The sequence below is a fragment of the Aquabacterium sp. genome (assembly GCF_041909175.1).
GTDB lineage: Bacteria > Pseudomonadota > Gammaproteobacteria > Burkholderiales > Burkholderiaceae_C > Aquabacterium.
On sequence record NZ_JAYRDZ010000002.1, the window covers coordinates 460,015 to 516,764 of the forward strand.

At 63.0% G+C, this 56,750-nt stretch carries 49 protein-coding genes and 1 tRNA gene (2 of these 50 only partly in view); 12 read left to right on the forward strand and 38 right to left on the reverse strand.

The window, feature by feature from the left end; all coding sequences use genetic code 11:
• The 3 genes in view from ACE3PH_RS04665 to ACE3PH_RS04675 are tightly spaced (at most 13 nt apart) and all read right to left on the reverse strand, a layout consistent with a single transcriptional unit that may run on beyond the window.
• Positions 1–212, reverse strand: the 5' portion of a protein-coding gene (locus ACE3PH_RS04665; RefSeq protein WP_003056157.1) for a DUF3240 family protein. 109 nt of this gene lie to the left of the window's left edge; 212 of the gene's 321 nt are visible here — the first part of the coding sequence; its start codon is at positions 210–212; its stop codon lies beyond the left edge, outside the window.
• Positions 209–3,304, reverse strand: a complete 3,096-nt coding sequence (locus ACE3PH_RS04670; RefSeq protein WP_374316826.1) for an efflux RND transporter permease subunit — start codon at positions 3,302–3,304, stop codon at positions 209–211. The genes ACE3PH_RS04665 and ACE3PH_RS04670 overlap by 4 nt, the downstream gene beginning before the upstream one ends.
• A 13-nt stretch (positions 3,305–3,317) precedes the next feature.
• Positions 3,318–4,541 carry an efflux RND transporter periplasmic adaptor subunit gene (locus ACE3PH_RS04675; RefSeq protein WP_374316827.1) on the reverse strand — a complete coding sequence of 408 codons (1,224 nt, stop codon included), beginning with the start codon at positions 4,539–4,541 and terminating at the stop codon, positions 3,318–3,320.
• 321 nt (positions 4,542–4,862) lie between these two features.
• Here ACE3PH_RS04675 and ACE3PH_RS04680 point away from each other — a divergent pair, with 321 nt between their 5' ends.
• On the forward strand, positions 4,863–5,414 hold the full coding sequence (locus ACE3PH_RS04680) for a cytochrome b (RefSeq protein WP_011517532.1): 552 nt from the start codon (positions 4,863–4,865) through the stop codon (positions 5,412–5,414).
• 41 nt (positions 5,415–5,455) lie between these two features.
• Complete coding sequence (locus tag ACE3PH_RS04685; protein ID WP_035884269.1) at positions 5,456–6,163, forward strand: VIT family protein; 708 nt, start codon at positions 5,456–5,458, stop codon at positions 6,161–6,163.
• A 13-nt stretch (positions 6,164–6,176) separates the two neighbouring features.
• Here ACE3PH_RS04685 and ACE3PH_RS04690 read toward each other — a convergent pair whose 3' ends face one another.
• The 9 genes from ACE3PH_RS04690 to ACE3PH_RS04730 all read right to left on the reverse strand — a co-directional run bounded on the left by ACE3PH_RS04690 (position 6,177) and on the right by ACE3PH_RS04730 (position 15,597).
• A complete protein-coding gene (locus ACE3PH_RS04690; RefSeq protein ID WP_227472609.1) occupies positions 6,177–7,532 on the reverse strand; it encodes a HAMP domain-containing sensor histidine kinase in 1,356 nt (451 codons plus the stop codon).
• Positions 7,533–7,592: 60 nt separating this feature from the next.
• Positions 7,593–8,258 (reverse strand): response regulator transcription factor, encoded by a 666-nt coding sequence (locus tag ACE3PH_RS04695; protein WP_011517534.1) that lies wholly within the window; start codon positions 8,256–8,258, stop codon positions 7,593–7,595.
• Between the two features lie 14 nt (positions 8,259–8,272).
• Entirely contained in the window at positions 8,273–9,616 is a 1,344-nt protein-coding gene (locus ACE3PH_RS04700; protein ID WP_011517535.1) for a ferric reductase-like transmembrane domain-containing protein, read from the reverse strand.
• 215 nt (positions 9,617–9,831) lie between these two features.
• Positions 9,832–11,814, reverse strand: a complete 1,983-nt coding sequence (locus tag ACE3PH_RS04705) for a relaxase/mobilization nuclease and DUF3363 domain-containing protein (RefSeq protein ID WP_035884272.1) — start codon at positions 11,812–11,814, stop codon at positions 9,832–9,834.
• A 460-nt stretch (positions 11,815–12,274) separates the two neighbouring features.
• The gene (locus ACE3PH_RS04710) at positions 12,275–12,871 is read right to left on the reverse strand and encodes a S26 family signal peptidase (protein ID WP_374316828.1); all 597 of its coding nucleotides are present in this window, start codon (positions 12,869–12,871) and stop codon (positions 12,275–12,277) included.
• The gene (locus ACE3PH_RS04715) at positions 12,868–13,413 is read right to left on the reverse strand and encodes a DUF2840 domain-containing protein (RefSeq protein WP_374316829.1); all 546 of its coding nucleotides are present in this window, start codon (positions 13,411–13,413) and stop codon (positions 12,868–12,870) included. The genes ACE3PH_RS04710 and ACE3PH_RS04715 overlap by 4 nt, the downstream gene beginning before the upstream one ends.
• Positions 13,410–13,694 (reverse strand): hypothetical protein, encoded by a 285-nt coding sequence (locus tag ACE3PH_RS04720; RefSeq protein ID WP_047127317.1) that lies wholly within the window; start codon positions 13,692–13,694, stop codon positions 13,410–13,412. The genes ACE3PH_RS04715 and ACE3PH_RS04720 overlap by 4 nt, the downstream gene beginning before the upstream one ends.
• Positions 13,691–14,329 (reverse strand): ParA family partition ATPase, encoded by a 639-nt coding sequence (parA, locus tag ACE3PH_RS04725; protein WP_047127743.1) that lies wholly within the window; start codon positions 14,327–14,329, stop codon positions 13,691–13,693. The genes ACE3PH_RS04720 and parA overlap by 4 nt, the downstream gene beginning before the upstream one ends.
• A gap of 114 nt (positions 14,330–14,443) precedes the next feature.
• Positions 14,444–15,597 (reverse strand): IS3 family transposase gene (locus tag ACE3PH_RS04730; RefSeq protein WP_374316830.1). Its coding sequence is split into 2 segments (ribosomal slippage): positions 14,444–15,357 and positions 15,357–15,597, totalling 1,155 coding nucleotides; the frame shifts between segments, so codons are not numbered across the junction.
• Positions 15,598–15,633: 36 nt separating this feature from the next.
• Between ACE3PH_RS04730 and ACE3PH_RS04735 the strand changes: the two genes are divergently transcribed.
• A complete protein-coding gene (locus ACE3PH_RS04735; RefSeq protein ID WP_374316831.1) occupies positions 15,634–17,643 on the forward strand; it encodes an AAA domain-containing protein in 2,010 nt (669 codons plus the stop codon).
• Positions 17,644–17,814: 171 nt separating this feature from the next.
• Here ACE3PH_RS04735 and ACE3PH_RS04740 read toward each other — a convergent pair whose 3' ends face one another.
• The 13 genes from ACE3PH_RS04740 to ACE3PH_RS04800 all read right to left on the reverse strand — a co-directional run bounded on the left by ACE3PH_RS04740 (position 17,815) and on the right by ACE3PH_RS04800 (position 35,926).
• A complete protein-coding gene (locus ACE3PH_RS04740) occupies positions 17,815–18,681 on the reverse strand; it encodes a hypothetical protein (protein ID WP_374316832.1) in 867 nt (288 codons plus the stop codon).
• Positions 18,681–21,434, reverse strand: a complete 2,754-nt coding sequence (locus ACE3PH_RS04745) for a hypothetical protein (RefSeq protein ID WP_374316833.1) — start codon at positions 21,432–21,434, stop codon at positions 18,681–18,683. The genes ACE3PH_RS04740 and ACE3PH_RS04745 overlap by 1 nt, the downstream gene beginning before the upstream one ends.
• Positions 21,434–22,045, reverse strand: coding sequence for a hypothetical protein (locus ACE3PH_RS04750; protein WP_374316834.1), 612 nt, complete (start codon positions 22,043–22,045; stop codon positions 21,434–21,436). Before ACE3PH_RS04750 ends, ACE3PH_RS04745 begins: the two co-directional genes overlap by 1 nt.
• The gene (locus ACE3PH_RS04755; protein ID WP_374316835.1) at positions 22,042–23,301 is read right to left on the reverse strand and encodes a hypothetical protein; all 1,260 of its coding nucleotides are present in this window, start codon (positions 23,299–23,301) and stop codon (positions 22,042–22,044) included. The genes ACE3PH_RS04750 and ACE3PH_RS04755 overlap by 4 nt, the downstream gene beginning before the upstream one ends.
• Positions 23,302–23,790: 489 nt before the next feature.
• Positions 23,791–24,912: a 5-methylcytosine-specific restriction endonuclease system specificity protein McrC gene (mcrC, locus tag ACE3PH_RS04760; protein ID WP_374316836.1), complete on the reverse strand. Its 1,122-nt coding sequence runs from the start codon at positions 24,910–24,912 to the stop codon at positions 23,791–23,793.
• On the reverse strand, positions 24,912–27,116 hold the full coding sequence (locus tag ACE3PH_RS04765) for an McrB family protein (protein WP_374316837.1): 2,205 nt from the start codon (positions 27,114–27,116) through the stop codon (positions 24,912–24,914). Before ACE3PH_RS04765 ends, mcrC begins: the two co-directional genes overlap by 1 nt.
• 222 nt (positions 27,117–27,338) lie before the next feature.
• Positions 27,339–30,101: a DEAD/DEAH box helicase gene (locus ACE3PH_RS04770; RefSeq protein WP_374316838.1), complete on the reverse strand. Its 2,763-nt coding sequence runs from the start codon at positions 30,099–30,101 to the stop codon at positions 27,339–27,341.
• Entirely contained in the window at positions 30,098–31,954 is a 1,857-nt protein-coding gene (locus ACE3PH_RS04775) for a site-specific DNA-methyltransferase (RefSeq protein ID WP_374316839.1), read from the reverse strand. The genes ACE3PH_RS04770 and ACE3PH_RS04775 overlap by 4 nt, the downstream gene beginning before the upstream one ends.
• A 20-nt stretch (positions 31,955–31,974) precedes the next feature.
• The gene (locus ACE3PH_RS04780; RefSeq protein ID WP_374316840.1) at positions 31,975–33,090 is read right to left on the reverse strand and encodes a Fic family protein; all 1,116 of its coding nucleotides are present in this window, start codon (positions 33,088–33,090) and stop codon (positions 31,975–31,977) included.
• A gap of 109 nt (positions 33,091–33,199) precedes the next feature.
• Positions 33,200–34,255, reverse strand: a complete 1,056-nt coding sequence (locus ACE3PH_RS04785) for an integrase (RefSeq protein WP_374316841.1) — start codon at positions 34,253–34,255, stop codon at positions 33,200–33,202.
• The gene (locus tag ACE3PH_RS04790) at positions 34,252–35,151 is read right to left on the reverse strand and encodes a replication protein RepA (protein ID WP_374316842.1); all 900 of its coding nucleotides are present in this window, start codon (positions 35,149–35,151) and stop codon (positions 34,252–34,254) included. Before ACE3PH_RS04790 ends, ACE3PH_RS04785 begins: the two co-directional genes overlap by 4 nt.
• Positions 35,148–35,486: a hypothetical protein gene (locus ACE3PH_RS04795; RefSeq protein WP_374316843.1), complete on the reverse strand. Its 339-nt coding sequence runs from the start codon at positions 35,484–35,486 to the stop codon at positions 35,148–35,150. The genes ACE3PH_RS04790 and ACE3PH_RS04795 overlap by 4 nt, the downstream gene beginning before the upstream one ends.
• A 71-nt stretch (positions 35,487–35,557) precedes the next feature.
• A complete protein-coding gene (locus ACE3PH_RS04800) occupies positions 35,558–35,926 on the reverse strand; it encodes a hypothetical protein (RefSeq protein WP_374316844.1) in 369 nt (122 codons plus the stop codon).
• Positions 35,927–36,373: 447 nt separating this feature from the next.
• Here ACE3PH_RS04800 and ACE3PH_RS04805 point away from each other — a divergent pair, with 447 nt between their 5' ends.
• On the forward strand, positions 36,374–36,766 hold the full coding sequence (locus ACE3PH_RS04805; protein ID WP_374316845.1) for a helix-turn-helix transcriptional regulator: 393 nt from the start codon (positions 36,374–36,376) through the stop codon (positions 36,764–36,766).
• Between the two features lie 5 nt (positions 36,767–36,771).
• Here the strand turns inward: ACE3PH_RS04805 and ACE3PH_RS04810 are convergent, their stop codons facing one another.
• The 3 genes from ACE3PH_RS04810 to ACE3PH_RS04820 form a co-directional block, all read right to left on the reverse strand.
• Positions 36,772–36,969 carry a hypothetical protein gene (locus tag ACE3PH_RS04810; RefSeq protein ID WP_374316846.1) on the reverse strand — a complete coding sequence of 66 codons (198 nt, stop codon included), beginning with the start codon at positions 36,967–36,969 and terminating at the stop codon, positions 36,772–36,774.
• A gap of 39 nt (positions 36,970–37,008) precedes the next feature.
• Positions 37,009–37,434, reverse strand: a complete 426-nt coding sequence (locus tag ACE3PH_RS04815; RefSeq protein ID WP_374316847.1) for a DUF6573 family protein — start codon at positions 37,432–37,434, stop codon at positions 37,009–37,011.
• A gap of 319 nt (positions 37,435–37,753) precedes the next feature.
• Positions 37,754–38,014, reverse strand: a complete 261-nt coding sequence (locus tag ACE3PH_RS04820) for a hypothetical protein (RefSeq protein ID WP_374316848.1) — start codon at positions 38,012–38,014, stop codon at positions 37,754–37,756.
• Positions 38,015–38,796: 782 nt separating this feature from the next.
• On the opposite strand from ACE3PH_RS04820, the gene ACE3PH_RS04825 reads away from it, so the two are divergent.
• Positions 38,797–39,594 (forward strand): hypothetical protein, encoded by a 798-nt coding sequence (locus ACE3PH_RS04825; RefSeq protein WP_374316849.1) that lies wholly within the window; start codon positions 38,797–38,799, stop codon positions 39,592–39,594.
• Between the two features lie 293 nt (positions 39,595–39,887).
• Here ACE3PH_RS04825 and ACE3PH_RS04830 read toward each other — a convergent pair whose 3' ends face one another.
• The 7 genes from ACE3PH_RS04830 to ispB all read right to left on the reverse strand — a co-directional run bounded on the left by ACE3PH_RS04830 (position 39,888) and on the right by ispB (position 47,928).
• A complete protein-coding gene (locus ACE3PH_RS04830; protein ID WP_374316850.1) occupies positions 39,888–40,628 on the reverse strand; it encodes a hypothetical protein in 741 nt (246 codons plus the stop codon).
• Entirely contained in the window at positions 40,603–42,276 is a 1,674-nt protein-coding gene (locus ACE3PH_RS04835) for a TaqI-like C-terminal specificity domain-containing protein (protein ID WP_374316851.1), read from the reverse strand. The genes ACE3PH_RS04830 and ACE3PH_RS04835 overlap by 26 nt, the downstream gene beginning before the upstream one ends.
• A 1,288-nt stretch (positions 42,277–43,564) precedes the next feature.
• Positions 43,565–44,821 carry a phage/plasmid primase, P4 family gene (locus ACE3PH_RS04840; RefSeq protein WP_374316852.1) on the reverse strand — a complete coding sequence of 419 codons (1,257 nt, stop codon included), beginning with the start codon at positions 44,819–44,821 and terminating at the stop codon, positions 43,565–43,567.
• Positions 44,818–45,039: a helix-turn-helix transcriptional regulator gene (locus ACE3PH_RS04845; RefSeq protein ID WP_374316853.1), complete on the reverse strand. Its 222-nt coding sequence runs from the start codon at positions 45,037–45,039 to the stop codon at positions 44,818–44,820. Before ACE3PH_RS04845 ends, ACE3PH_RS04840 begins: the two co-directional genes overlap by 4 nt.
• An 87-nt stretch (positions 45,040–45,126) precedes the next feature.
• Entirely contained in the window at positions 45,127–46,743 is a 1,617-nt protein-coding gene (locus ACE3PH_RS04850) for a site-specific integrase (RefSeq protein ID WP_374316854.1), read from the reverse strand.
• Positions 46,744–46,906: 163 nt separating this feature from the next.
• Positions 46,907–46,983, reverse strand: a tRNA-Pro gene (locus tag ACE3PH_RS04855).
• A 15-nt stretch (positions 46,984–46,998) separates the two neighbouring features.
• The gene (gene ispB / locus ACE3PH_RS04860; protein ID WP_374316898.1) at positions 46,999–47,928 is read right to left on the reverse strand and encodes an octaprenyl diphosphate synthase; all 930 of its coding nucleotides are present in this window, start codon (positions 47,926–47,928) and stop codon (positions 46,999–47,001) included.
• A 137-nt stretch (positions 47,929–48,065) separates the two neighbouring features.
• Here ispB and ACE3PH_RS04865 point away from each other — a divergent pair, with 137 nt between their 5' ends.
• Complete coding sequence (locus tag ACE3PH_RS04865; protein ID WP_374316855.1) at positions 48,066–49,358, forward strand: FAD-dependent monooxygenase; 1,293 nt, start codon at positions 48,066–48,068, stop codon at positions 49,356–49,358.
• Positions 49,359–49,387: 29 nt separating this feature from the next.
• Here the strand turns inward: ACE3PH_RS04865 and ACE3PH_RS04870 are convergent, their stop codons facing one another.
• A complete protein-coding gene (locus ACE3PH_RS04870; protein WP_374316856.1) occupies positions 49,388–49,720 on the reverse strand; it encodes a hypothetical protein in 333 nt (110 codons plus the stop codon).
• Positions 49,721–49,805: 85 nt separating this feature from the next.
• Between ACE3PH_RS04870 and ACE3PH_RS04875 the strand changes: the two genes are divergently transcribed.
• Positions 49,806–51,059: a glutamate-5-semialdehyde dehydrogenase gene (locus ACE3PH_RS04875; protein ID WP_374316899.1), complete on the forward strand. Its 1,254-nt coding sequence runs from the start codon at positions 49,806–49,808 to the stop codon at positions 51,057–51,059.
• A gap of 70 nt (positions 51,060–51,129) precedes the next feature.
• The gene (locus tag ACE3PH_RS04880) at positions 51,130–51,873 is read left to right on the forward strand and encodes a sulfite exporter TauE/SafE family protein (RefSeq protein ID WP_374316900.1); all 744 of its coding nucleotides are present in this window, start codon (positions 51,130–51,132) and stop codon (positions 51,871–51,873) included.
• Here the strand turns inward: ACE3PH_RS04880 and ACE3PH_RS04885 are convergent.
• Positions 51,867–53,075 (reverse strand): SMP-30/gluconolactonase/LRE family protein, encoded by a 1,209-nt coding sequence (locus tag ACE3PH_RS04885; protein ID WP_374316857.1) that lies wholly within the window; start codon positions 53,073–53,075, stop codon positions 51,867–51,869. The genes ACE3PH_RS04880 and ACE3PH_RS04885 overlap by 7 nt on opposite strands.
• Positions 53,076–53,279: 204 nt before the next feature.
• Here ACE3PH_RS04885 and ACE3PH_RS04890 point away from each other — a divergent pair, with 204 nt between their 5' ends.
• Entirely contained in the window at positions 53,280–53,495 is a 216-nt protein-coding gene (locus tag ACE3PH_RS04890) for a DUF2061 domain-containing protein (protein ID WP_374316858.1), read from the forward strand.
• 73 nt (positions 53,496–53,568) lie between these two features.
• Here ACE3PH_RS04890 and ACE3PH_RS04895 read toward each other — a convergent pair whose 3' ends face one another.
• Positions 53,569–54,345: a ferredoxin--NADP reductase gene (locus ACE3PH_RS04895; RefSeq protein ID WP_374316859.1), complete on the reverse strand. Its 777-nt coding sequence runs from the start codon at positions 54,343–54,345 to the stop codon at positions 53,569–53,571.
• 162 nt (positions 54,346–54,507) lie between these two features.
• Here ACE3PH_RS04895 and queC point away from each other — a divergent pair, with 162 nt between their 5' ends.
• The 3 genes in view from queC to ACE3PH_RS04910 are tightly spaced (at most 10 nt apart) and all read left to right on the forward strand, a layout consistent with a single transcriptional unit that may run on beyond the window.
• Positions 54,508–55,275 carry a 7-cyano-7-deazaguanine synthase QueC gene (queC, locus tag ACE3PH_RS04900; RefSeq protein ID WP_374316901.1) on the forward strand — a complete coding sequence of 256 codons (768 nt, stop codon included), beginning with the start codon at positions 54,508–54,510 and terminating at the stop codon, positions 55,273–55,275.
• A complete protein-coding gene (locus ACE3PH_RS04905; protein ID WP_374316860.1) occupies positions 55,272–55,865 on the forward strand; it encodes a LemA family protein in 594 nt (197 codons plus the stop codon). The genes queC and ACE3PH_RS04905 overlap by 4 nt, the downstream gene beginning before the upstream one ends.
• A 10-nt stretch (positions 55,866–55,875) precedes the next feature.
• A protein-coding gene (locus tag ACE3PH_RS04910) for a M48 family metalloprotease (RefSeq protein WP_374316861.1) crosses the window boundary here: on the forward strand, positions 55,876–56,750 show its 5' portion. The gene runs 1,042 nt beyond the window's last position; only the first 875 of its 1,917 coding nucleotides appear in the window; its start codon is at positions 55,876–55,878; its stop codon lies beyond the right edge, outside the window.

Sequence of the window (56,750 nt, forward strand, 5' to 3'; positions counted from 1 at the left end):
ATCAACACCCAAATGACGCGCCGATCCACACGGCCGCGAACCTTCTCGCGAATGGACGCGCGCGCGAAGTCGCCGGTATGCCCTTCGGCGTGCAACAGGGTGAACCCTGGCAGCACCGGGTCGGCCATCAGGGCATCGGTGACGGCGTCTTCGAGCGTGGGTGGAAACACCAGATTCAGGCGCACCAGTTGCGCTTCTTTCAATCCGTTCATGCGTGGACTCCTTGTTGTGAGGAGATGGCCTGGCCGAATCGCCGGTACAGCACCGGCAGCAGGACCAGGGTCAGCGCAGTGGAACTGACCAGTCCGCCAATCACCACGATGGCGAGTGGGCGCTGGATCTCAGAGCCAGGGCCACTGGCCAGCAGCAGGGGCACTAGGCCAAAGGCGGTGATGGAAGCCGTCATCAGCACGGGGCGCAACCGTCGCAGCGAACCTTCGCGCACCACCTGTTCCGTGGGCAGGCCTAGCGCGTGCAGGTGGTTGAAGTGCGTCATCAGCACCAATCCGTTGAGCACGGCGATGCCCAGCAGCGCGATGAAGCCGACCGAAGCAGGCACCGACAGGTACTGCCCCGACAGCCACAGCGCCGCCACGCCGCCGACCATGGCAAACGGCACGTTGCCGAGGATGAGCGCGGCCTGCCGCACCGAGCCGAAGGTCATGAACAGCACGAAGAAAATCAGTCCCAGGGCCACCGGCACCACCATGCCAAGGCGGGCCGCTGCGCGTTGCTGGTTCTCGAACTGCCCACCCCATTCGACGCGGTAGCCGGGCGGCAGCGGCACGTCGCGCACCACGGCGGCGCGCGCTTCATCCACGAAGCCGACCAGATCGCGCCCACTCACGCTGGACTGGATCAGCGCGAAGCGCGAGCCGTTCTCGCGCCGCACCAGCACGGGGCCATCAGTGGTGGCGATGCGCGCCAGCGAGGTCAAGGGGATTTCGCCCTGATCGCCACGGGCGAGCTGCAAGTCCTTGAACCGCTCGGCCGATCCGCGCAGCCGGGCATCCCCGCGCACCACGATGGGCGTGCGCCTGTCCGGCTCGATCACCAGCCCGGCCGGCACGCCTTCGAGCTGCGCGCGCAGCTCGTCCTGAACCTGCGTCACGGCCAGTCCGGCGCGCCCCGCCGCCTGCGCATCCACCTTCACCTGCAGGTATTCCACGCTGTCGCTGGCCTGGGTGAGCACGTCGCGCGCACCGGGCACTTTCTCGATGCGAGCGGCCATGCGCTGCGCCAGATCGCCCAGCGTTTGCAGATCAGGGCCGAATAGCTTGACTGCCACGTCGCCCCGGCTGCCGGTGAGCATTTCCGAGATGCGCATCTCGATGGGCTGGGTAAAGCCGAATTCCAGGCCGGGGAAGGCATCCATCACCTTGCGTATCTCGGCACTCAACGCGTCCTTGTCGGCTGCATGCCAATCCTTGCGCGGTGCGAGCTGCATGAACAGGTCGGTTTCGTTCAGGCCCATCGGGTCGAGCCCCAGCTCGTCGGAGCCCACCCGCCCGATGCTGTGCCGCACCTCGGGCACCGCCGCACCGATGGCCTTCTGCACTGCCAGGTCAATCTCCAGCGAGCGCTGCAACCCGATGGACGGCGGCTTTTGCAGTTGCAGCAGGATATCGCCCTCGTCCATCGTCGGCATGAACGCCTTGCCCGTGCCGAGGTAGGCCACCACACCCAATGCCAGGGCCGCGATGGCGACCGCCGATGCGCGTAGCGGGTGGTGAAGCGCAGCCTCCAGCAGCGGTTGGTACAGGCGCGTGGCCCAGCGCATCACCCACGGCTCGGTGTGAGCGTGTTCCTTGAGCAGCAGCGAGGCCAGCACCGGCACCAGCGTGAGCGACAGCAGCAGCGAGACGCCCAGGGCGAATACGATGGTCAGCGCCACCGGCACAAACAGTTTGCCTTCCAACCCTTGCAGAGTGAGCAGGGGCATGAAGGTCAGACAGATGATGAGGATGCCCGAGGCCACAGGCATGGCGACCTCGCGCGCCGCGGCGAATATGCGGTGCAGGCGCGGCTGGTGCGCACTGGGCGCGTGCGGGTCGAGCCGACTGACGGCGTTTTCCACCACCACTACGGCAGCGTCCACCAGCATGCCGATGGCGATCGCGAGGCCCCCCAAGCTCATCAGGTTGGCGCTCATGCCGACCAGACGCATCAGCAAGAAGGTGCCCAGTGCCGCCAAAGGCACCATCACCGCCACAACCAGCGCGGCGCGAAGCTCGCCGAGGAACAGAAGCAGCAGGATAACGACCAGTACCGTCGCTTCCAGCAAGGCGCTTTCCACCGTGCCCACGGCGCGCTCGATCAGCGTGCTGCGGTCATAGAACGGCACCACCTTGACGCCGGGCGGCAGGCTGGGAGTCACCTCGTCCAGCCGGGCTCGAATGGCTTTGACCAGCGCCGAGGCATCGGCCCCGCGCAGCGCCACCACGATGCCTTCCACCGCTTCGCCCGCGCCGTCCCGGGTGACGGCGCCATATCGCGTCACGCCTTCGATGCGCACCTGGGCCACGTCGCCCAGGCGAACTGGGGCCGTACCATTGGCCCCCGCGCGCAGGATCAGACGGGATAAATCGTCCAAAGTGTGGATCGCGCCTTCGGCGCGCACGATCAGCGTGTCTTCGCCTGCATCCAGGCGGCCCGCACCGTCATTGCGGTTGTTGCGGCCGATCGCCGTGATGACATCAGAGAAGCTGAGGCCCGCAGCGGAAAGCCGTGCGCGATCCGGCACCACAGCAAAGCTCTTGGCTTCTCCACCCAGCACGTTGACATCAGCAACACCGGGCAGCGTGCGCAGGGCCGGGCGCAGCGTCCAGTCCAGTAGGGCGCGGCGCTCGCTCAACGTGAGGCCACCGCCTTCGATGGTGAACATGAACACGTCCGACAGCGGTGTCGAAATCGGCGCCAGCCCGCCGCTGACGCCTTCGGGCAGGCTGCCCGAAACGCCGGCATAGCGTTCAGCCACCTGCTGACGCGCCCAGTAGATGTCGCTGCCTTCGGCAAAGTCCAGCGTGATGTCGGCTATGGCGTACTTGGCCGTGGAGCGCAGCATCACGCCCCGCGGCACACCGAGCAACTCCATCTCCAGCGGCGTGATCACGCGCGACTCCACCTCCTCGGGCGTCATGCCAGGGGCCTTGATAATCAGCTTGACCTGCGTGGGGGAAATATCCGGATAGGCGTCGATCGGCAATTGCAGGAAGGCCGCCAGGCCCGCACCCGCCAAAGCCAGCACGCCAAGCAGTACCAGCGCACGTTGGCGCAGGGAAAATTCAATCAGACGGGACAACATGCGTGGTCGCCCCTCATTGCAATGGAATCATGGATTTAAGCAGTGCCGTACCGCGCACGACGACCTGCATGCCTGCCGCAAGCGGCGCAGTGTCTGGCGAGACGGCACGCACGGCGCTTGACGCCTCTGATTCGTCTTGCCCCAGCAGTCGCACCGGAACAGCGCGGACGCGTAGGTCGCCGTGCATGTCTTGCGATGACGGCTCAGCAACGTAGACCACGTGGGCGCTGCCCGCTGGCAGCAGTGCGGACGATGGCACGCTCAAGGTGCCCTGCGGTGCTGGCAGCAACAGCGCGACACTGATCTGCTGCCCGGCCGCATAGCGGTCTGCCCCTGCCTGATCTGCATCGACGCGGGCACGTACCCGCAGGCTCTGACTACTGAGGTCAGTGTCGCCACCAACAGCCGTCACGCGAGCGATCGTGCCATCGGGAAGACGCACTTCCAAGCCTGGGTGGAGATCCGAGCGCCAGCGCAGCGGAACCGCGACGCTGACATCCAGCGGGCCAGGCTGAGCCACTATGAAGGCGATGTCGAGCGGCGCGACCGCCTGCCCGAGGCTCAGGTGACGACGCATCACCCGCCCGGACAAAGGCGCCAGCAATTCATACTCGCCGGCCTGCCCGCCGCTAACGGGTCGAAGCCGTGCGAGGGCGCCATTGGCCTCTTGCAACGTACTTTGCGCAGCCGCCGCGCGCGCCTGGGTTTGCTCGTTGCGCGTGGCTGGGATGATGCCCTCGGCCAAGAGCGTGGCATCGCGCCGGGCCTGCGCCGTAGCCACCGCCGCTTCGGTGCGGGCACGCGCCAGATCAGCCTGAGACGCCAGAACGTCCTTGCTCTGGATGCGCGCCAGTGCCTGACCTTGGCGCACTGCGGCGCCTTCATCGACCAGAACGCGCGTCACCACACCGCCATATGGCGCCACGACCTGCGCGCTAGCCGAGAGTGGTGCCACCGTCTGCGCGGGTAAGCTATCCAGCGGTATCACTGCAGCATCCTTGACGAGTGCGGTTTCCACACCCTGCGCGCGAAGCTGAGTGGCATTGAGGTGAACGCCGCCAGCGTTCGGTTGGGCGACAGCTTCGCTCGCGTCTTTATCGGCTACGGTTGTCTGCTGGGTTGCCCAAGCCCACCAGCCGTACCCTACGGCAGCCAGAACTGCCACACCGACGGCGGACAGGGCCAAGGTCTTGGTTCGGCTGGAGGAGCCCGCCGCTTTCAAGGTCGGGAAGCTCATGCTTGTGCCGCCCCAAATGACGTAGAGCAGAGTAGAGAGCACACAGCGCGAATTGAAAATTCGTCGCATATGAAGCGGTGCGCGAGGTTAATGAGGCGAAACATGCGGTCGATCTCTTGTAAAGATCAGCTCATGTTCTTCGGTGAAGCTTTGAGAAAGCTTTGGAGAAAGCGAAATTTTCTCTGTACGATCTATTCAGAAAAAAACCGCTTGTCTTGAGCCACAAGCTGCCGGTAAGTTGACTTCTCAGTCACTTGATCCGATAGCCAGGATAGCCAGCGGTTCGCTTTTTTGCCATCTCAAACATCGGGGCCATGCGCCATGGACATCAAGAATTCCGAATACCGTTTCAGTCCCTTGGTCATAGGCTTGCACTGGCTGACCGTGATTCTCATCATTGCGGTCTATGCGAGCATGGAATTGCGCGGACTGGCACCCAAGGGAGCCTTGAGAGACGCCATGAAGTCCTTGCACTACCTGCTGGGCCTCAGCGTTCTGGTGATCGTCGTGATCCGTATCGGGGTGCGCATCCAGGCGGGCGTGAAGCCCGCGATCCAACCACCCATGCCACGCTGGCAGGCCACGCTCGCCGATGGCATGCACTATGCGCTCTACAGCTTCATGCTCGCCATGCCGCTGCTCGGATGGCTCACCTTGAGTGCGGCGGGCAAGCCGATTGTTCTGTTTGGCTTGCCCGTTCCCTCTCTGATCGGCACCGACGTTGCTTTGTCGCGCCAACTCAAGGATGTCCATGAGGCGCTGGCGACATTGGGCTATGTCTTGATCGGATTGCATGCGATGGCGGCGCTGTTGCACCACTACGTCATGCGTGACAACACAGTGGTTCGCATGCTTCCCGGTCGACGCCCCTGACCTACTGGCCTCAGGCTGCTTTACATGAATTCGAATCTCCAATGACCAAATTTCACCACCGCGCCCACCCTGAAAGTCACCGCACTGAACATATCGGATGGCTGCGCGCCGCTGTTCTGGGTGCCAATGACGGCATCATTTCCACGGCCAGCCTAGTTGCAGGCGTGGCTGCTGCCCATGCAAGCCATGCCAGCATCATGACCACGGCCATCGCGGGGTTGGTAGCCGGCGCCATGTCCATGGCTGCAGGCGAGTTCGTGTCGGTCTATTCACAAGCTGATACGGAAAAGGCAGATCTGGCACGGGAACAAGATGAACTGAACCGTAGTCCGCATGCAGAGCATCGGGAACTGGCCGCCATCTACGTCCGGCGTGGCCTGGATCATCGGCTCGCGGATCAAGTCGCCACGCAGTTGATGGCACATGATGCGCTGGGCGCGCACGCGCGCGATGAACTGGGCATTTCTGAAACGCTGAGCGCTCGCCCGCTGCAAGCTGCAATGGCGTCCGCCGGGAGCTTCGCCGTGGGCGCGGCCATGCCGCTGGCTGTGGTTCTGCTGGCGCCAGAGCAGAGCCTGCTCTATTGGATCGTCGCGACGGCGATTGTCTTCCTGGCCCTGCTCGGCGCTGCGGCTGCTGCCGTGGGTGGTACGCCGCTCTTCAAAAGTGCGCTGCGCGTCGCGTTCTGGGGCACATTTGCCATGGCCGTGACAGCGGGCGTGGGAGCCATGTTCGGCACTGCGGTGTAGATCTGCGTCAATCTCAGAGCAGCGGTGGCCAAGGGCCAAGCCGCGCGGACAGCCGACCGTTGTCCAGTGAGAACGCCAGCGGCAGGTCTATGGCATGCGCGAGAGCCAGGGCCAGCGCCAGTCCCAGTCCAGCGTGATGCGCCGTGCCGCCTTCGGAATCCTTGCGCCAGAAGCGAAGGCCGAATTGATCTAGATCGGATGCCTGCAAATTGGGAGCTGTGTTAACGATGGTTAACATCCAGCCGGATGCCTCGAGCTCCAACCTACATTGAATGTCGTCGCCTTCGGGCGCGTATTCAATGGCATTGCGCAAGAGGTTGGAGAGGATGCGTTCGATCACGCCCTGATCACTTTGCACCCATGCTGATTCAGGCAAAGTCACGCGGATGGGTGACTTGGGTGCCATTTTCTGGACGTTGAGTCCCGCCAGTAACTCTTGCAGCAAAGCTGTCAGATCCAGAGGATCCAGCGCCAGTGTGTGTTGGCCGGACTCAAGACGCGCCAACAACAGCAGAGTGTCCACACTGCGCTGCATGCGTGAACTGGCCTGGATCATTGCATTCAGGGCGCGCTGGATTCGGGCCGGGTCGGCATCGATCAAAGCGCTTTCTGCGCTGATGCGGATTTCCGCCAGGGGCGTGCGCAACTCGTGGGCCACATCGCGGGAGAAGCGGCGCTCGCGGACAATGGCCGCATACAGGTGATGCAAGCCCTGATTGAAGGCTTCGGCAAACGGACGCAGTTCACGGGGAAAGTCCGCTCCGATCCGCGCAATCGGCCGATCCGAACGCAGATCGGCCAGTTGCTCGCCGACCCGCTCCAGCATGACCACGATATGCCGAACCATGAGCAGCGCCAGGCCCGTCGCTAGCAGCGTTGCCAGCACAATACCGCCCAAGAGCGCAAAGTGGATGCGCCGCTCGGTTTGATCCCAATCCCGGCGTTCTGTTGCGACGACTAATAGCTGAGACCTCTCTCCAGTTACCGACACGCGCGTCGCCAGCGCGCGGCCCGCGTGGCCATCCGGAAGTGTCACGTCGTAATAGCGCGGGGTGCCTTGCTCCACCGGGCCAAGCGATAGCTCGGCGCCTGCACTGCTGGGAGACCGTAGCAAGGTCCGGTGGGTCTGTGAATCGAAGACCGTGAAGAACTCGGTATGCCCGCCATGCTCATATTCCGGCATGAGGCTTTCGAGCTTTCTCGCATCCAACTCCTGCAGCACGCGCCCCACCGCCGCTGATCGTTGCATCAGGGTGGTATCCATCCGTCGATAGATTTCGTGGTCAATCCAGTAGTCGAGGACGGGAAACAGGATCGCGAAGGTTCCTCCAATGCAGATCACCAAGCTGGCAGCCAGCCGCCGCTGCAAGGACCAGGATCCGCCTTGACTCGCATCAGAAAGGGCTTCGGAATCGGGACGTACCATCGTTCAGGGCAGGATGTAGCCGAAGCCACGGCGTGTCACGATCAGTTCATCCAGGCCGCACTGGGCAAGCTTGGTTCGCAAGGTGCTGACGATCACCTCTACCACTTTGTCCGATGCATCGCTGCGGCTGTCGTACAAATGTTCAAAAATCTGCGAGCGCGACAGCGTGGCGCCGCGCCGACGCAGCAGCAAGTCGAGCAGTCCATACTCCTTCGGCGTGAGCCCAAGATCAATGCACTTGAACCTCGCGATGCGCGAGCGCGGATCGACCTCCAGATCGCCGTGGCGCAGAACTGGAACGTCCCGTTGCGGCGGACGCCGTACTAGCGCCCGCAGGCGAGCCAGCAGTTCGGCTAACTCGAAGGGTTTTGTCAGGTAGTCATCGGCACCCGCATCCAAGGCCCGCACCCGGTCGTCGAGCAGTTCGCGCGCGGAGAGCACCAACACCGGTGCGGCATGGGCCTCCCGGCCCAATGCGCGCAACACGCCAAAGCCGTCCAGCCGGGGCAGCATCAAGTCCAGAATGATGGCGTCGTACCGGTAGCTGGCAAGAAACTTCAGCGCGGACACGCCATCGGCTGCTGTATCGCAGGCATAGCCTTCCGACTGAAGGCTCTGGCTCAGGGCTTCGGCCAGCGTTTGCGAGTCTTCCACGATCAATACGCGCATGTGCTTTCTTCCGTTCAGCGCATCTCGAAAAGCTCTTGGTGGAACGCCTCCGGCTCGAGCCCCTGGGCCAGCAGGTCGGCGCGCAACGCGCGGCCGAAGGCCGTGGGGCCGCAGAACCAGACGCTGGCGTCTTTCCAACCCGGCACCATGGCACGCAGGCGTTCACCCGTCAGGCGACCGTTCTGCTTGTCGATGAGCAGGTGCAGCACAACGCCGGCCGCCTGGCTGTCGGCGCGCAGTTTCTCGATGGCCTGCGGATCAACGTCGCTCGTAGGATGAAACAAATCGACCGGGCGTGCGTCTTGGCCTTTATGCTGCGCCAAATACTTCATGCGCGCAATGAATGGCGTGATACCGATGCCGGCGCCGATCCAGATCTGGCGGGCCTTCTCGTCGTCGAAAGTGAAGCAGCCGTAAGGCCCCTCGACCGTTACCTGGTCGCCTACCCGTAGGCGCTCAGGCAGCCGGCGGGTGTGGTCGCCCAGCGCCTTGGTGATGAAGGTAATGCGCCGGTCTTCCGGCACCCAGGCTGAGGCTAGCGTGTAGGGGTGCGGGCCTTCTTTCGGGTTGGACATGGCGAAGGCAAACTGTCCGGGCCGGTGGCCGGGCCAGCCCGGGTCCATCCGCAGGGTGGTTTCCAGCACGTTCAGCGCAGGGTAGGTCTGCAGCGATTCGATGACACCGTGCGCGGTGCGCTGCGCACCGACTCGGCCCAGCAGCACCCACACCGCCGATACCGTGCCGCTCGCCAGCAGCATAGCCAAAGCCCAGCCCACGGGCTGGGCCCAGTAGGAGAACTGCACCAACACCAAGGTGTGGAAGGCCAGCACCAAGTAGATCGCTGCCATCCAGTGGTGCGTCTTGGCGAACAGCCGGTAGGGAAAGCGCTTAACCAAAGCCAGCACCAGTAGCACGGCGACGGCGTAGAAGGCCCATTCGCCCAAGTCCTCGGCCAGTCCACGCCAGCCACGCAGCGCCGATTCAATGGAGCCCATTGAATCGGCCGTTGCGCGGGGCTTGCGCGCGGGGCGCGTCAGCCAGCCCCAGCCTACGGCCCATTTAGTACCCTGCGCCCACAGCCAGTGTACTGTTGCAGCGGTCAGAGCAGCGATGCCGAGCCACTTGTGCAGGCGGTATATCTTGTCCAGTCCGTTCAAGCTGGGCTCCAGCCACGCAGGGCGCGTGGCCAACATCATCGCCACGGACATCGCGCCGATGGCCAGTACGCCGCTGTATTGAATCCATACCGTTCGCAGGGCGAAGTAGTTGGACTGTGCAGGCCAGAGCGTATCGGTAAAAAGCCATAAAGCGCTCAATGCCAGCGCAAAAAACCAGAACGTCCAAATTATTCTCTTCATCGTGGATTTGCCCCAAATTCTGCGGAAGGCGCATGCGGCACTGGTCGGAAACCATCAATCCATATACGCGATAGCGTGCCTTTGAATGTGGCCGTGTATCCGAAATTACAGATAATTCTAATTTTGGCATCCCAACCTTTGGTAACGCTTTGGATTGATCACCCATCTATGGATAAAATCTAATTTTGCCCACCGGCTTGTGGCTTTACCTTGACTCAAGAAATGGTTGGCCCCCGATGCCGCCCAATCTCCCAGGACGCCCCGCCGCCGCGAACCGTCGCGGAAAGCTGCTGCCCCAATCGCTGTTCGATCACCGGCTTCCACGGCACCAGCGAGAAGCCCATGCCGTCATCAAGCATCGCGTAGCGCCCGCTGGCGAGCATGACGCTGCGCCGGTAGATGCCGGCCACGCGCTGCCCGTCGGCCACGGGCCGATGCTCCAGGCCCGTTTCGCCTGCAATGTCCTTCGCGGCCTGCGCCAGCTCCCGGTTGCGCAGCGTGCCCAGCAGGTTGCGCGCCAGGATCACGCGCTGCCCGCGCCGCTCGGCCAACCCCTGTTCGGCCAGGAAGTCGGTGCGCTGCTGCATGGCCTGTTTGGCCTCGCCGCCAAAGCCCAGGTCGCCCAGGCCCGTGCCGCCGCCGATCAACTGCTGGTCGAGCCAGGTGGCCCCGATAACGCGGGCCTGCCGCTCGATGGGCAGGTGCGATTTCAACTCGACGGCAACGCCGCCTAGGCGCTGCGCGTCGTAGCGGCGGCCCTGTTCGGCCAGGTCGTCCGGCACCTTCCAAAATCCCTCGGCCACGCGCTCCACGATGCCGGCGCGGCGCAGGGCTTCGAGCCGGCGGACGTGGGCCGCGACGACTTCCTGCGGATCGCGGCCCGGTCCGGCCTGACCCTGCGCGATGGCTAGGTGGAGGTCGGTGCGGTACAGCCCATCGCTCGCCAGCGCGGCGATGTTCTTGTCGGCCGCGCGCACGGCGGCCGATCCCTTCACCTCCACCACGGCGCCGGCGGGATAGTTCGCCAGCTCGTCGCGGGCGTTGAGCGCGACGTAGTGGGCCTTGCCGTCCACCCCGTCGATGACCAGATAGCCCCGGTCGCGCAGTTCGTCGGCCAGCCCCTTTGCGGCGACGCGGCCGAGGATGGTTCGGCCGTCGTCGCCCGGCTCGAATACCGCCAGCTCGCGCGGCTCGCCGCGCATGGCCCGCTGCATGGTGCGGATGATGTCGCCGCGCTCGCCCAGGGCGCGCAGGGTCTTTTCGGCGTCGGCATGGACGGCCCAGGTGCCCGGCTGCATTTCGTCGGCCAGGCCCAGGCGCTGCAAGCGTTGCAGCCGGCCGATCAACAGCAGGCGCTGGCGTTGCAACCTCGGTTCGTTGAGCCGTTCGACATGCACCAGGCCATCGTCGCCCAGCTCGCGCTTGAGCGTGCGATCCAGGCTCGTCCACCGCTCTTGTTCCACTTCGCGCTGCAAGGTCTGTTGGATCTCCAGCTCGGTGCGCGGCCCCAGCCATTCGGTCGCCAGTTCGGCGGCCCGATGGCGGAAGCCATCGGCGATGTAGTCGCCCGCGATGATGAGGTCTTTGCTGGTGTCGTCGCGCCCGCGCACGACGATGTGCGTATGCGGGTTGTCGGTGTTCCAGTGGTTGACGGCCACCCAATCGAGGCCCGTGCCCAGGTCGGCCTCCATGCGGCCCATGAGGTGCCGCGTGTAGGTGCGCAGGTCTTTGAGTTCCGCGCCATCCTCGGGCGAGAGGATGAAGCGGAAATGATGCCGGTCCTCGGCGCAGCGTTCCTTGAAGGCATCGAGGTCGGCGGCATCGGTCTGCGGCCCGTAGGCTTGGCCCGGCTCTCCGTCGCGGCCCACGCCATCGCGCTCGATGTAGCGCAGGTGCTTGGCGAGCGACTGCGGGCTGGCCCGCTGCTGGTTGACCAGCAAGGTCTTGATGGTGACGCGCCGCGATAGGGACGTCAGCTTCGCGCCCGCGAAGCGCGCCGCTGTGTGACCGCGCCCCAGGCGCGAACCGGGACGCTGGCCGGTTCCAGCGCCCTTGCCAGCTCCTCCAGGGCTGCGCACGGAGGACTTGCCGCTGCTGGCCTTGCCGGCCTGTTTGAGTACCTTGGAAACGAAGCCCTGGCCCCGGTGCTTCGGGGCGCTGGGACGGATGCGGAAATCATCGTCGCGGCGGTCGGTCATGGTTGTCTCCCCGGGAAGTTGAGGCGTGTCCGGTCGTGCGAAGCACTCGGACACGCCTGCATTGGCGCGGGCCTCGCGCCACAGGCGGCACGGCGGCGAAGCCGCGCCGTGCTGCGCCAACCCCACGTGCAGACTGGCTTTCGACGCGGCCCGGTGCCGCGTCCTTTTGTCTTGCCTTCCGCCTTTGCCCCTCGCTGGCGCTCCGGGCAGCGGCGGCCCGGCGGCGCTGCTGCGCGAGCAGCCAGCGCGCCGGCAAACGCAGACACGGCCACAGGCCGGGCGCGTTCGAGGCAAGACGCCTGCACGTTGGACGGCTGCGCCGGAGGCAGCGCGAAGTGCTGTGCCGGATACGCAGGATCGGCACCCGCACGGCGCGCGAGGCGACACGGCGACAACAGCCGGAACGACACGCCCGATAGCACGGTGAGATGCACGTCAACGTGCAGCGAATCGGCGGCCATCATGGGCGCGACTCCAGCCAGACCGGGCGCGCAACGCCGATCACGGCGGATGCGCTGACCGGCCCGAAATACCGGCTATCGAACGACGCCGGGTTGGTCACGCTCAAGAGGAACAGTTCGCCAGGCCGAAGCTGGCGGCACTGCCTCCATGAGGGCAGCGGACGGCCCAGCCGGTCGGTGGGTAGGACGGCGGCCACCGGCACGCCGTCGATCCAGACCAGCGCATCGAACACGCACACCGATTGCGGCGCGACCGCGCCCACGCGCTTGAGCAACGGCACGCGCGCAGGCAGGTAGCGGCGCTGCGCAGCCAGCGCGGTGGTTTCCGCCGGCAACGTGGTCAGGACGATGCTGCCAACGGACAAAGGCCGGAGCAGCGAGCCGGTGTGCTGGTGGAGCAGCTCCACGTGATACCAGCCGACCGCCACGCTGTCGGATGGGTTGTAGATCAGGCGCGGCATCGGTTGCACGAAGGACGCCCAGGCCAGCGCAGCGAGGCCGCAGGCGGACAGGCCCGCCAGCACGAGGCGAGCGCGCAAACGTGCGCGGGGCGAGCGAGGACGCGGCGCGGTGCCGGCAGTCGAAACGGCGGTCATGGAAACCCCCTCCCGATGAGCCAAGCGGCGAGCCGCTCGGCGGTGTATTCGGGCAGCGGCAGGCGCGCAGCGAGCCGGTTGGCGAGCGTGCGCCAGTACGCGGGCGAGACGGCGACGGCCGCGATGCCCAGCGCCTCGATGGCGTCGATGCGCTCCAACACGGCGCGCACCTGGTTCTCGCCCTCCGCGTGCAGCAGCAGGCGCGCGCCCGGCTGCACGCCGGGAATGCGCTGCACCACGTCCAGCGGCGTGCAAGCCTGCATCACCATGAGCTGCCAGCGGATCGTGCCGTAGTCGTTGGCCTGCCAGCGGATGCGGCAGAACATGGCGCCCGGCAGGAATACCGCGCAGCGCCGCCAGCGGTCGAGCTGGTGCATGCGCGCAGGTTCGCCGAAGCGCAGGTAGAGCTTGAAGCGCGGTTCGATGTAGGCCAGCGCCACGCGCGTCAGCGGCGCGCTGGCAAGTTGGCCGGAAGGCGCTGCGAGCGCGGCCGTGGCCGCGACGGCAACAGGTGTGGAGGCAGGCGAAGCGGATGCGGTCATGGGGTGTTCTCCCTGCGGTGTTCTGGAAACTCGCGCTCCAGCAAGCCGCGCAGCAGGTCGGCGACGGTCACGCCTTGCGTGAAGGCCGATACCTTGATGCGCGAGCGCATCGCGGGCGTGACGTCGAGGGTCAGGCGGGCCGTGTAGAGGTCGCCCTTGCCCAGCGCATCGGCGTCGCCCTGGCGAATCCACGCTTCTGCGTGCGGATTCGCGGGTGGGCGCGCGCCGATGCCGACGCGCTTTGCCGCGCGTTTGCTGTCCGGTGGCGACTTCGCTGTCATGACGGCCACCGCAGCAGTTCATCGACCAGCGCAGTGATCTCACGCGCGGCGGCGCTGTCGGGTGCCGTCTCGCGTGCAAGCCGGCCAGCGGCCACGCTATCGGCGAACACGATGCGCTGATGCACTTCCGCGCGCAGCGCAGGAAGCGGCTGGTCGGCGAGCGCCTGGCGCGCTTCGCGCCCGATCACCGTGGTGCCCACGCGCCGGTTGATGACAAAGGCCGCGCGCAGCACAGGCCGAAACACCTGCGCCTCGCGGATCAGCGCCACCATCTCGGCGCTGGCCCACAGGTCGTAAGGGCTGGGCTGCACGGGGATCAGCACGCGCTCGGCCGCCAGCAGCGCGGAGCGCGCCAGCGCCGCGATGCGCGGCGGCCCGTCGATGACGATGTGATCGGCCCGCCTGGCGAGTTCTGGCGCCTCCTGATGCAGCGTTTCGCGTGCGAGGCCCACGGCGCTAAACAGCCGTGGCAAGCCTTGCTGGCTTCTGCGCTGCGTCCAGTCCAGCGATGACCCCTGCGGGTCGGCGTCCAGCAGGATGACCGATTGCCCCCGCATCGCCAGTTCGCCGGCGATGTGCGTGGCGAGCGTGGTCTTGCCCACGCCGCCTTTCTGGTTGAGCAGAGCGACGATCATGGCCTGGCCCTCCATGCTGGAAAGCCAGGCTGTTGCTGCTGCGTTGGTGGCCGCGTGATGGTTGTCCACCGCAGCGGCGTTTCTCTACTAAAAGTTTGAATCGCCCCGGATTTCCTAGACACCTGTGAGCCGTTGGGAATGGCGTCGTTCGAACTCGACTGGCGAAGTGTCGCCTGCGGTGCCGTGGCGCCGCTTGGGGTTGTAGAACATCTCGATGTAGTTGAAGACGTCGGCGCGGGCGTCGTTGCGCGTGGCGTAGACCTGACGACGGATGCGCTCGCGTTTGAGCAACTGGAAGAAGCTCTCGGCCACGGCATTGTCGTGGCAGTTGCCGCGCCGGCTCATGCTGCTGACCAGGTTGTGGTCCCGCAGGAACTTCTGCCATTCGTGCCCGGTGAACTGGCAGCCCTGATCGGAGTGCACCGTGACGGCTTGTTTAGGCTGGCGCCGCCATAACGCCATCAGCAGTGCATCCAGCACCAGGTCGGTGTCGATACGACTGCCCATCGACCAGCCCACCACCTGGCGCGAGAACAGGTCCACCACGACCGCCAGGTACAGCCAGCCCTCGTGCGTGCGGATGTAGGTGATGTCGGTCACCCACGACTGGTTGGGTTCGACCACCGTGAACTGGCGCTGCAGATGGTTCGGCGCAACCACGGCCGGCTTGCCACCGCGCACTCCGGGCCGGCGCTTGTAGCCGGTCTGCGAGCGCAGCCCTTCTAGCTTGAGCAACCGGGCCACACGGTGCTTGCCGCAGTGCTCGCCGAGGTCGCGCATGTCCAGCGTGAGCTTGCGATAGCCGTACACGCCGCCGCTCTCCAGCCAAGCTTGCTTGAGCAGGCCGCTCAGGCGCTGATCGTCCTTGGCCCTCGCACTCTGCGGCTCGGACTTCCACGCGTAGTAGCCGCTGGGGTGCACCTGCATGACCTTGCACATGCGGCGCACGCTGTACTGGCCCTCGTGCGCCTTGATGAACGCGTACCTCACCCGGACTGCTTGGCAAAGTACGCGGCGGCCTTTTTTAGGATGTCGCGCTCCTCGGTCACGCGCCGCAACTCGGCCTTCAAGCGGCGCAGCTCCTCAGCCTGCGAGATCTGAGCCTGCCGCTCCGCTGCCGGCACCGAGTAAGCCTTGATCCACTTGTACAGGCTGTGCTGGCTGACGCCAATCCGGGCCGACACGTCGGCCACCCGGTGGCCTCGCTCCGTGATCTGCTTGACCGCCTCGATCTTGAATTCTTCTGGGTAGGGTTGCTTGCTTTGCATGGCACCTCCGATTGGGCCTCAGTTTGAGGCTCGAAGGTGTCTACTGAAACCGGGGCGATTCACCGCTTCTACGCGACGGTTGCACAGTCGGCCTTCGAGAATTCGGCAGCACTTCGACAGTTCAGTGGTCGCCGGCATGCGTCCGTTCGTCAGGACTTCGCAAGTCTCGACAAGGAAATCATTCAGATGCGTGGCCGACAGGTCGCGCAGGAGTGCAAGCGACTGGCCCGGCCTCCGGCGGGCACGTCTGGGACCCGTGTCGCCGACAAGACCGAGATGGAGCTGCTTAACCTGCTCATCCCGCAGCAGCGGCCTCGGGTTCCTGTCCGCCAGATGCTCCGTCGCGCTGGCAGGGCCATCCAGGAGCTGAAGCCCTGCTTCATGATGGGCCCGCAGGCCGTGGCGCAGTTCCTCGCCCCTGGGCATCTGCACTTCGACATCGTCGTCATGGACGAGGCATCGCAGCTGCGCCCGGAGGAAGCGATTGGTGCCATCGCACGAGGGTCCCAGCTGGTCGTGGTCGGGGACCCGAAGCAGCTTCCCCCTACATCGTTCTTCTCGCGTGTGTCTGCGGCGGACGGTGATGGCGATGACGGATTGGGCCCGCTGACCACCACCGAGGCTGAAAGCATCCTCGATGTGTGTATCAGCCACTTCCAGCCGGTGCGCACCCTCCGGTGGCACTACCGGTCGCGTCACGAGTCGCTCATTGCGTTCTCGAACCATCACTTCTACCGGGGCGACCTGGTGGTCTTCCCGTCGCCGTACCCCAAGAGCAAGTCTCTCGGGTTGCGGTACCAGCACGTTGCCGACGGCGTCTACGAGAACCAGATGAACCACGTGGAAGCACGAAGGGTTGTCGACGCCGCCGTGGACCACATCCTCAACCGTCCGGACGATTCTCTGGGCATCGTCACGTTGAACATCAAGCAACGTGACTTGGTCGCCGAACTGCTGGAGGAAAGGTTGCGGGTCTTGCCGGAAGCGGTGGACTTCAAAGAGCGCTGGGAGGCCGAGGGTATGGGCCTCTTCATCAAGAACCTTGAAAACGTCCAGGGCGACGAGCGGGACTGCATCTACATCTCTACGACGTTCGGCAAGGCTCGTGGGACCGACGTGGTGCGCCAGAACTTCGGCCCCATCAGTCGCGATGGCGGTTGGCGTCGGCTCAACGTGCTGTTCACCCGCGCTAGGAAGTCTGTTGCGGTGTTCAGCTCCATGCGGCCGGAGGACATCGTCGTCGACAACAAGACTCCCGAGGGCACGCGAGCGCTTCGCAACTACCTGGAGTACGCGCGCACGGGCGTTCTGCCCGTTGAGCGCGAAACCGACCTTCCGCCCGACAGCGACTTCGAAATCGCTGTCATGGACGTGCTCCGGGGCCGGGGCTATGAGGTCGAGCCGCAGCTGGGCGTCGCAGGCTTTCGCATCGACATCGGGGTCAAGCATCCCGTGCATAGGTCCGGGTACCTCGCGGCTGTCGAGTGCGACGGTGCGTCTTACCACTCCGGCGTGTCTGTGCGCGACCGGGACCGAATCCGCCAGGAGATTCTCGAGAGCCTCGGTTGGCGAAACCGCATCTGGCGCATTTGGTCGACTGACTGGTTCCGCAACCCGCTTGCGGAGACCGACCGCCTTCTCAAGTTCCTGGATGACCTCAGGCAACAGCAGGTGCCCGATGAGTACTTGATTGCCGAGATGGCGCCTGCGCCTGCCTACGCAGCACCGCCCAGCGGGGACGTGGACCAAGACGATGAGCGGCCTGAGGACCTCGTTTTTGAAAATGATGAGGACGAGCTTGAAGCTGAAATTGGAGACCTAGTCACGTTCGCGCCGGCGGACGCTCTTGACAAGGAACTTCAGGCCCGCATCACCGCTCGACAGACCAACCCGGACCTCGGATTGGTCGCAGAGACGACGCCTCTGGGTTCCGTGCTCATCGGTTCGACGGTGGGAGAAACCGTGGTCCTGCGCGTGCCTGGCAAGGCGCCCCAATCCTTCGTCATCCAAGGAATCAAGAGGTCTGTGGACGAAACCGTTCAGTAGTTCGTAGTTACTGCAATCAAGCGCCCCTATTTCTCGTCCACCGGACCAAAGTTGCAGGCCCTCTTCGAGTCCAACCGGCAGGACGCCAAGGTGCTCCGTGAGTTCGTCCTCGCCGAGTTCTAAAAGTGCAGCATCTCAGCTCGTGTGGCATGCCGTGGTTGCCGCATGCACCTACAACGCAGGCAGCCAAACCGCTTCCTGCTCCAGTGCCATTCCCTGGTGTTGCATCTGCGCGGTCAATTCGCGCAAGGGCGCCGGTAGTTGCGCCACAGCGGTGGCGAAGTGGCGCAATGTGGCCCGCCATAGCTGGACGCTGCCATAGCGCGCCAGCTTCCTCTCCCACTGCGGCATCAGCCAGAACTCGCACGAGTCTCCCAGCACCTCGAGAAGCCGCACGAAGTTGCTCAGGCCCACGCCGTCATAGTCCGCAAACAGGATCACCCGGTTGGCACGGGGGCGATGACCCAGCCATGACAGCAGCCTGCCGTCGAGCTGCCCGCCGTAGTACAGCAGCGAGGCCTGCGTGCCTTCGGGCAGCCAGTCCGTACGATCAAACAAGGCTTGGTTCTCGACGAGCCAGAGCGCTCGCTCGGAGTGCCAGGCGTCATCTGACTGAATGGAAAGTGAGGCCGCACCGAACTCGCGTGTGGCAGCACTCAGTGCCAACTCCGCTCCCCTTTCGTCCTCACGCCAGCTGACTGTGTCGCCGACCGCCTTGAGCAGCGGGTAATAGCTGCCGTGTTGATGGCGCCGGGCCTTGCTGTCGCGGGCATGGGCCACGTGCTGTGCGCGCAGAGGGAGCTGTTCGGCGATTGACGGCTCCACCTGAGGGGAGAGCTGGGTCACGTGAGCGTCGAACACAGCCTGATTGCAAACGCTGTATACGTCTCCTCGGCCTTGGCGCAGACAGTTCACGGCACCAGTTTGCCGAGCAAATTGATCCAGGGCCCCGCGTTGTGCAGCGGTGAACTGGCTGGCGGGTAAGGGGCTCTTGCCTTGCAGCTTGAGCAACGCAGCGCGTAGGGCCTGCTCCGTCATCAGGCCTCCACGGGTTCGATGATCTGCCAGCTGAAGCGGCTGATCTGGTTACTGCCCTGGCGATGATGAATGGGCACGCAGTAGCGCACGGTGGTCAGCGGCGCCGGGGAGGCGAAGATCAGCGAGAAGCCGAACTCGGCAGCGGTCTCGATCAGACTGCGCTGGTTGCGCGCATCCAGCGCCAGGGCTTCGTCCAGATAGCAAATGCCTTGGATCGGGCGCCGTTGATCCTGCATCAGATGCAGCATGGCCAGGCCGGTCACCAGCTTGGCCATCAGCACCGTCCCGTTCGAGGCGGCGCTGTCGAGGTCGTCGAAGGCTTCCGGCTCGCGACCAGCCTTGCCCACCCAGAAGCGCAGCCGGAACAGGTCGGCCACGCGCAAGCCGTGGCGGGCATTGCCTTCCTCGATGAGTAGGGTTTTGGCGCGGTTGAGCTGGTCATCATCCAGCACGCTCTGCTGGTTGAAGAGTTCGAAGGTCTCGCCATTGCCGACTGTGGCAGCCGTGCTGATGAGCAGCTCGATGGCCTCGACGAGCGCGGTTTCGTCTTCGGGTTCGATCTTGAAGATCGCCAAATCGGAGAGCTGGCGTCCGCTGATCTTGCGATTGAACTCGCGCATCCGGCGCTTGAACGCGGCCAAGCCATCGCGCAGTTCGCGCAGGCAAGCCGCGACGTTCACCACCGCCGAACGAACCTTCTTTTCCAGGGCCTCGGCTTCCTGCGGCAGGTGATGGGCGAACTCCACCAGGCGCGCGATTTCTGCCTCGGGCTCACCGACGAACTGGTACTTGGTGAGCCCGCCCGTGTGGATTTCGCCCAGCAGTCGGCGGATCTGGTCGTCCAGTTCCAGCAACTGGCGGCAGTCAGCCTGATAGGTCTGCAGGCGCTCGGCCAGCTGGTCCAGCGCGAACTCCGGCTGTGCCAACCAGGGGTGGTGGGGTGAGTCGGACAGCCACGTGAACGGGCCTTCCTGATCGACGCGTTGGTTGCGGCGTTGCTCGATCTGCCGGTGCTGTTGCCCGAGTGAATCCAGATCCTTCTGCCTCTGTTGACGCTGCTGATCCAGCGCCCGGTACCGGGCAGCCGATTGCGCCAAACTGGTGGCCAGCTCGGCGAGCTTCTGGTCGAGTGTCACCAGCCGTGCTTGCCGCTCAGCGTCGCTGTCTTGCAGGGCCTGCATCTGGCTGTAGTCCCGCAATTCGGCGTCCAGCTGCACCAGCTGCTGTTCCAATCCATCACGTTCGCGTTGGACGAGTTCCAGCGCTTGTGCCGTCGCCAGCTGTTCCTTCAGCTGCACCTGCTGTTGCTGCAAATCCCGCAGCAGCTCGCCCAGCTCGGCCAGGCTGCGCTGTTGGTGCTGCTCAGGCAGGGCGGCGACGCGCAGCTGCAGGCCCGGAAGGCCAGCATGCTCACCATTGGCATCCCCCAAAGCCTTGGAGAGCGCATGGCCATCGAGCTGGAAGTCTTCGGCGCCCAAGGTCAGCACGGGTCTGGCCAGCACCTTGTTCAGCGCCGCCAATTGATCGGGCGGCAACGCGCCTGCCAGCTGCTGGTAGAGGTTGTGGCCTTGGGTGCGCATCTCCTGTGTCAGCTGGGCCAGCTCTCTGTCCACGCGGGCGAGCTCGCGTTCGATGAATGCCGGAGGCCGGCTTTGCGCCTGGCCCAAGCGGACCACCAGAGCATCTCGTTGGGCCTGCACGTCGCGGCGGCACGTCTCCAGAACCGCCCGGCTTTCGACCAGAGCGAATCGCTGTTGCAATGCCTGCAGCTGTTGGCGCTCCTGGCGCAGTTGCTTCTGCTCCAGCTCCCACTGGCTCTGCTCCCGCACAGCCTGGCGATCCTGCTCTCGCAAGCGGTCCAGCTCGCCATCGCACTGCTGCAGCTCGTGCTGAAGGGCTTGCTGGCGTGATTCGAAGTGCTGCTGCCACTGGCCCAGGGCCTCGTCGATCATGGGCCGCCAGCACAGCAGCTTGCCGCGCAGGGTCAGTCGAGCATCTTGCTTGCGCTCCAGTTCGGCGAGGCTGCCTTTCAGGCGTTCGGCGGCCAGGTACTGACTGCGCTCAGCGTTGAGGTCGGCAAAGGCCTTGTCCCACTCCGCCTTGAAGTCGATGCTGGCATCCGGCAGATCACGCCGGAAGATTTGCAGCAGGTAGTCTTTCACCTCGCTGGAGCGCAGCTTGTCCAGCCGCAGCGTCCGGGTGAGCACACGCTGGAAGACGCTGGCGTCACTGGCGTGCTCCAGGCGGAACACGCAGAAGTCTTGTGATCCGCTGAGCTTGCGATTCCGGCCGCCGTACACCATGTCGGCGAACTCGCTGCCGCTGTAGCTGAACACGCGGCGCCCGTGGGTGGCCAGATGGCTGGCCAGCTTGGGCTGTGCCACAAGCGAGCCATCGGGCAGGCAGAACTCTTCCACCTTGAGCGGACCGGCGTAGGCAAAGTACTCGTACTCGAAGCTCACGCCCTTGCCGACGCAACCCAGCACCACGGTGCCGGATTCCGGCAAAGACACCTCCAGCAGCACATAGGCGCTGTTGTTGGGGAAGTAAAACCGCCTGCTCTTCTCCACGTCGTGCGCGCCAAAGTCCATGCGGCGCCGGTCAATGATCAGCAGGAACTGCAGGGCATTGATCAGGCTGGTCTTGCCCGTGTTGTTGGGCGCCACCAGGGAGACTGCGCCATCCAGCGGAAGCTCGGCGCGCGAGTAGCCTGCGCTGCCAAGCAAAACCAGGCGTTGAAAGCCGTGCTGCATCAGTCGGTCTCCTCGTCGTTCAGCACGTCGTCGCCGCTCTCCTCAGGGGCAGCGTCCGCCTCGTTGTCGTCATCTCGGGAGGCTGCGGCCAGGCCCTCAAAGTGGTCCAGGTAGCGGCAGACGGCGGGCAACAGCCGCCAGCCTGCCGGCTCCGCCACTGCGAATCCCAGCGTGCAGGCGCGGCCCAGCAGATCGATCAGCCCATCGGGAGACAGCCCTTCGGCGTCCAGTAGGTCTTTCTGCTGTTCGTGCACCTCGGCCAGCCATTCCCGATCAATGAGCCAGTCAGTGAAGCGTTGTAGCGCTTTGCCGGCATTGGCTTGGGCGTCGAAGATGACCATGAACAGCAGCGCCAGTTGACGGCTGACCTTGCCGATGTTGCTGCTGGCATCGGTGCTGTGGAACCAAGCAAAGCCTCGCGCATCCACGCGCAGCTCAAAGCCCAGCGCTGCGAAAAGACCTGCGTAGGCCGGTTCGTGCTGCTCAAGTTCGGCCCAAAGTGCGGGCTCGGCCATGCGGTTCAGGTGCTTGCCGGACAGGAACAAGCGGAAGAGCTCGGCCAGTGCTGGCATCTGCGCCAGTTGCGGCGTCAGTGGGTGAGGCGTCGTCATTCCGGAATGCTCACGCGGTGAGGATGGTGCAGCACGCGGATGGCCTGCAAAGTGGTGGCCTCAGGATGCGCACTGGCTTCGATCTGCCAACTGCCCTCGTGCTGCAGCTCATGGAACAGCCGCAGCAGCGTCGCATCCTGCAGATGACCGTGATGGGTATGCAGCCAGTCCAGCAGGTTGTCCACCGGTAGGCTGCTTCTCAGCTGTTGTCGGATGGCCGCCTCGTCCACGTGCTCCAGCAGGGGCGGGGCGTTGCCAGGGTCATCTTGCGGGAAGGCCACCGACTGCGGTTGGTACTGCTGCGCTGCGGCCATCACGGCGCGCACCTCATCGCCCAGCTGCAAGCGGAAGCCCCGCTCGTTGCGCCAAACGGGCATCGCGGTGTCGGCGGTATGCCGTGACAAGGCTCGGCGCAGACCCCGCTTGCGCACCTGACCCAGCAGCAGGCTGACGGCACTGGTCAGCGCATTGTGTTGACGCATCTCCTCGCGCAACGGCAGCACCGTGTCGGCGCACTGTTGAGCGATCAGACGGCCAAATCGACGCAGCTCCTTGGCCTGGTGCGCCACCTGCCTGAGCTGCAGGCGATGTGAGTACAGCCCGCCTTGAACCGACAGCTGCTCAAAGGCCAGGTCCAGCGAGCGCTCGGCGTCTTCCAGGTAACGGTAAAACGTGCCTTGCGGGCTGGTGTCCATCATCTGGTTCATTGGCTCCACGTAGTGGTCATAGGCCTCCAGCACACGCCGGTAGCGCTGGGCAATGGGCATGTTGGCGTCGGCGCTCTTGGCGTCTTCGGCGAGTTCCAGCAGTGCGTGGCGGTCTTGATCCAGTTGCAAGCTGATCTGGCGAAAGAGCTCAGCGAGCTTGTTGGCAGCCCCCCGCGTCCGATCCATGTCGGCAGCTTGCATCCCCTCGTTGAGGCCCTCCGTGGCCTCGCGGATGGCGGCAACACGTGCTTGAAGAACGGCAGCTAGACCGAGCTCGTGTTCGCGCGTCAGCCCGCGCACGAAGTCCAGCACGTAGGCATTGAGCTGCAGGTCGTTGCTGCGAGCGCAGGGTTGGAGAATGTCTGCATTCACCATGGCCCGAAGCGCTGCCCCCTGGGCTTCGGCATCCATCTGCGGAGCCACCTTGGCGATGCAGCCCAGCACTTGTTCGGTGGTGAGCACCGCAAACTCGCGGGACAGCCTCACCAGGACCTCCACGGTGTCCCAGTGCGTGTACAGCGCGTAGACCAGGGAACGCGGGTTGGCCATGTCAGCTCAACCTCCCGCCATGGCGAGCATCGTGCTCGGTGCGCGATTCCAGACCATTTGGTGTCGCCCACAGCCGCGCATGGCGGCACACCGGCCCATGGCCGCAGCAACGATTCAACCGGATACCTGATCTGGACGCATCTCTCTCCTGCACTGTCCCCAGCTGCCGCTGCCCACCAAACCTGTGGGCTTGGCGCCCAGCGGCCACATTCTTTGAGCTCGAAGAAGCGAACTCAAAGAATGTGCCGAATGCGGTGGGGACAGCCTCCCTGCGAACGTGCGTCCAGCATGAGTGTGCGACAGACGGTGCCAACCCTTGCGCGAAGACCGGTGCCTGCTTTGTGCGAAGCAGGTGGGGGCCATGTGTGAACTCTGTGCGAAGAGGTCTCCGCCCAATGTGGCAGCAGTGTGCTGACACCCCGCCGCGCAGTGTGGCGTCATGTCGCCCAGCAGTGTGGCGACTCAAGGAGGGGATCTGCCAGGAGCGCGTCAGCATGGCACCTCGACGCACTTCAGCAACTGCACACGAATCTCTGCAGGTTTCGCTGCCAAGTCCACGGTCGCAAAGCGGATCGGATGACCCTGGATGACGACTGTCTCATCGACCATCGTTCCAACGGCGGGGTGCAACAACAGGCCGCTTGCCGAGTCTGCCAGTGCATCGCCACAGCCGACCTGTGACCGCAGATAGGCGTACATCTGGTAGATGTAGCCGCTGCGCAGGCTTTGCTCTCGATACCACCCTGCCGTGACGATGGAGGTGAACTTGGTGTCGATGACGATACGTCGCCCCGAGCCACCATGGTCGAGCACCACGTCGGTCCGCATGGCAGGCAAGATGTCATCAATACCTTCCGTCTTGGACGAGATTTGCCACTGCAGCGTGGCGCCGCAACGAATATGCCACCCGAGTGGACTGAGCACCACGGCATACAAGCCGCCAACGGCGCGCTCAAACAGACGACGAACCCAATCCTCCTCCCGGCCAGGCATCGCCAGCACGTTGCCGCCTGCGGATTCCGTGGGTAGCGCCAGGTCATAGGCAAGCTTGGCTGCTGCCACCATGAACTGGTCGTCCGCATCATGGCGTCCGAATCGATCAGCGCTCATCTGGGCTCGGGTCGGCGGCTGGCCTGCGACGCCCCGGGACCACATCGCTGCAGCAAGAGATCGGCACCGATAGGCGACAACTGGCTTCTTGACCAGGCGGGCGACGGACTCTAATGCAGCGCGGACGAAACGATTCCGTGGCGTGTCGATGGTGAGCTCCGCAAAGCGGCAGGCCACCAAGCCGCGATCCAGCAACTGGCGCCGCTCAGTGGTCAGCACATCGATGCGCCCGCGAACGCGGCCGAGCCACTCTTCCCGAGATCGGTAGCCCAGGCTCAGTTGACGATGCAGCCGAGTCTCAACGGCATGGGCCAAAATTTCTGCCACCAGATCGGGCAACTCATCTGGGCTTTCTTCGACCGCCACATGGGCGGTGCCGCCAGTCCGAAACAGGTCCGACGCATACAGCATCAACAGCCACAGGTTCCGCACAGGAATGCGCCCCACGAATCCGGGCGTGAACCCTGACTCGGCGGAAATCGGTGGCGCGATCAGACCCATCACCAGCCCTGCAGCAACCGTGCGGTGGCCTGACGCGCTTCCTCTGGGGAGTCAAACCAATACTCTTCCAGCAGGGGGCCGATTTCTGTGTCCACGACTTGCTGGAACCATCGCCGGGTGCTGCCCGCATCCAGCCGATGCACGGGCGTGACATAGCTGTGACCGATTCGGAACTGCTTGCCCAGGCGTGCATCCGCTGCAATCTGCTCGTTCAGCTCGACCATGCGTCGCTCAATGTCTGACGCCAGTGCTTCATCCACACCGCAGGCTGAAACCACCCAGTTCCGCCATGCTGGGCCGAGGCGCGGCTCAAGGCTTACAAACGCAAAGCGGCGCCGCAACGCCAGATCGACCAGCGCCAAAGACCGATCCGCGATGTTCATGGTGCCGACGACATGAAGGTTCTCGGGGATGTGGACCGGCCGCCGTACGCCGTCAGCATCCGGGTAGCACAGCTCCAACGCCTCGCTGGGGGTGCGCTTGCCTGCCTCCAGCAGCGTCAGCAATTCACCGAACACCTGGGCCGGATTGCCTCGGTTGATCTCCTCGATGACGACGACGAACTTGGCTGCGGGCTCCTTCTTCGCAGCCTTGATCGCCTCCATGAAGACGCCATCGGCAAGCGTCAGCTTGCCTTCACCAGTAGGCCGCCAGCCGCGCACGAAGTCCTCGTACGAAAGATTCGGGTGGAACTGAACGGCTCTGACCTTGCTCTCGTCCTTTTGCCCCATCAAGGCAAAGGCCAATCGCTTGGCCAGCCATGTCTTGCCGGTGCCGGGTGGCCCTTGCAGGATCAGATTCTTCTTGATGCGCAGCCGGTCCAGTAACTGCTCAAGCTCTGGCTCCGACATAAAGCAGCCGTCACTCGTGATGTCGGCGAGCGAGTAGGGAACGATGGGGGCCTGAGACTGGACGACTTCGGCTGCGAGCTCATCGCCTGAGTCATCGTCGGGCATGTCCGGCGTGACTTCGTCCTCCTGAGGCGCAGGCGTTGCATCCTTGAACTGCCACGATGCCAGCGACAACTCCGGGAAGCTGTGCACCGGGTAGTCTTCCTCCGCGAACCGCGTACGCAGGTCGTCGGCAAGTTGCAAATACGTGGCCGCATCACATGGCGCTTGCGGCGCTGGGGTGGTGATCGGAACGCCCAGGCGCTTCTGGATGTAGTGCCGCGACTGGCTGTCCAGCGTCGGAAACTCCCAGGGCGCAGCCCAGTACAAGCCAGTGGACAGGTTCCACGCCACACCCCAGACCTGGGTCGCTGCGTCATAGGCCTCGATGAACTCGTCGCGAGTGCCCGGCCCGTCATCTTCAACCAGCGTCTGCGCCGCAGTAAAGACGCGCCAGAGGGCATCAATGTCTCCGGCCCCTCGCTTGTCCGCGTAGCGGAAGAACCAGGAGCGCTGGTTGTTGAGCACGGGGATGCCTTCGAACGTCCCGGGCACAGGCACGGTGACGCCGAGCAGCTTCGCCAGCTCTGCAGCAATCAGCTTGCGGTTGGCGTCCGTCATGCCTCGGTTGAACGTGCCCATCACCGTGAACGGGCAGATGTCCTGCAGTGGGCCGCTGCTTCCGTCTGGGAATTTGTCTTGCAGATAGCCCAGGCCCTGCACATGCTGAGCAATCTGGTGGATGCCCTGAATGAGCGGCACTCGGTCGCTTGCGTACGCCAGCAGCTTTTCTGCGATGGCCTCGTAGAAGTCCGCCCACTGGAACAGGGTGCCGAAGCGGTCCTTCCAGTACGGGGCGTTGCGGAATCGCTCGATGTCTTGGGGCTTGCCGTTGAATGCGAACTCGATCAGCGCATCCGCATTCCATTCGCCGGGCACAACGCGCCAGATGGTGGGGCGGTAGGTGTAGAAGTACCACTCGCGCACGCCTTCGGCGGGCTGCCACTGCACTTTGACGCGCTCACCGTCCTGTGGGTTTTCGGTGATGACGCCTGTGGCCTTGATGCCCATGACAGACACCGTCTGCTGACGGTTGTCGAAAGGCAGACCGTGCTTGCGCACATACGCAGCCTTGATGGCAATGCGCTCACCCGGCCGCATGGAGCGAACCAGCGCCTGTTCCTTCTGGCTGGGGCTGCTGATCTCCCAGATACCTTCGTCGAGGAAGCGGGCGCTCTGATCATCGGTGTGACCGAAGCTGGCTCCGACGAACCAGGTGGTGCCTGAGGGTTGACTGCTGATTTGTTCTGACATGCCTCTCCCTTTGTCTTTTTTGTGCCTTCAGCGGCAAGCTAGCTCGCGGCCCGCAACCATCGCAGCCGTGCGTCTGAACGGGCGTTGACCTAGACACCATCTACTCGGACAATCTCGCGCAACACGGCCCCTCTCGATGTCCTGGCTCTGAACGCCGGGGCGCTGCTGAGGGGTTCTTTTGTTTGAGTTGTGTGCTGCACGCCTGTGTCCTTGGCAGTTGATTCAAACAGGCTGACAAGTGTGCTGAGATGCCTTTAGCTTCGTCTGGATCGCATTCGTCTCTGTCAGCTTGACCACCTCACCGAGACTGCCATCGTCATTCACCCACCGCAGGCGATTGCCGTCTGGCGTGAGAAACAGAACCTTGCCGTAAGCGGCCGGGAAGTGCTGGGACTTGCGTGCGGCATCCTTGGTGCTCTCCTTGGTTTCCAGCAGACGCTGCATGGGTGCTTCACCGGCCTCATGTGACACACAGACCACGAAATCGGGATAGAAGTAGTGGTCGTGCTCAGCCCGCACCACGCGGACCGAGTAGGGCTTTTTGTCCGGGTTCCGATGCCACCAATGGACAAAATCAGCTTCGTCGAGCGCTCTGGCGAACGCCTGCTCCAGGGTGTTGAGCTTCACCCAACCGTCATACCGTCCCACGCTGAAGGTGCTGCCGTCGTCGAATGCGAACAGCTGATCCGTCCACCAATTCCGTTCGTCCATGAAGAGCACCGTCTCCACGTCCTGTGCGTCCTCGGTGGATGGGGGCAGCACACCGTAGATGTTCTTGCTGGAGGCTTCGAGTGGAAGGTCTTCCGGGAAGATCATCACATCGGGTAGGGGTTGGGCATCCACCTGCTTTGCCTGGTCCGCAATGGCTTGGAAGATGGCTTCGCGAAGCTCCTGCGCGCAGTCGCGGATGACCCAGTGAGCCGCATCCCGCGACAGGCGCACCAGGTCTTGCTCTGACAGCGCCACCTGGGAAGGCGCCGCCTCAAGCGCAGCGTCCAACGTCGGCTTCAAGCGGGCAGAAATCGCCTGAACGATGATGCGATAGTCCTCTTCCTCTGCATGGGGAAGCTCTTCCAGGGCTGCCATCGCCTCTCGCGCCAAGGCGGCGCGATCCGTCACAACCTGTATGTCCTCGGCATAGCTGGTGCCTTCGGTGAGTTCCTTGTGAAGCTCCTTCTGCCGCACTCGGTTGAGGGCTGCGTTGACTGCTGTCTGGGCCAGGGTGGAACCGATCTCCAGCGACTGCGCGACCTGCAGCGAGATGGCCGAGAGATCGACCATCGAAGGCTTTTCCTCAGACTTGAGCGCGGCGCCCAGGGTGGGCAGGTTGCCTTTGCGATGGAAGGCTTTCAGCCGGTTCTCATTCAAGGCGGTCAAGACCTCAGAACGCGTGCGTGGCTTGTCGATGCGAGCGGGCTTTTTCTGCGCGGGTTCTGCAGCCTGGGTGTCGAGCGTCCACGTCGGGTCGCCGAACAAATCCTGCCCCCACGGCTGAGGTGCAGCACCGCCCGCAGTGGGCAACCATGACGGAGATGTTGGCGTGGGCTCTGACGCTTCGGGTGGGACAGTCGCCTGCGTGCCGGGTAGCCCCAGGTTGTAGCTCAGGGGCTGATCTGCCGTGGGCCGATTGGTGTAAACCACGCCCCCGGCCACGGTATGGCGGGTCATCAGCTTCTCGGTCTGCCCTTCAAGCTGGCTCTTCACCGCGCTGGTGGCCTGTACCGCAGCTTCAAACCCCGCCTGTGCCTGGGCATTGCCCAGGTACACGTAGGCAGTGTTCAGCTCAGCGGGAATGGGTTGCGGTTTGGGGAAACCTTCGCGAACCTGCCGTGCCACTCGCATGACTCGGCCAATGAACTGCATGGCGAAGTCCGCGTCATTCACGGGCTTGGTGCTGGCCAGAACGAAAGCGCGCGGGGCGTCGAAGCCCGTGCCGGCCGACTGTTTGAAGATCAGCACCTGTTTGGTGGTGTCGTTGGCAATCGCGGCCATCAACACCGGGTCGGGTTCATCGGCAGAGTGTTTGCCAATGGCTTCGGGCGGCACGTTGCACTGCCGCATCAGCTCTTCAGCGGCCTCGTCCACGGTGCGCTCGCCATTGGCAACCTGCACCAGCAGCAAAGGCGTGCAGGCAATGCCAGCTTGCTGCAGCCGTTGGCCGATCAACACATTGCGTGCCCAAGCCTGGCGCAGCACCGTGCGGCGCAAGTCGGTCACCTGCTGCATGGTGGTGCCCAAGCTGTACACCACCGCCTCGATGTACTGCTTGTTCAGCCTGGCCTTGACGACATCATCCCGGCTGACCGAGAAGTGCTCCTGCCCGCTGTAGCCGGCATGGGCCAGGAAGTCGGTCAGCCGCTGGTCCTTGGGCGTGGCGGTCGCCATGAGGAGGTAGTCCGCCTGCAGCCAGTGCGCAAACTTGCCGAACTCGGTGCTCTTGTCCAGGCCGATGTGTGCTTCATCCACCACCAGGCCAATCTGCAAGCCCTTGGCACGCGCGCGCGCGACCAAGGCCGCCAAGGTGCGCACATCGTCGTCGGCATCGGCGTCGTAGCCTTTGGTGCGCCATTGGGCGCGCGCCACGCCTTGTGCGGTGGAAATGAGTACCGTGCCCGCACCCAGGTCCTGATTGCGCCCCTGCGAAAACAGCACGGGCGACAGGCCAGATGCGTGTTGCAGCAGCGAATCCAGCGTTTGCCCCACCAGTGTCACGAATGGAACAAACCAAAACCACAGCACGTTGCGCTGCGTCCCGACGCGTTGCAAGACTTGGCCCATGACAAATGTCTTGCCCGAGCCCGTGGGTGCACGCAGCAGGCACGGCGGTGATGGCGTGCGCAACAAAGCCTTGGTGATGTTGTTCATCAGTTCTGCCTGGAACTGCTCGGGCTGATGCATTGAGGCTCGGACTGCCAGGTCCAGCGTGGCTTGGAACTTGGGCTGTGCTGTGGGCATCGTGGTTGTTGGCGTGTCGGGCGTGTTCATCGTTGGCGGCCTCCCTGGCCTTGAATCAGTGCTTGGCGCAGCGCGTGCACTTGCGCCTCGAGGCCGCGCTCAGCCAACAAGGCGGCCAAGGCCTTGGGGCGTGGGGCGTAAATCACCAGACGAGCCACTTGGTGCCGGTCTGGCAAGCCGCACAACGCGTCGAGCACCTGCTCATTGACGGTGGGGCACAGCGCCATCAGCCAGTCGGCACCCTTGGCAATGAGGCGGACTGCGCCACTTTGATGTGTCACAGGCGCAGCCGCCGCGTGGCGCATGGTCAGCAGAGTGCTTGCATGGTCCGCTGTGGCATCCAGTGCCACATCGGCTGCGTCCAGCTTGTCGAGTTGCAGATAGGCGAACTCGCCGCCGCGATCCAAGCTGTGGGCGTCTTTGCCCCCATAGCCCTGCATAACTCTGCGGATGCGTTCCGCACACACATCGCGGCACAGGTTTTTGGCAGGCTCTTTGTCATTGGCCTCCGTGCTGCTACACAGAATGAACCGACGGCGACCGCCATCCTCCGCATTGAGTTCCATGACGACCTGACCCGTCGTGCCCGAACCGGCGAAGAAATCCAGCACGATGTCGTCGGGACGTGCTGCCTGGGCCAGCAGTCCCTTGATCAGAGATGCCGGCTTGGCGTAGTTGAATGCGCGGTCGCCAAAAATCTGGGCAACTTGGCGTGCGCCCTCTTGATTGGTGGCGGAGGTCAGGTTGGCTTCAGCCTCGTAGGTCCCTTCCTCGAAGCTTGGCACGATCCAACTCGACAGAGGTTGGGTCTGGTTGCGCAGATCGGCTTTGTAACGTTTGAATTGGGGGCGGCCGAAACCGACCGGTTTGCCAACCCACTGTTCAAGGTCCGGGAGATCCCGTCTCAGGATGGGCGTCTTGCCGCTCCGAGGGACATCACCCGCGTCAATCGCTTTCAGCAAGTCTTCCAGCGTGTTCCAGGTCTCAACCCTTTGGTCCTGTGGGAACAAGATTTGACCGAGTCGCCCAAACTCTTCCATGCTCTTCGCCTGAAGAGTCTGGCCTGGCTTTAAGCGCGTTTCGCTGGCATAGACCCAGATGCGATCTGGGTTCGGCGGATAGTGGATGCCGGTTTTCGGGTCAACCAGCGGATAGTAGAGATTTGGTCGCTCTTTGTAGGAAAAGCCAAGAGTTAAGTCGCTTGTTCGCCAGTCTCCTCGCGGATCTCCGTCCGGGTTGCTGTACATCTCGTAGCTCTTGTCGAAGCCCTTGAACGCAAATCCAGGGTTGCCATAGACCAGAACGTGTTCGTGATCCACGGACAAGAAGCACTGTTGGTCCGCATTGGAGCCCTGGCGCGTCCGCCATACGATCGTTCCAAGGCGTCTGCCGGGGAAAATCTCATCCATCAGCAGTTCAAGCCGGGCGCGGTTCTCGTCGTTGATGCTGACCATGATGACGCCATCGCTGCTGAGCAGATCTCGCGCAAGCGTCAGGCGTTGATATAGAAATTCCAACCACTGGCTGTGCCGCCAGCGGTCGTTCTGGCCAACGTAGCTGTCGTTGTAGACCCAGTCCTTGTTGCCTGTGTTGTAAGGCGGGTCGATGTAGATCACCCGTACCTTGCCGGCGTGGGTGGCCCGTAGCAAACGCAGGCTGTCGAAGTTGTCGCCTTCGATGATCAAGTTTCGGTGCTCAGTGCAGCCCTCGGGCGTGTGGCTCCACTCGGGCACGAGGCGTGGCAGTACGACGTTGGCATTCAGCGCCTTGTCGTGCTCAATGGCGTCGCGTTCCCAGTACAGGCCGAGCTTCTGGCGGGTCAGGTGTTCAGTCAGCAGCCGACGCAGCTCCGGGGCTGACATCTGCCCCAAGCTGTCCAGCAAGTTTTGCTTTCCAGTGTTTTTCATGTCTTTGCTGAGGGGCTCCCTGGCCCGATTCCGTTGCGGGTGTCGTTGGGTGTGGGCGTGCTCTGCAACCCGGTTTGCTTCCATTTCGCCGCGCGGCCCTTGCCCGTAGGGGCAATCACCCCCTCGGCCTTCATGGCGCGAAGGATCACGCGCACCATGTCGCGGCTGATGCCGGGGCAGGCCTCTTCGATCTCCGAGATGGAGAAGGGCAGTTGGCGTTTGAGAATTTCAGAGCGAACGCGGTCGCCCTTGGCGCCACGGCCTCGCTCGATGGTGCCCACGCGCTCTTCAAATTCCTTGTAGGCGCGCAGCAGTGCGCCCCAGAAGTAATCGAGCCACGGGGCGATGTCGTGTGCGGTCTCGTGCCAGCCCTGGGAGCTGGCTTCCAGCGTTTCGTAGTAGCTTTCCTTCGATTCTTCGAAGATGCGCTCCAGGCTGATGAAGCGGCCCACTGCATAGTCGAAGTGATAGAGCAGCTGCAGGGTGAGCAGACGTGCCATGCGGCCGTTGCCATCCGGGAAGGGGTGAATGCACAGGAAGTCGAGGATGGCCAACGGCACCAGCACCAAGGGGTCTGCCAAGTGCTGATCCAAGGCCAAGCGGTAGCGCGCGATCAGGTCCGCCATCGCGATGGGCGTGAGGTGCGCGGCAACCGGGCGAAAGCGGATGCGTGAGCTGCCATCGGGGTGGCGCTCGACGATGTCGTTGTTGGTGGCCTTCCAGTGCCCGCCTGGTTGGGGCATGTAGCGGTACAGCATGCCGTGCAGCTGCAGGACCGTGCCTTCGGAAAACGGCATCTGCTCGCCGCTCTCATGGATCAGACCGAGGGCATCGCGGTAGCCTGCCACCTCTTGCTCGGAACGGCTTTGCGGCGTGGCATTCTTGAGCACCAGTGACTTGAGCCGGTGCGCGGCGACGACCACGCCTTCCAGGCGGTTAGAGGACTCGGTGGACTCGACCACTGCCACTTGCCGCAGGTCGCTCAAGACCTCCGGCGACTGCGCCACGAAGAGCTGCTGCTTGCCCCTGTACTCACCCAGGGCGCGCAGGGTCGCCAGCTGCTGCGCGTCGAAGCGCAGCTTGGCGAGGTAGTCTGGCGAGAGTGATTGCATGCAGCAGCATCCGGACGAGGAAGAATGGGGTAATACTACTGCAAATTGGGGTATGTTTGCTCTTCATTACCCCAATAACTCGATGTTTACCCCAATTAGCCCTGTCGGATCAGCTTGCGGACTCCGGTTCGTCGGGATCGGTAGGCGCCACTTCAGGCGCTGTGCCTTTGACCGGTCTCTCTGCCTCGATACGCAGTGGCTTCAGCCGATGCGCCGGTTTGCCTTGTGATGCGGTGCCGTAGACCCTCTGAGTCTTTCGGGATAGGTGGCCCAGCCCCCGGCTGACCGCGTCTGCGTCTCCCTTCCGCTTGGCATCCGCCCCCCATTGGTGCCTGAGGCAATACGCCGTCACGGTGTCCGGGTGCGAAGGCCACAAGCAGCCAGCTAAGCGCTGTACCTCTGCAGAGAAGTTCATGGCGCTCGCGACCTGAACGACGACAGGGGTCTCGGCCGTGCCGGGCAACAGCGCCTTGATCATCGACAACAACGGATGCGTGTCTCCCGCCGCGTACGTCAGGCGGCGATGCGGCTGCCCCTGTTCCCGTTTGACCTTCGCACCAGCGACCTCAAAGTGGATCTCGATCTCCTGCGTCGCTGCATCCTGCGTTTGCCAAACCTTGACGCCTCTCTCCAGTTCGCTGGGGCGGCATCCCGTCAGCGCGGCGACCAGCAAGGCAGCGCCGTACCGTCCCGCACGGCCGCGCTTGCAGAGTTGGACGCGCCAGTCAGGGGGAAGCCCACTGAGGGCTCGCCGTTTGCTGTTGCGTAGCGCTCGCAGACCGCCCAGGCCTCTTCGCCGAAGTTCGAGCAGGGCCTGCACGCACGCGATTTGTTCGTCGAACGCAGCGATGTGTCTTTGTGCCTGCTCATCCGAAACGGGTTCGATGATGCTGCCCAGCAATTCCAACTGCCTTTGCTGCAGGGTGAACCGCAGGGCGGACATGCGCTTCTGGAACGTGGAGGGGCGTCGGGTGTCAGACACCACGCCGATCAACCCGTCCTGCGCCACCTTGGCTCGGGTGAGCAGCGATTGCCCGAGCCGCAGGTAGTCGTGCTCCGTGTCGGGCGAGCGCGCGGCATTGCGCGAGCGGTCGGACGCAAGCTGCTGTAGAAGCTTGGTGCTTTCAAGCATCTTGGCCTTCAGGGCTGGGATAAGGCTGCTCATGCAGCCCTCTCTTGGCACGGAGGACGCAGCGACGGGCTCGCCTCGAAGGCTTTTGGTGCCACAGGCGGTGGTGAAGCATGAAGCTCCAGTCCACCGGGGTATCGGGTGACCTTTGCCTTTGGATAGACCATCAGCACCTTGTGTAGCGCCTGGAGAAATCCTTTGCGAAATGTCTCGGCGGCGTGTGCCCCGCGTGGATCATGGGCGAACTGTCGCATCAGCGCAGACCACGTGATCTCGACCGGCTTGCCTTGGATTTGATAAAGGCGATAGGCCAGCCAGGTGTAAATGTCCAGCGCAAGCGCAGACCCTTTGAGCGTCGCCAACGCCCGGCCATCTAGGGGAACGCTGTGCTCGATGAGGTCGGCGTAAAACTCCGTGCTCAACACAAGCAAGCCGGGCCATCGCGAGGCGCCAGCGAGCCAGCGAGGTTGCCAGGCGTCGAACTGATGAATGGGCAGACTGTTGATCGTTCGTCCCTGGAAGCCGAGCTGCAAACGACAAGCAGCCAGGGCGTGCATCTGCCTACGCAACATCCGGTAGCGATGCCCCTGAAGGTCATAGCCAAGCATGGATAGAAACGTTGATGCATGCCTGCCAACATCTACCTCACGACTTCGGTGTCTGCGTGCGAGTGTTGAGATGCAGGTGAGTGCCAGCCGTGCGGTGGCGCCGTATGGAACAGGCTGTAGGACAGGCCCCGTGCCCTCGTCCAACAATCCTGCCTGGATACTCAGCCAAGCCGCGCCAAAGCTGTGGTGGAACTCGCGGCCCTGGACCTGCGTACGAGGCAGTCCGATCTGGCTCATGATTGAGTGGCAGAACATCCGCTCATCACCGGAGGGGGCATCCATGCTGATGGCGACGCTGGCGTTGATCAGCTTTTCGGCGCTCATTGCTCACCTCCGGCCTCGCACGCGCGAGCTGAGGAAGTTCGAGCCCACCGTTCACGGGCCAATTGCTCCACCTTGGTTGGTCGTCCGCGCGGGCGTTTGGGTGGAGGCGGTTCTGCCGGTCGATTGGATTCAATCCAGGCCAGCACCTCATGCTCCCACCAGCACAGGCGCCTGCTATTCGGCATCTTGAACGGCTTGGGGATCAGGTGCTTGTACTTCTCGTTGGTCGCGCAAGTCCGGATCGTGGTTTCGGCCTTGCCGATCAGGGTCGACAGTTCTTCAATCAGAACGCATCTAGGTACGCCACCAATCTGGGTGGCTGCGTGTTTGGTCATCTTCTTCACCATCGCGAAGCGTTGGGCGACAGGGTCGCCATGGCAGCGCAAGTGCGCGCTGCGACGCAAGTTCAGCGATGGCGGGCGCGGGGCGGTGGGGTGGCCCGGCGAAGTGAGGCAGACGTGAAGCCATCGAGCCGCACGGGCCAGCGGATGCTGTTGTCTTTGCCGTAGAGCTCGTTCTTGCAGCGGAGCAGATCGTCGTGTGCGGGTACCCAGACACACAAGATCGCGGCCAGCGTGCCAAGAATGCAAGCCAGCACCCAGCTCCCGATGAGCTGCGTCAGGGGCGCTGAGATCGAATCAGGTGCATGCGGCACAACCCAAAACATGAGCACGGCGAGCAGTGCGCCAACCGCCGTGAACCGCCAGCCCATGTCCATGGCCAGCGCCCGCACAATCTGGCGGGCCTGCTTGGGGGCTCGAAGGTAGGGCAGCATGCACATGGTTGTGCATGACAGTAGCGAGCAATTTCCGGGCTGTCAAAGGCTAAGCCGGCGCCGCCTCAGCGCAGCCATTCATGTCCATGTGGAGCCTTGGGACAAATTTGGGACACCGGCCCAGGAAATTTGCTTTGAAACGACATGAATGCCGTTCAAAAGCAAAAAAGCCCAAGTGCTTGATTCACTTGGGCTTTTCCGTTTTTTGTCTGGTCGGGGTGAGAGGATTCGAACCTCCGGCCTCTACGTCCCGAACGGGGCATCCTTGCCTAAAACGCTGTTCTGTGGATGGGCGAGGTCATTGTAAATCAACGACTTGCGCTTGTCTTCGCGAAGCTGCGCGAAGCTAAACGCAGTGGCAAACCTGCCCGATTGCCACTGATTTGCCACTGGAAATCGGCCACCTGGTGTGCTTCCTGTATAGCCGCTCTGCGGCTGGCTGCGCGCATGCCCGCGTGTTCTGCCTATACACAAGACCTCTACTACATGGGTCCTGTGATGACCACCTCTTCCGCCTTCACCCCGCTGACCAAGCAAGCCGTTGCCGACTCGCTGGGCATCTCCATCCGCTCGGTGGAGAACTGGATAAACGACGGCACCTTGCCTGCGCCCGCCAAGCTGGGCAACCGGGTCTACTGGCACCCGGACGTGTACTTCGGCTGGCTATCGCGCCGGCTGCAAGAAGCTCAGGCAGTGGAGTCCGAGCCTGCACCGGCTGAACTGCGCTTGGTGCCCACACCCGCGCCATCCCGCCGCGAAGCCTCCAGCTCGGACAAAGCCGCCTCGCGTCTGCGCGCCAGCACCGAACGCAAGCTTGCCCGGCTCCAAGGGCTGAACTGACGCCTTCACCACCCGTCGCCGCAGTCGGCCGGCGGCCAGTACGGTTCCGGGGCTGGCGGCTGCCAAACCGGCGGGTGGATGTCTTGCCCGTAGGGGCTGCCGCCCACGTCGATGTACGTGTCCTCAATGAGCGGCAGGCCAGTCGCCGGGTTGATGTCGGGACCGTCGCCGTTGGGTTCGTTGTGCATCTGCTGTTCCTTCATGGTTGGTGCTTGCCCGCCCGGATCGGGCGGGCGTGTGGCTCAGTCTTCGTCCGGGTTCATGACCGTGATGACCGGTTCTGCTTCATCGCCCGGGCCGATGTGCATGTGCAGCGTCAGGGGGCGGGGGTTCATCGCCTTCCCGCCACGCGGCACGACATGAACTTGGAAGGGCACGCGGCAACCGCCGCTGGCCCGGCGGGCGGCGATGTAGGCCATCCACACGACATCCCACAACCGGCCGGACTCGTCTTGCGGCGTTTGCCGTGCTGAGTCGGCATCCGTCCACGCAACTGCCTTGCCCCAAGCTGCCGCAGTCAGGGCCACTGGCACCCGGAAGCCTGCTTCCTGTGCAGTTTCGGTCACGTCTACCAACATCCCATCCGCCAGCGCCTGCGCGCGCGTGTAGCGGTGGATGACCTCCCCGAAGAGGGTGTTCAGGGCGCTGTCCGTCAGTTCTTCATGCATGGTGTTCTCCAAGTGCTGCCGGGCTTCAAGATTCCGAGCCTGCATCCATGCCTTTCCCGGTGTGTCGCATGGGGCCCGCTGGCATTGCTGCCGCCGTTCTTCTGAGTTCGTCGCCTGCGCATGGGCACCGCAAGGCGGAGCGACGGAACAAGCGCCACCAAAGCCGCAGCCCCGCAGGGGACCGGGTGCAGGGGCGCACGAAGTGCCTGCAGGGCCTGTGCAGTCGGGACGAATTGAGGTCACATCGCAGATGACGCGACGGACCTCGGGAGAACGGCGGCAGTGATGTCGAAGGGCTTGGCGGCAACCCGGCGGCGGCTCAAGCCGCCTTGCGCTTCCATGGCGGAAGCGCGCTCAGGTCAATGACGGTCGAGCTGACCGGCACTGTCTCGTCTCGCAGTTCGGCGAGGCGGGCTTTCTTGCGCGCGCGGTAGCGTCGGGCGCGCTCGGCATCGCTGAGGGCGTCGGGCTTCGTTGGCCGGCCGGGCTTGCGCTTGGCCTGGCAAACAGGGGTTGGCGCTGCTTCCACGGCAAGCAGCAGGTCAAGGTCAAGGGTGACGTGGTCGTGTTTGTCTCGCATCCCCGGTATAGCGCGCGTGACGGGGCATGACGGTGTTGGCGCTGAGACTCGTCACGGGAACACGGCATTGCGGTGTGATGCCGTCACGTGCCGCCATGTGGTTCTCGTGGCTGATCGCCACGAGAACCTGTCTGCGTTTCCGTGATGGCGTCACGGGAACTGGCCTGCATCGTCTGCCGCCGGCAGTCGGTGCGGGCCGGCTGTTGAAGCAAGCCGACAGGCGCGCAGCCTTGGTGCCGCAGGCACGGGGGCGGAGTGGGGGCCGCTCGGCAGCGGAGCGAAGCGCAGTGGCACAGCGGGGCAAGGCGTCCAGCCGCTGCCCGACACGCCGCACCCTGCCCACAGGGTCGGCGCGTCGCCGGGGGAGCCGCCTTGGAAACCGCAGGCAGGGCGCAGCCCGTCGCCGTCGCGGTAGCCGTGCCCCAGCGCGGCGGTTGCGAGGTGGGGGCGAAAGCCCGCGCCCCACGCCGCAGGCGCGGGCAAGTGGGTCTAGTCTGGCAACGCGCAGACCGAAGCCCAATCGCGTCCAGCGAGCCGGGTGGAGACACTTGCCCGCGCGTGGAGTGGCCCGCTGAAGGCGGGGCACGGAAGGCGTGGGGGCGCCTGTATTCGTGAGCGCATGGCCGGGCGTCCAGCCCGGACAAGCCCCCGCCCGGCGTCCAGCCGGGAAGAAGGGGGCGGTGTGCTTCAGCCGCATCGCGGCTGTTCGTTCCCCCCTGTTCGCTCCCCGTCGCACACGGGGATGAACGGGTCGCCGCGCTATACAGAGCATGACAACACTCATGCGCAAGGACGGGCGACAGGTCGCCCGCGAGAACGAAGCCCGTGTCCTGCGGGCGCTGCACCGATTTGGCTGGCTGCGCACGCGCGACCTTGCCGCGCTGTGCTGGCGGCGATGGGCTTCCAGGCCAAGCGGCACGCCTGGCGTGGGACCGACGGCGCCGACAGCTTCAGCGGTACGGATGGCGCAGCGCACGATGCGTCGCTTGCGCGATGCGCGGTTGGTCATCACGGCACAGGGGCCGGATGGAAGCCGCCTCTACGCGCTGTCCGAAGGCGGCGCGCGGGCGCTGAAGGACGCGGGCGTTACGGCAATCAGCGGCAAGGACGTGGTGCGCGGCTTCAGCAGCGCGTACTACCGGCACCGCTGCATCGCCAACGAGGTCGCGATTGCGGGCATGGTGCAAGGCTTCCGGGCATCGACAGAACGCGAGATTGCGCAGGGCCTTTGGCTTGGCGGCGAGGCGGGCATCGCAGGCAAGCGGCCGGACGTGCTGTTGCGCAGCGGCGACCGCGTGCACTGGGTCGAAGTCGAGCGTTCCCGAAAAAACTCCCGGGACTATCGGGCGTTGTTGGTCTGGCTGGGCAAGGTTTTGCAGGACAGCACCCGCCGTGACGGCGCCCGACTGCTGGGGCCGGGGCAGGTGTGGGGGCGCGTGATCTTCATCTGCACCCCGGCCTTCGAGGCGAAGCTACGTAAGGACCTTACAGGCGCCGGATGGACGGCGCAGCAGGTCGATGCGCTGTCATCCTTCGAATCCGCGCTATACAGTTTCGAGGACACATTGTTCCCAAAGTAATGAAGGCAATGGAGCGCGGCCAAGGCTGGTACCGCGCTGCACGAGAACCTTCTCGTTGATGCCCCAAGTCCTGGCGTCAACCTTGCGGCTCGCGTTACCGGCCGTCGCTCGTACTGGTTCCCGCCCCTGGCTGCGTAACTGCGGCCGGGGGCGGTTTTATGGGCGGCTTCGCTGAGCATAGGTCGAGCATGAAGAGCATCTGAGGACGAATTTTCCTAATCCCGACAAGGATGGCTTTAGGGTCGCAGTGGATAGATGCCAAGTTCAGGAATGCTTGGTGGGAGGCCGATGTCTCAACTGGTTGTGTGGGCGGTTGAGGTTTTACTTGCGGCTGCGCGGATGGCTGACTCAATATCGTTTCCCACCAACTCGTACATCTTGAATTGGTGGATATTGTCGTGCTTCACATGAAGCTGACCTTCGTTCCCACTATTGCCTCTGTGCTGTCCCCGTGAGAAGAGGTTGTTCTCGGCTACCTCGCGAGAATTCATAACCCAAAGAACGATTTCATCGCGAAAAACGGCCACCCAAACGAATACATCGCAACATTGCGGTTTCAGCTGTTGAAAATTCATCAGAAGATTTTTCTTTGAATTTCTAGACAGCGCCTTCATGTAGAGTGGTTCTTCGCTGTTTGCATCAACGGCACGAGAAGCCTTTACTTCTATTTTTATGCCATCAAGCCAAAGGTCATATTCGCCGGAATAATTGGCATCCAGCTTCTTAGATGCCCTTTTTAAGTTCGCCCCTTTTCCTTGAACGTAAGTCTGGGCAAATCCTTCGCCAAAACCGCGAGGAGCTGAAATCTCAAAAATCCATAGATTTGGATTCTCTGAAATGTACTCATTTCTAATTTCGATGTACTGCGCAAAGGTCAGGCAGCCGCGATTTATTAAGTTGCAGATTAAATGCTCGTACTCATTGAACGGAAATACGGAATGGTCCAGTGCCACTAGCTCCAGTACTTCCTGCAATTGCTCTGCGCTCCCTGAGAACGACCCGATAATCTTATCTTTTAGTTCTGTAAGTTCCATTGTCAGTCCTTTCAATTGACAGAAATTCCAAGAAGCTATCCTCGTGGAATATAGTGTTTGTTCTGAAGTAGTCGACGTAAATTGGGAGTTGCTCTAAGTCTCCTCGTAGTACTTTGTGCGTCGAGAATAGTTTCAGGAAAAGCCAATCCATGAAATCACTGTTAAGCAGGTCACATAGCTGACCTGTTGATATACCCAAGCTTTCTCGGGCTATCAAGATATTGGCGCTATTGAGCACGTATCTCTGCTCTGTGTCATGAAAGAAGCCCAGCTTATTCGTTATAAACTTGTAGATAATCTTCTCTTTTGCCTCGTAGACAGGGCGTGGCGCCACCTGCTGATAGAGTGTCAAATCAGAAGGAATATAGCAGCTGGGCTCGGCAATGGTGCCTTTTCCTATATCGGCACCTCTGAAAACAGGAATGCAACCGTCCCCCTGTGTCGGGCGACAGAATTTATCATTGTCTCCAGTGACGACACCAAGTCCCCAGTTGCAGTGTCCTGCCAGAGTTGAATGGGGAGTTGAGTAAGCCCTTAAAATGACGTCATTCTCTTCTGGTGAGCACCAATAGTTGAAAATGGTTTTAGGGTTTTTTGTGAATGATGCCGAGCTGCGCTCGTATTTTCCTCCGGCTGACTCACAGGTAACAATTGGGGGTGCCTCTGTTCTGCCAATGTTTAGTAGTGAAATTCCAATTGCCTTCGATATTAGGCCTTTGAAGGCTTTTCCGTAGTCTACTATCCGAAGTAGCCCCAACTTGGAAATTCTTATCCGCGCCTCCTCAAACGTGGCTATATTGAAGAATGCGTCAGGCAACAGCAGCCCTAGGCGCCCCCCTTCCTTTAAGCTTCGAATGCATGCGAAAAAGAATAGTGCACTAGTGTCTAGCGCTCGGCCGGCTCCAAATATTAGGCCGTATTGTTCTTTTTGTTCTTTTTGTATTTTTTTCCCCCATGGTGGATTGGTGTAAATAACGTCAAACTGGGGGGCTGAATTCTTGGCTGCCTCAGATAAAAAGTCGGCGCATTTTATATTTTTTGGCTCTACGCCTGTGGCTGCGTAAATGCGCTTTTTTGCAATTGATATGGCGTTTGCATCGGTGTCAAATCCATAGATGTTTTCTGGCTTGAAGCCCAAGTTAATGGCATGCACCAAAAAGTTCCCAGAGCCGCAGCATGGGTCACAGAATGTTGCTGAACCTATCTCGTCGCGTCGAATATCAAAGAGGTTCGCGACAATAGATGGCGGTGTATAATAAATGCCCTCTTTGTTGCGGTAGGAATCCGAAAGAGATGATTCATACTCTGATGAAAGTGCATCAGAGTCAAAGCATTCTGAGTTAATCTTCCCTTGAATCTGCAAAGACGCATCATCGTGATTGTGAGTGTCTTTTGATGACTTGTTCGCTCTTGCGGTGAGCTTCTTCTTTCCAATCTCGTTGCGTTTGAAGTCGGCCAAGGAGTTTTTTATTACTAGTCCGCTTGGCGCCTGATGAATGTTCCCAGCCTTAATCCAATTTCTAATAGTGGCTTGCGAAACGCTGGCGAATTCTGCGGCTTCTTTGATTGAAATTTGGATTTCGGGAGTTTCGCCAAACAAATCTTGCTGGCCGGCCGGAGTTTGCTTGATTTCTAGAGCTTTGTTCAATTTTGATGTTGCCCCACTCGTTGGCTTACTTAATTTGGTTGGTCGCTCGAAGTTGGCCTGAATTATCGATTGATTTTTCAATTCACTGCGGGGTTAAACATTGCGATGCGAGTTAGAGGCATCCAAATAAAATTTATGTTTTTATTTTGAGATTGGATAGTCTCGGCCCTAGACTCTCATTTTATCTGATTTAGTGCAAAGAGGGACGGGGTTCGGGAGGGGCAAGGACTCGATTTCATCGTCGTTGACTGCGACAAGAACCAACTGTGTCCGAGTGTTGCGCTCCGTGTAACCGGCTACCCAACGGGAGCGCGTTTCTGGGCGAGGTTCGAGCCCCCTGTTCGGCGCACTCAAGTTCACAGCACCTTCCAAAAAGGGCCGTCAACGCCGAGGAACTAGGCCACGACCTGTAGGCCCTTGCGCAAGCCCCGACAGTCGAGTTGTTGGCTTCGGTCTGCGATTGCCCTGCGCTTTGACGTCAAACGTGCTGTCACCCTGGCGGTCCGGCGCGGCATCGTCGACGCGAACTTTGGCATCCAGGTGGTCGGCTCAACGCCCTACGCGTGCATCTGCTGCAGCTGCGCCGACCGGCACCCTGCCCGTGATGATGGCTAGGTGTTCCCTGCGAGCCGGGAGGCTCACGATGGCGACGACCTTCATCAAAAGGCGGAATGAACCTACAGCCGACACGAGTCCTGAAGCCATCGACACGTTCACAGCGAACTCGTCCTTGTTGCAGGTTGCAAAGCCGGGCAGACGGTGGTTACCTTCCGGCCGCACGGCCCAGCGGCGCCGACCGTCGCGCCTGCGCTGGCCGCCGCCGAGATGTTGTCAGCGGGGGGGGGCAGAATGTGAACCAGACCCTGGCAATAGTGCTACCGGCATTGTTCCCTGAGTTGACAAAGAACGTGTTGGTGTACGGGGCGCGAGGCGTGCTGACGGCGTTGGTATAGGCGTATCAGCTGGACACGGAGGACAGTACTGTCGCCCGCTGAGACGATGCGGCAGCATCGTCCCTGGTTGCCCTTGGCTCAGACCGGATTGGGCTGTGCAGCTTGGTCACGAAAAAGCGCCGCGATCAAGCGGACATCTTCCAGTGACCAAGCCTGACCGGAGTTCTTGCGAAACCTTCTGCATGTCTCTTCTTGTTCGCGGGCGAAAGAAGGAAGAGATGGAGGGCGGCTGCTGCGGGAGCCAAGGTTCCCGCATTGAGCCGGTCAGGCTGGTCATGATGAAGAACAGCCGTATTCAACGGCTGTTCTCGTGACCGAAGTCGGGGCCTTGCTGGTCAGGGCAACTGGACGTTGCAGAGGCGTAAGCGACCGGCCTTCGTCACCGGCCTGGCTTCGAACACCTCGCCGATGGAGTCCGACAAGCGCTTCCAGAACTTCGGCGACGACAGCGGCATCATGCCGTTCTCCCGGCACCATGAGGCATAGACCATGTACACCTCAGACTTCGACGTGTCTGCAATCAGCGTGCGTTCGATTGCAGCATCCTCGACCCAGGCATGAACTGAGTTCGTCTCTGTGCGGGCGGCCTGCTTGGCGGTCCGCATCGCTGGCGGCGGGGAGGCGTCGAACCGACCGCGTGCCAGCAGACGTTGAAGTCCGTCCAGCGCCCAGTTCAGCACGCCGGTCAACTCGTGCTTGATGATGTGGGCGGCCAAGAGCGGGTCCCGCTCGCCGGCCGGAATCTCGACCGTGAACGGCACGATGTCAAAGCGTCGCCAGAAGCCGTTGGACTGGTCCCGGATGACGGGGATGTGGTTGGCCAGAATGAGCCATTTGCCGAAGACCCGCGTCGTGATGCCGGGGAGGTACTTTCTGTCGATGGGGACGGACTCGGCGGCAATCATGGTCTTGATGGTCTGCTCGCACCAGTCCTGCGGCGGTGCTTCGTCGCAATAGATGAGCGAGGCGCCAAGCACGATGGCGGCGTGGAAGCCGTCTAGCTTGCTGGGTGACGTTGCCGCAATCCGCTCATGAAGGGCCTGCACGATGTTGGCCAGGGTGCCTTTGCCGTTGGCACCCGAGCCAAGCCAGAGCTGGGCCAGCTGGAAACGCGCATCAGGCATTAGCGTGTAGCCGATGTACTCCTGTACCCGGCCGCGCACTGCCGGGTCCGGGAGGATTCGGCTCAGCAGCTTCTCGAACGCTTCCGGGGGCGGGGCGGCGGGGTCGTAGTCACAACGAAGGACGTGACGTAGCCCAAGCCCCTTGTCGTGGGGACGCAGCACCGGCGAGCCGTCGAGGTGCAGATAGCCGTTCTGCACGGGGATGACGGCCGCGTCTGTCGGCTCCTGAAGGGCTGGCAACCAGAGCAACGCCGTTTGGTGGGTGGCCTTGGCGTTGGCAGCGTTGACAACGCCGTGGCTACCGTCGGCAATCCACCGCAGCGCCATGCGCATGCCGGCCTCGTCATCAATCATGCGCCAGTGCGTGCCGGTCCACTCGTGAAGCAACTGGTCGGCGGACGCGTAGTTGCCCGACCTCTCCAGCTTCTCCGCGTAGCCGATGGGCTCGAAGGGAGGACGGCGGCTCATGCGTTGCCCCCTTCCCGCGCAGTCGTGGCAGGGATGGCGGCGCGGTCCTCCTTGTGGCACTCCATCCATTGATGGACATCCGACAGCTTGAAGCGCAGGCGTCGTCCAAGGACGATGGCCGGTGGCAGGTCGCCGCCGGTCGCACGGCGGTTGTAGATGGTTCGTGGTGCGAGCGCAATGAGGGCGCTCAGGTCGCGGGGCGTCAGAAGACGGTCCATGTGCAGTTCCCAAAGGTAAGCAGTCACATGACTGCCTACCGTATAGCGCGAACATCACTGCATGAACCGCGTGCTACTGCAAGTTGTTCAGGCCGCCTTGCTGAGCGTGGTTCCCCATGTCAGACATACCGCCGGCAACTTGAAAGTTTGCGTCTGAATCACCGGGAGCGGCGTTGGTGCAGGCGCGGTCGGCGGCGCCGATCCGCACAGGTCGGTGATGCTCACCGCCGCCCCCTTCTTCAAACGGCGCACGCCGTGGTGCGTGGTGACCTGGCTCTTGTCCGCGAAGGCTGCGTCCAGGCGCTTCGCCAAGTTCTGAGCGCAAAGGTGCGCGTACCGCAGCAGCATGCGCGTGTCACGGTGGCCGCTGAAGGCTTGCAGGTCAACCAGCGTGAAGCCGCCCGGTGTGTTGCTGCCAGCCTCCGCGACACGTGAAATGGCTTCGTGACGCAGGTCGTGAACCCGCAACTCGTGTTCTTCTGTCAGCTTTGCCGCTGTGCAAATGCGCACCCACGCTTTCCGTAGTCCGTCAACGGTGATGGGGAACACGTGTTCAGACGTGCGCGGGAGGGCGCGGAGCATGCGGACAAGGTCCGCGCGGATGGGTAGCTTGCGTGCACGCCCGTTCTTGGTTTCGGGCAGTAGGGCGGTCTGCGACTCCAAGTCCAGCTGTGACCATCTGAGGTTCAGCGCTTCCCCGCGACGTGCCCCGGTCATCAGCAGGAACTGGGTGAGCGTTTCCACAAGTGCGACGTGGGTGTACGTCTGTTCAGCCTCGTGCTGGTACTGCTCTCGGGCTGCCTTGACAATCTTTTTGCGCCGGTAGACGGTGGAGGCCTCGTTGGCGTCCGAGCGCTCGTCCTGCATCAACTGCTCAAGTCGGCGTTCAATGGACTTCGTGCGGTCTTCTGTTCGCGCGGCGTCCAGAAGTTGCGCCTCCTCGTCGTCCTTCAGGCGGCGGTCACGTTCGTTGTAGTAGGAGGGGCGTCGGATGCCGTCCATGGGGCTCTTGACGCAAGGAATCCGCCACATGTCGATAGCCGCATTGCAGGCGGCGGTGAAGATGTCAATCTCCCTGTCCACCGTCGAGGCTTCCACGACCTGAAGCCGTTCGTCGATGTAGTCCCTGAAGTCTTCCGGCACGACATCGGCGAAGGACTTGCGCACAAACCGGCTGGTCTCCGATGGCTCACTCATCCGCGCACCGGTTGGTTTGCGCATCGGCGTGACTTTCCACTTTGGGTTTGGGTTGGGGTGCGCGGCCAGGATGGCGCCCATGTCTTCGCGAGGCAGTCCGGCGTCTTGCAGGATGGCATTGATTTTGTAGCCGTCGACCTCGAAGCTCTTGTGCCGGGGGGCTTCCTCGCGCAGGTACCGAATCAGGACGTCCGCGAACGAGGTCCGCCGAGCAACGCCGTAGTCGATGATGATGCCGCGACGGCGCTCGCTCTCTATACGCTGTTGGACTTCAATGGCCTCGGCCTCGCTCGACGCGTACAAGGTCAGGGTCGGGTAGCCGACCTGACGAGCGCGGATGACGTAGTGGTTGTTGAGGCTGGCCAGCTTGGGCTTGAGGCCCAGCGCCTTCAGTTGCTCGACGTAGGCCGTGATGGCCTTGGTCGCGCTGTACTCGAAGGACTTGGTGAGGTCGTCGCGGTTCTTGACCGTGACTTGAACCTTGGAGCGGTTCTCGATGGATGCCATGACGCAATGTTCCGTAGATGAGGAACAGGCGTATAGGCAAGGAGATGGGGGATGATTGCGCGGGTGGCATGCGAAGTGGCAGAGATTGCCACTGATTTGCCACTGCTGCTATCCGGTTGGCAAATCAAGAACTGCGTAAGTCCTTGATTTGCAACGGAAATTCTGGTCGGGGTGAGAGGATTCGAACCTCCGGCCTCTACGTCCCGAACGTAGCGCTCTACCAGGCTAAGCTACACCCCGATGTCGATTCACAACTCAAGAAGAGCGGTGAATCGAATCAAACGATAATTGTAGCAGAGCTTCACGGAATTCAGAAGCTGGCAGTGCGTCCAGGCACTGCTTGGCCACTTCGGCCTGCTGTTGAGCCGCGGCACGGGTCACTTCCAATGCCCCGGTCGACTTCACGATGGCCACGATCTCGGGCATGCGCTCCACCTCACCGTTGATGATGGCGTTGCGGATCATTTCGCGCTGCTCGGCTGTGCCGCGCTCCATGGCGGCCAGCAGCGGCAGCGTGGGCTTGCCCTCGCGCAGGTCGTCACCAATGTTCTTGCCCAGCTCTTCGGTGCTGCCCTCATAGTCCAGCAAGTCATCGATCAGCTGGAATGCGGTGCCCAGCGCACGGCCATAGGCGGCGCAGGCTTCTTCCACCTCTGGCGACGCATCGGTGATCAGTGCGCCCAGACGGGCACTGGCTTCAAAGAGCTTGGCCGTCTTGTATTCAATCACCTGCAGGTAGTCTTCCACCGAGATGTCGGGGTCGTGCATGTTCATCAACTGCAGCACTTCCCCTTCTGCGATCACGTTGGTCGCATCCGCCAGCACTTCCATCACGCGCAGGCGGTTGGTCGACACCATCATCTGGAAGGCGCGGGAGTAGAGGAAGTCCCCCACCAGCACGCTGGCGGCGTTGCCGAACATCGCATTGGCCGTCTTGCGGCCACGGCGCAGATCCGACTCGTCCACCACGTCGTCGTGCAGCAGCGTGGCGGTGTGGATGAACTCCACCACCGCAGCCAGCTCATGGCGTTGCGCGCTGTCGCAGCCCAGGGCTCGTGCGACCAGCAACAGCAGCATCGGGCGCACGCGCTTGCCGCCGGCGTTGACAATGTAATGAGAGATTTGATTGACCAGCACCACCCTTGATGCCAGCCGGCGGTGGATGACCTGATCGACCTCTGCCATGTCGCTGGCGGAGAGGGTGCGGTAGCTGGCGGGCGTGGGGGTTGTGGCGGACACGTTGAAGAAACTGCTCAGGTCTGAGGTAAGGTAAGCGCTGATTATAGAAACCCCCCGCTGTTTTCCTGACATCCCCCTGCATCATGAATACGAGCCAGGATGTGCTGAATCACGCACAGCAGACCGCCCGCCCCTCTTTGTCCATCGCCGTCATTGGCGCCGGCCCCGCCGGGCTGTCGCTGGCCCTGCAGGCGGCACGTGCCTTGCCGCACGCGCACATCACCGTGTTCGATGCCCGCCCGGCCGACAAGGATGTCTCGCAAGACCCGCGGGTGCTGGCCCTCTCGCTCGGCTCTGTGCAGGAACTGCAGCGCATGGGTCTGTGGGATGCCATGCTGGCCACGCAACAGGTTGCAGCCATCCGCCAGGTCCATGTCTCGCAGCAACAGCCCACCGTGCTGTGGCCCGGTCAGGGGCAGCCTGCCGTGCACATCTCTGCGGCCGAACAAGGCGTGCCGCAACTCGGTGCCGTCATCAGCTACGGCACCCTGGTCGCACCCATGCAGGCATCGTGGCTGTCAGCCGTGGCGGCCGATGAGGCCCGCCTGTCCATGCGTTTCGGCACCCCGGTCAAAGGCGTCAAGGCCGTCAGTGAAGGCGTTGAAATCGATGCTGACATCGTGGAGCACTTCGACCTGGCCGTCATCGCCGAAGGGGGCGTGTTTGCCGACCAGCCCAAGCTGAGCTGGCCCGAAGGCGTCAGCCGAGACTACCGTCAAAAAGCCTGGATCGGCCAGGTGCTGCTGGCGGACGACACGCCCGCTGGCGTGGCCTATGAACGCTTCACCCCGTCAGGCCCGGCTGCCCTGCTGCCTCTGCCCAGGGGGTCGGTGGTGCCCGGTGGACCCGTGGGGCCGCGTGCTGCGCTGGTCTGGTGCGTGCCGAGCGATGACGACCCCGTGGCCGAACTCGATGACGCCCAGCGCCTGACCGTGCTCAACACCATTTTCCCGGCGCAGGTGGGCGAGATCCGCCAGATGTCGCCGCTCAAGGTGTTCCCGCTGGGCCTCAACGCCCACCGCCGACTGGTCAGCGAAGGTGCCCTGGTGCGCATCGGCAATGCCGCCCAGACCCTGCACCCGGTCGCCGGCCAAGGCTTCAACCTGGGTCTGCGAGATGTGCATGAACTGCTGGCGGCCCTGGTGCGCGCCAGCCAGGGTACGTCCACCGATGTGGCCACAGCCCTGCGCCAGTTCGAGCGCCGCCGTCAGCCTGATCGCTTCACCCTGATCGCCGGCACCGATTTCCTCGCCCGCAGCTTCACCTTCCCGGCCCCCATCCTGGCGACCGCTCGCGGCCTGGGGCTGGGCGCGATGCAGGCGCTGGGCCCCCTCAAGCGCGCCCTGGCCAACACCATGATGTTCGGTCGCCGCTGACCTCCTCATCCGCAGTCTTCGCCATCGGATCAGGGTGCTGACGTCACCTCGAAGTCGGCGTCACAGCCCTTGCCGGACGCGATCACACGGCGGGCCCAAGCCAGCCAGGGCCGCCGCAGCCAAGGCATCCGCCACAGCCATGCGGGTGCCACCTCCTGCGGCGCACTGAGCAGCCCGCAGCGGTAACAGCCCTCGGAGACACTCCAGCGCAGTGCATCGCAAGCCCCCTTGCGACGCCGGCTGATCAGCATGCCCACCGGGCACGGCTCAGCCAGGCAGCACACACCGCAACCATTGCATGGCTGCCCCAAGGCGGGCTTGGGCGGGGCGTCTATGTGGATCTCGATACGGTCTTGCTGCATGAAAGGCTCGGGTTTGAGACAATCTTGCCTTATGAACACCGCGCTGAACACCTCTGTGTCCGTCGACCAACCTGTCGACCAGTACATGACCGCCGTGGGCCAGGCCGCCCGCGCCGCTGCCACCGTGATGGCTGCCGCCTCCACCGCCGCCAAAAATGGTGCGCTGCTGGCCCTGGCTCGCCTGATCCGCGACAACGCCGCCGCACTGAAAGACGCCAACGCGGGTGACATCACCCAGGCCGAGGCCCATGGCCTGGCAGCCCCGATGGTCGACCGCCTGCGCCTGACCGACAAGGTCATCGCCACCATGGCCGAAAGCTGCGAACAAGTCGCCGCCCTGCCCGACCCCATTGGCGAGATCACCAATGTGCGTCGCCGCCCCACCGGCATCAGCGTCGGCCAGATGCGCGTGCCCATTGGCGTGTTCGGCATGATCTACGAAAGCCGCCCCAATGTGACCATCGAAGCCGCTTCGCTGGCCATCAAGAGTGGCAATGCCTGCGTGCTGCGCGGCGGCTCCGAAGCCATCCACTCCAACCTGGCGCTGTGGAAGCTGGTGCAAGCGGCTCTGGTGGAAGCCCAACTGCCTGCCAACGGCGTGCAACTGGTGCAGACCACCGACCGTGCGGCCGTCGGCCAGCTCATCGCCATGCCTGCGTATGTCGATGTCATCATTCCCCGCGGTGGCAAAGGCCTGATCGAGCGCATCAGCCAGGAGGCTCGTGTGCCCGTCATCAAGCACCTCGACGGCAACTGCCACACCTATGTCGACAGCGAAGTCGACCTGGCGCTGGCTGTGAAGGTCACCGACAACGCCAAGACCCAGAAGTACAGCCCCTGCAACGCCACCGAGTCCTTGCTGGTGCATGCCGCACAGGCCGCCGCGTTCCTGCCGCTGATCGGCAAGGTGTTTGCCGACAAGGGCGTCGAAATGCGCGCCGATGCCCGTGCCAAGGCCATCCTGGCGGGCGTGGCTGGTGCCAAGGTGGTCGATGCCACCGAGCAGGACTGGTACGAGGAATACCTCTCCGCCGTGATCGCCGTGAAGGTGGTCGACTCGGTGGACGAGGCCATTGCCCACATCAACAAGTACGGCTCGCACCACACGGACTCGATCCTGACGACCAACCACCCGAACGCCATGCGCTTCCTGCGCGAGGTCGATTCGGCCAGCGTCATGATCAATGCCTCGACCCGCTTCGCAGACGGCTTCGAATACGGCCTCGGTGCCGAAATCGGCATCAGCACCGACAAGTTCCACGCCCGTGGTCCCGTCGGGCTGGAAGGGCTGACCTCGCTGAAGTTCGTGGTGTTCGGTCAGGGCGAAGTGCGCAGCTGACCAGCCGCCCCATCCCCCGCCACTGCAGGCCCTGCTTGTGCTGGAACTGAATGCCGTCAACATCGGCCTGATGCTGCTTGCCTCGGCGGGTGCGGGCCTGGTCGACGCCATCGTGGGTGGCGGCGGCCTCATCATCGTGCCCTCGCTGTTTGGCCTGTTTCCCCAAGCTGTGCCAGCCACGCTGCTGGGCACCAACAAGGCCGCTTCCATCTGGGGCACGGGCTGGTCCGCCTGGCAATTTGCGAAAAAGGTGCGCCTGCCATCACGCCGACTGCTTGGGGCCATTGGCGCAGCCATGCTGGGGGCCCTGCTCGGAGCCTGGCTGGCGACACAGGTACCGGCGAGTCGCTTTCGCAGCGTCCTGCCCGTGGTGCTGGCTGCGGTATGGGTCTACACCCTGTGGCGCAAAGACCTGGGTCAGCACCACACCCCCCACCTGTCCACGCGCCAGGAAACCCTGTTGGCCACGGCCATTGGCGCCAGCATCGGCTTTTATGACGGCATCTTCGGCCCTGGCACCGGCAGCTTCTTCGTGTTCGCCTTCGTGCGCCTGCTGGGTTGGGACTTTCTCCATGCCAGTGCCGCAGCCAAGCGGCTGAACTTCGCCACCAATGTGGCTGCGCTGGCCTGGTTCATCCCGCAAGGTCACGTGGTGTGGGCCTTGTCGCTGCCCATGGCGGTCGCCAATGTGGCGGGCAGTTCACTCGGCACCCACCTGGCCATCCGGCATGGCGCCGGGTTTGTGCGCCACGCCTTTCTCATCGTGGTGGGCGCGCTCGTGCTGCGCACGGCCTGGACGGCCTGGGGTCAGTGAGGCTGCAGCGACGCCAGGTACGGCTTCCAGCCCATGGTGTGTGCATGCAGGCTTTGAATGAACAACCGGCCGTTGGCTTCAGTGGCCGAGGTGGTTTCCGGATAGGCCCCCGTCGGGTCCTGCAGATCGGCCACGATGCGCCCCGCTTCGTTGAAGGCGATCACATGCCCATAGGCCTTGGGCACCGGCCACAGCGAGCGAGGCAGGCGCAAGGTCAGCGACCGCACCCATGGGTGTTCGGCTGACATGTCCAGCACCGGGCTGCGCGGCTTGGTCAAGCCCACCCAGATGCGCCCTTCTTCACCGCGCGTCAAGTTGTCCGGGTAGCCCGGCAGGTTGTCCAACAGCACCACGGCAGCGCCTTGCTGCAAGACCTCTTCCATGCGAGGCACCCCGGCAGGGTCGGCCGCACGCACCGTGGCCAGTTTGGCCTGGTCCACCTTCAAGACCCGGAACGTGCCCGTTTCAGCCAGGAACATGTGCTGGCCATCCTGCGAGAACACCATGCCGTTGGGAAAGCACAAGCCGGCCAAGGCCACCTTGGGCTGCCCTCCCTGTGCATCCAGCACGATCACCCGGCCGGTACAACTGTGTTCGAGGATGTCGAGCACACTGGCCTCGAAGGTACTGCCCAACGCCTTGGCGCCAAACCGACGAGAGGCGTCGGTCAGCCAGATGCGCCCGTCAGGCGACACCTCGACGGCATCCGCATAGCGAACCGGGTCATGGGCCACCGGGTGGTCCACCTCGGTCAACAGGGTATCGATGTGCGCCTGGGCGCCCTGCCCCCTGATGCGCAACAGGCCACGCATGGCATCCGCCACCAGCAGACTGCCATCAGCGGCCACCGCCAAGCCTAGCGGGCGCCCACCGGTGTTGGCCACCACCGCTTGCTGTGCACCATCGGTTGACAGCGACAGGACGTCGCCATTGCTCAAACCGGTGTAGAGCACATCGCCATGGCGGGCAATGTATTCGGGGCCCTCCTGCCCTGCCCCCAGTTGCACCTGGTTCAGGCCGGACAGCCATTCGTTGCGCACATGGGGGCCGTTGTAGCCCTTGTCCTTGGGCGCATGCCAGCCCTGGGGCTCCACAGGAATCGGCCAGAAGAACAAGTAGCCCAGTGAGGCTAGCAGTGGTGTCAGCCAACTGGCCAGCCAATTCACCCGCCCACGAGACACCTTCATGGAACCCGTCGTCATGCCCAACCCCTTGTTTTTGACCGAATCCGTTTTCAGATGGCAGTGTCAAGGAACGGTACGCGCTCGCCTCTCCGGACTTGCCCTCGCTATGGTCAGAACCATTGCCAATACCTATCAAGACAATTCATACGATTTTCTTGATCAATCAATACGCAGCAAAGACAATGAGAACCATTCTCAATGGAGGCACAAGAGGAGATCACCATGGCCAAGACAGCAACTTTCGGTGTGATGCACATCGTCACCTCGTTCAGCGTGACCTATCTCATCACAGGCAGTATCGCAGTGGCAGGTGTGGTGACCTTTGTCGAGCCCCTGGTCAACACGGTCATGCACTACTTCTTCGACAAGTACTGGGAGCACCCCCGTGCCGTAGCCGGTCGCGCCGCCATGACCCGCCTCGTCACCCAACGAACCTGACAAGCCCCCCCCAAAGACAAAGGCCGCCTCCCTTGCGGGAAAGCGGCCCTGTCGTGACCTTGAGTCGAACGGATTACTTCTCGACGAAAGCGCGTTCGATCACGTAATCGCCCGGAATGCCCTGGGCCTCGGACACCTTGAAGCCCGCGTCGTCCAGAATCTGGCACAGGTCTTTCAGCATCGAGGGGCTGCCGCACATCATGGCGCGGTCATTCTCGGGGCTCATCTGCGGCAAGCCCACCCCCTTGGCCAATTCGCCATTGAGGATCTGATCGGTCAGGCGACCCTGGTTCTTGAAGGGCTCACGCGTCACCAGCGGGTAATAGATCAGCTTCTCGGTGATCAGCTCGCCCAGCAGTTCATGCTGAGGCAGTTCCTTGCTGATGAAGTCGTGATAGGCCAACTCGCTCACATAGCGCACACCGTGAACCAGCACCACCTTGTCAAACTTCTCGTAGGTGTAGGGGTCCTGGATGATGCTCATGAACGGCGCCAGACCGGTGCCGGTACCAAACAGGTACAGGTTCTTGGCCGGAGTCAGGTCATCCACCACCAGCGTGCCCACGGCCTTGGCACCCACCAGGATCTTGTCGCCTACCTCGATCTTTTGCAGACGCGAGGTCAAGGGGCCGTCTTGCACCTTGATCGACAGGAACTCGAGGTATTCCTCGTAATTGGCGCTGGCCACCGAGTAGGCGCGCATCAGAGGCTTGCCATCTACCTCCAGGCCGATCATCACGAAATGACCACTGTGAAAACGCAGCGACGGATTGCGCGTGGTGCGGAAGCTGAACAGCGTCTCGTTCCAGTGGTGAACGGACAGAACGGTCTCTTGATTGAAAGCGGCCATGACGGGTTCCTGCAGAGCCCACGATACGGGCCCGGGTATTCTTCAAAACCACGTATTGTCGCGCAGCTTTACACCTGCTGCCAAATGAGCTGCGTCAATGTCCAATGAAGATATAGGGGTGAGTTCCGGTATTCTGGATACTATTGAATGACTGACGCTTCCATGACCACATCCGCACCCGCTTCTTTTGCCGCCCTCGCTCATGACCCACGCAGTGCCCTGGTCGTGTTCTCTGGTGGACAGGACTCCACCGCCTGCCTGGCCTGGGCCCTGCAGCGGTTCGAACGGGTTGAGACCATTGGCTTCGACTATGGCCAGCGCCACCGTGTCGAACTGGCGTGCCGCGACCAGGTCCGCGCCGCCCTGGCTGCACAATTCCCCCAGTGGGCGCCCCGACTGGGCGCCGACCACAAGCTTGATCTCGCCCTGCTCGGCCAGATCTCCGACACCGCCATGACGGCTGAAAAAGCCATCGAGATGCAGGCCAACGGCTTGCCCAACACCTTTGTGCCTGGCCGCAACCTGCTGTTCCTGACCTTTGCAGCCTCACTGGCCTATCGCCGGGGCCTGAGTGTGCTGGTCGGTGGCATGTGTGAAACCGACTACTCTGGCTACCCGGACTGCCGCGACAATACCCTCAAGGCCTTGCAGGTGGCGCTCAGCCTCGGGCTGGCTGCCCCCATGACCGTCGAAACCCCGCTGATGTGGCTGACCAAAGCACAGACCTGGGCACTCACGGACCAGTTGGGGGGCGAAGCCCTTAATGAACTCATCATCGAGCACACGCACACTTGCTATCTGGGTGACCGCAGCCAGCGCCATGCCTGGGGTTATGGCTGTGGCACCTGCCCTGCGTGCGAACTGCGCCGGGACGGCTACGACACCTGGATTGCCCACAAAAAAGCTCAACAAGGAGGAACCGCTGCATGAGCATCGCTCAGATCTTCACCCTGGCCATCATCGCCCTGTTCATTTTCTGGGCGGTCGGGGTCTACAACCGGCTGGTCAAGTTGCGCAATGAAATCGCCAACGCCTTTGCCCAGATCGACGTGCAACTCAAGCGTCGCCACGACCTGATCCCCAATCTGGTGGAGGTCGCCCGCAAGTACATGAGCCATGAGCGCGAAACCCTGGAGCGCGTCACCGCCGCCCGGGCCCAGGCCATGGCCGCTGCCGACCTGGTACGCAGCCAGCCCAACCAGGCTGGTGCACTCAAAAGCCTGAACCTGGCTGAACAGGTGCTCGGCAGCGCGCTGGGCAAGCTCAATGTGGTCATGGAGTCCTACCCTGAGCTCAAGGCCGACCAGACCGTGCGCGACCTCAATGAAGAGCTCACCCACACGGAAAACAAGGTGGCATTCTCGCGGCAACTGTTCAACGACGTGACCCTCGAGTTCAACAACGCCATCCACCAGTTCCCGGCCAACGTCATTGCCGGCCTGTTCGGTTTCCGCACGGCCGCCATGCTGCAAGCCACCACCACCGAGGCCGAACGCGCTCCCGTCAAGGTATCGTTCTGACTCTCCTCCCATGAAGTTCCGTCAGCATCAGGATCAGGCCCAGACCCGCACCACCAGGCTGTTCGTCTGGTTTGCCCTGCTCCTGACCGCCCTCGTGGTCGCGATCAATGGCGTGCTGGCCCTGGTCTACAAGCTCGCGGTGCCTTTCGCCCACGGCTTCCCCAACTTCTTCTTCGAAACCAACACCGGCATCGTGTTGTTGTTCGTCGTGGGCGGCTGCCTGGTCGAGACCCAGCGTCTGCGTGAGGGCGGCGGCCCCCGCCTGGCGCGCTGGCTGGGCGGTAGAGAAGTCACCGACGGTGGCACGCCACTGGAGCGCCGCCTGCTCAATGTCGTCGACGAAATGGCGCTGGCCAGCGGTCAGCGCACGCCACAGGTATTCGTCATGCCACGTGAAGACGCCATCAATGCCTTTGTGGCGGGCTGGGCAGACGAAGACACCGTGCTGTGCGTCACCCAAGGTGCCCTGGAACGCTTGAACCGCGCCGAACTGCAAGGCCTGGTCGCCCACGAGTTCGGGCACATCAAGGAAGGCGACCTCCGCCTGACCATGCGGCTGGTGGCGCTGGTCTGGGGCCTGTCGCTGGTCCATGGCTATGGCCAGACCCTCATGAGCCCCAATGCGGAGGGGCGTATCTCGCCGCCAGTCTGGGCCATCGGAGTGGTTTTTGCCATCATCGGCTGGCTGGGCTGGCTGGCGGGCCGCATCCTGCAGGCTGCGGTATCACGCCAGCGCGAGTTTCTGGCCGACGCCGATGCCATTCAGTTCACCCGCACACGCGACGGGCTGGGCAACGTGCTGCGCAAGATCTGGAGTGACCAGAACGAGCTGGCTGACCGCATCCGCTCACCCCATGCCGAGATGGTGACCGCCATGCTCATGCA

Bases quoted from the DNA above. Each gene is read 5' to 3' on its own strand.
- ACE3PH_RS04765 (WP_374316837.1), bottom strand. From the start codon at position 27,116: ATGTCAGAACAAATCAGCAGTCAACCCTCAGGCACCACCTGGTTCGTC.
- ACE3PH_RS04705 (WP_035884272.1), bottom strand. From the start codon at position 11,814: ATGACCGACCGCCGCGACGATGATTTCCGCATCCGTCCCAGCGCCCCG.
- ACE3PH_RS04880 (WP_374316900.1), top strand. From the start codon at position 51,130: ATGCTGCTTGCCTCGGCGGGTGCGGGCCTGGTCGACGCCATCGTGGGT.
- ACE3PH_RS04875 (WP_374316899.1), top strand. From the start codon at position 49,806: ATGACCGCCGTGGGCCAGGCCGCCCGCGCCGCTGCCACCGTGATGGCT.
- ACE3PH_RS04810 (WP_374316846.1), bottom strand. From the start codon at position 36,969: ATGAAGGAACAGCAGATGCACAACGAACCCAACGGCGACGGTCCCGAC.
- ACE3PH_RS04885 (WP_374316857.1), bottom strand. From the start codon at position 53,075: ATGACGACGGGTTCCATGAAGGTGTCTCGTGGGCGGGTGAATTGGCTG.
- ACE3PH_RS04850 (WP_374316854.1), bottom strand. From the start codon at position 46,743: ATGGCATCCATCGAGAACCGCTCCAAGGTTCAAGTCACGGTCAAGAAC.
- ACE3PH_RS04830 (WP_374316850.1), bottom strand. From the start codon at position 40,628: ATGGAACTTACAGAACTAAAAGATAAGATTATCGGGTCGTTCTCAGGG.
- ACE3PH_RS04695 (WP_011517534.1), bottom strand. From the start codon at position 8,258: ATGCGCGTATTGATCGTGGAAGACTCGCAAACGCTGGCCGAAGCCCTG.
- mcrC (WP_374316836.1), bottom strand. From the start codon at position 24,912: ATGGGTCTGATCGCGCCACCGATTTCCGCCGAGTCAGGGTTCACGCCC.
- ACE3PH_RS04820 (WP_374316848.1), bottom strand. From the start codon at position 38,014: ATGCGAGACAAACACGACCACGTCACCCTTGACCTTGACCTGCTGCTT.
- ACE3PH_RS04685 (WP_035884269.1), top strand. From the start codon at position 5,456: ATGACCAAATTTCACCACCGCGCCCACCCTGAAAGTCACCGCACTGAA.
- ACE3PH_RS04745 (WP_374316833.1), bottom strand. From the start codon at position 21,434: ATGCAGCACGGCTTTCAACGCCTGGTTTTGCTTGGCAGCGCAGGCTAC.
- ACE3PH_RS04825 (WP_374316849.1), top strand. From the start codon at position 38,797: ATGCGCAAGGACGGGCGACAGGTCGCCCGCGAGAACGAAGCCCGTGTC.
- ACE3PH_RS04795 (WP_374316843.1), bottom strand. From the start codon at position 35,486: ATGACCAAACACGCAGCCACCCAGATTGGTGGCGTACCTAGATGCGTT.
- ACE3PH_RS04840 (WP_374316852.1), bottom strand. From the start codon at position 44,821: ATGAGCCGCCGTCCTCCCTTCGAGCCCATCGGCTACGCGGAGAAGCTG.
- ACE3PH_RS04670 (WP_374316826.1), bottom strand. From the start codon at position 3,304: ATGTTGTCCCGTCTGATTGAATTTTCCCTGCGCCAACGTGCGCTGGTA.
- ACE3PH_RS04815 (WP_374316847.1), bottom strand. From the start codon at position 37,434: ATGCATGAAGAACTGACGGACAGCGCCCTGAACACCCTCTTCGGGGAG.
- ACE3PH_RS04865 (WP_374316855.1), top strand. From the start codon at position 48,066: ATGAATACGAGCCAGGATGTGCTGAATCACGCACAGCAGACCGCCCGC.
- ACE3PH_RS04805 (WP_374316845.1), top strand. From the start codon at position 36,374: ATGCCCGCGTGTTCTGCCTATACACAAGACCTCTACTACATGGGTCCT.
- ACE3PH_RS04895 (WP_374316859.1), bottom strand. From the start codon at position 54,345: ATGGCCGCTTTCAATCAAGAGACCGTTCTGTCCGTTCACCACTGGAAC.
- ACE3PH_RS04905 (WP_374316860.1), top strand. From the start codon at position 55,272: ATGAGCATCGCTCAGATCTTCACCCTGGCCATCATCGCCCTGTTCATT.
- ACE3PH_RS04700 (WP_011517535.1), bottom strand. From the start codon at position 9,616: ATGAAGAGAATAATTTGGACGTTCTGGTTTTTTGCGCTGGCATTGAGC.
- ACE3PH_RS04845 (WP_374316853.1), bottom strand. From the start codon at position 45,039: ATGGACCGTCTTCTGACGCCCCGCGACCTGAGCGCCCTCATTGCGCTC.
- ACE3PH_RS04770 (WP_374316838.1), bottom strand. From the start codon at position 30,101: ATGAACACGCCCGACACGCCAACAACCACGATGCCCACAGCACAGCCC.
- parA (WP_047127743.1), bottom strand. From the start codon at position 14,329: ATGATCGTCGCTCTGCTCAACCAGAAAGGCGGCGTGGGCAAGACCACG.
- ACE3PH_RS04740 (WP_374316832.1), bottom strand. From the start codon at position 18,681: ATGACGGAGCAGGCCCTACGCGCTGCGTTGCTCAAGCTGCAAGGCAAG.
- ACE3PH_RS04755 (WP_374316835.1), bottom strand. From the start codon at position 23,301: ATGGCCAACCCGCGTTCCCTGGTCTACGCGCTGTACACGCACTGGGAC.
- ACE3PH_RS04790 (WP_374316842.1), bottom strand. From the start codon at position 35,151: ATGAGCGCCGAAAAGCTGATCAACGCCAGCGTCGCCATCAGCATGGAT.
- ACE3PH_RS04785 (WP_374316841.1), bottom strand. From the start codon at position 34,255: ATGAGCAGCCTTATCCCAGCCCTGAAGGCCAAGATGCTTGAAAGCACC.
- queC (WP_374316901.1), top strand. From the start codon at position 54,508: ATGACCACATCCGCACCCGCTTCTTTTGCCGCCCTCGCTCATGACCCA.
- ACE3PH_RS04710 (WP_374316828.1), bottom strand. From the start codon at position 12,871: ATGACCGCCGTTTCGACTGCCGGCACCGCGCCGCGTCCTCGCTCGCCC.
- ACE3PH_RS04715 (WP_374316829.1), bottom strand. From the start codon at position 13,413: ATGACCGCATCCGCTTCGCCTGCCTCCACACCTGTTGCCGTCGCGGCC.
- ACE3PH_RS04680 (WP_011517532.1), top strand. From the start codon at position 4,863: ATGGACATCAAGAATTCCGAATACCGTTTCAGTCCCTTGGTCATAGGC.
- ACE3PH_RS04675 (WP_374316827.1), bottom strand. From the start codon at position 4,541: ATGAGCTTCCCGACCTTGAAAGCGGCGGGCTCCTCCAGCCGAACCAAG.
- ACE3PH_RS04870 (WP_374316856.1), bottom strand. From the start codon at position 49,720: ATGCAGCAAGACCGTATCGAGATCCACATAGACGCCCCGCCCAAGCCC.
- ACE3PH_RS04890 (WP_374316858.1), top strand. From the start codon at position 53,280: ATGGCCAAGACAGCAACTTTCGGTGTGATGCACATCGTCACCTCGTTC.
- ACE3PH_RS04780 (WP_374316840.1), bottom strand. From the start codon at position 33,090: ATGCAATCACTCTCGCCAGACTACCTCGCCAAGCTGCGCTTCGACGCG.
- ACE3PH_RS04750 (WP_374316834.1), bottom strand. From the start codon at position 22,045: ATGACGACGCCTCACCCACTGACGCCGCAACTGGCGCAGATGCCAGCA.
- ACE3PH_RS04800 (WP_374316844.1), bottom strand. From the start codon at position 35,926: ATGCTGCCCTACCTTCGAGCCCCCAAGCAGGCCCGCCAGATTGTGCGG.
- ispB (WP_374316898.1), bottom strand. From the start codon at position 47,928: ATGGCAGAGGTCGATCAGGTCATCCACCGCCGGCTGGCATCAAGGGTG.
- ACE3PH_RS04720 (WP_047127317.1), bottom strand. From the start codon at position 13,694: ATGACAGCGAAGTCGCCACCGGACAGCAAACGCGCGGCAAAGCGCGTC.